The sequence below is a fragment of the Allobosea sp. 05T433 genome (assembly GCF_056396065.1).
Genome location: NZ_JBFTKS010000005.1, coordinates 112,941 through 168,336 on the forward strand (window position 1 = coordinate 112,941; position 55,396 = coordinate 168,336).

The 55,396-nt window shown below is 62.7% G+C and carries 57 protein-coding genes and 1 pseudogene (2 of these 58 only partly in view); 28 read left to right on the forward strand and 30 right to left on the reverse strand.

The genetic code is table 11. From position 1 onward, the window contains the following. The 3 genes from AC1DGP_RS08650 to AC1DGP_RS08660 all read left to right on the forward strand — a co-directional run. Positions 1–27, forward strand: partial view of a multidrug effflux MFS transporter gene (locus AC1DGP_RS08650; protein ID WP_476831999.1) — the final stretch only. Its footprint begins 1,164 nt before the window's first position; 27 of the gene's 1,191 nt are visible here — the last part of the coding sequence; the start codon falls outside the window, past its left edge; the stop codon is at positions 25–27. A 118-nt stretch (positions 28–145) separates the two neighbouring features. Then, positions 146–745, forward strand: coding sequence for a TRAP transporter small permease subunit (locus tag AC1DGP_RS08655; RefSeq protein ID WP_441506574.1), 600 nt, complete (start codon positions 146–148; stop codon positions 743–745). 104 nt (positions 746–849) lie between these two features. Further along, entirely contained in the window at positions 850–2,556 is a 1,707-nt protein-coding gene (locus AC1DGP_RS08660) for a TRAP transporter large permease (RefSeq protein ID WP_441506665.1), read from the forward strand. Between the two features lie 75 nt (positions 2,557–2,631). On the opposite strand, the gene AC1DGP_RS08665 is transcribed toward AC1DGP_RS08660, so the two are convergent. The 10 genes from AC1DGP_RS08665 to AC1DGP_RS08710 all read right to left on the reverse strand — a co-directional run bounded on the left by AC1DGP_RS08665 (position 2,632) and on the right by AC1DGP_RS08710 (position 12,346). Then, positions 2,632–3,012, reverse strand: a complete 381-nt coding sequence (locus AC1DGP_RS08665; RefSeq protein WP_441489206.1) for a porin family protein — start codon at positions 3,010–3,012, stop codon at positions 2,632–2,634. 192 nt (positions 3,013–3,204) lie between these two features. Next, a complete protein-coding gene (locus tag AC1DGP_RS08670) occupies positions 3,205–4,299 on the reverse strand; it encodes a TRAP transporter substrate-binding protein (protein WP_113514737.1) in 1,095 nt (364 codons plus the stop codon). A gap of 845 nt (positions 4,300–5,144) precedes the next feature. After that, on the reverse strand, positions 5,145–6,149 hold the full coding sequence (locus AC1DGP_RS08675) for an asparaginase (protein ID WP_476832000.1): 1,005 nt from the start codon (positions 6,147–6,149) through the stop codon (positions 5,145–5,147). 4 nt (positions 6,150–6,153) lie between these two features. Beyond that, entirely contained in the window at positions 6,154–6,978 is an 825-nt protein-coding gene (locus AC1DGP_RS08680) for a creatininase family protein (protein WP_476832001.1), read from the reverse strand. Continuing rightward, positions 6,975–7,778: an HpcH/HpaI aldolase family protein gene (locus AC1DGP_RS08685; RefSeq protein WP_476832002.1), complete on the reverse strand. Its 804-nt coding sequence runs from the start codon at positions 7,776–7,778 to the stop codon at positions 6,975–6,977. The genes AC1DGP_RS08680 and AC1DGP_RS08685 overlap by 4 nt, the downstream gene beginning before the upstream one ends. An 18-nt stretch (positions 7,779–7,796) precedes the next feature. Then, positions 7,797–8,894, reverse strand: coding sequence for an ABC transporter ATP-binding protein (locus AC1DGP_RS08690; protein WP_476832003.1), 1,098 nt, complete (start codon positions 8,892–8,894; stop codon positions 7,797–7,799). Further along, positions 8,891–9,970 carry an ABC transporter substrate-binding protein gene (locus AC1DGP_RS08695; RefSeq protein ID WP_476832004.1) on the reverse strand — a complete coding sequence of 360 codons (1,080 nt, stop codon included), beginning with the start codon at positions 9,968–9,970 and terminating at the stop codon, positions 8,891–8,893. The genes AC1DGP_RS08690 and AC1DGP_RS08695 overlap by 4 nt, the downstream gene beginning before the upstream one ends. A 29-nt stretch (positions 9,971–9,999) precedes the next feature. Beyond that, positions 10,000–10,815, reverse strand: coding sequence for an ABC transporter permease (locus AC1DGP_RS08700; protein ID WP_476832005.1), 816 nt, complete (start codon positions 10,813–10,815; stop codon positions 10,000–10,002). After that, complete coding sequence (locus tag AC1DGP_RS08705; RefSeq protein WP_476832006.1) at positions 10,802–11,695, reverse strand: ABC transporter permease; 894 nt, start codon at positions 11,693–11,695, stop codon at positions 10,802–10,804. The genes AC1DGP_RS08700 and AC1DGP_RS08705 overlap by 14 nt, the downstream gene beginning before the upstream one ends. Positions 11,696–11,716: 21 nt before the next feature. Next, positions 11,717–12,346 carry an RraA family protein gene (locus AC1DGP_RS08710; RefSeq protein WP_476832007.1) on the reverse strand — a complete coding sequence of 210 codons (630 nt, stop codon included), beginning with the start codon at positions 12,344–12,346 and terminating at the stop codon, positions 11,717–11,719. A gap of 110 nt (positions 12,347–12,456) precedes the next feature. Here AC1DGP_RS08710 and AC1DGP_RS08715 point away from each other — a divergent pair, with 110 nt between their 5' ends. Next, positions 12,457–13,353 carry a LysR family transcriptional regulator gene (locus tag AC1DGP_RS08715; protein ID WP_476832008.1) on the forward strand — a complete coding sequence of 299 codons (897 nt, stop codon included), beginning with the start codon at positions 12,457–12,459 and terminating at the stop codon, positions 13,351–13,353. 203 nt (positions 13,354–13,556) lie between these two features. Here AC1DGP_RS08715 and AC1DGP_RS08720 read toward each other — a convergent pair whose 3' ends face one another. Next, positions 13,557–14,636 carry an ABC transporter substrate-binding protein gene (locus AC1DGP_RS08720; protein ID WP_476832009.1) on the reverse strand — a complete coding sequence of 360 codons (1,080 nt, stop codon included), beginning with the start codon at positions 14,634–14,636 and terminating at the stop codon, positions 13,557–13,559. Between the two features lie 408 nt (positions 14,637–15,044). Here AC1DGP_RS08720 and AC1DGP_RS08725 point away from each other — a divergent pair. After that, a pseudogene (locus tag AC1DGP_RS08725) lies at positions 15,045–15,639 on the forward strand (tyrosine-type recombinase/integrase). A gap of 255 nt (positions 15,640–15,894) precedes the next feature. Here the strand turns inward: AC1DGP_RS08725 and AC1DGP_RS08730 are convergent. Beyond that, on the reverse strand, positions 15,895–16,191 hold the full coding sequence (locus AC1DGP_RS08730) for a hypothetical protein (RefSeq protein ID WP_441493340.1): 297 nt from the start codon (positions 16,189–16,191) through the stop codon (positions 15,895–15,897). Between the two features lie 239 nt (positions 16,192–16,430). Between AC1DGP_RS08730 and AC1DGP_RS08735 the strand changes: the two genes are divergently transcribed. The 8 genes from AC1DGP_RS08735 (at position 16,431) to AC1DGP_RS08770 (ending at position 23,773) form a co-directional block, all read left to right on the forward strand. Further along, the gene (locus AC1DGP_RS08735; protein ID WP_476832010.1) at positions 16,431–16,823 is read left to right on the forward strand and encodes a response regulator; all 393 of its coding nucleotides are present in this window, start codon (positions 16,431–16,433) and stop codon (positions 16,821–16,823) included. Between the two features lie 375 nt (positions 16,824–17,198). Continuing rightward, positions 17,199–18,848 (forward strand): DUF1254 domain-containing protein, encoded by a 1,650-nt coding sequence (locus AC1DGP_RS08740; RefSeq protein WP_476832011.1) that lies wholly within the window; start codon positions 17,199–17,201, stop codon positions 18,846–18,848. Between the two features lie 399 nt (positions 18,849–19,247). Next, positions 19,248–20,432, forward strand: coding sequence for a DUF1254 domain-containing protein (locus AC1DGP_RS08745; protein ID WP_476832012.1), 1,185 nt, complete (start codon positions 19,248–19,250; stop codon positions 20,430–20,432). A 155-nt stretch (positions 20,433–20,587) separates the two neighbouring features. Next, complete coding sequence (locus tag AC1DGP_RS08750) at positions 20,588–20,809, forward strand: hypothetical protein (protein ID WP_476826160.1); 222 nt, start codon at positions 20,588–20,590, stop codon at positions 20,807–20,809. Between the two features lie 237 nt (positions 20,810–21,046). Continuing rightward, positions 21,047–21,583 carry a LexA family protein gene (locus AC1DGP_RS08755; protein WP_476826980.1) on the forward strand — a complete coding sequence of 179 codons (537 nt, stop codon included), beginning with the start codon at positions 21,047–21,049 and terminating at the stop codon, positions 21,581–21,583. Beyond that, positions 21,580–22,860 carry a Y-family DNA polymerase gene (locus AC1DGP_RS08760; protein WP_476832013.1) on the forward strand — a complete coding sequence of 427 codons (1,281 nt, stop codon included), beginning with the start codon at positions 21,580–21,582 and terminating at the stop codon, positions 22,858–22,860. Before AC1DGP_RS08755 ends, AC1DGP_RS08760 begins: the two co-directional genes overlap by 4 nt. Continuing rightward, positions 22,860–23,153: a hypothetical protein gene (locus AC1DGP_RS08765; RefSeq protein WP_476832014.1), complete on the forward strand. Its 294-nt coding sequence runs from the start codon at positions 22,860–22,862 to the stop codon at positions 23,151–23,153. The genes AC1DGP_RS08760 and AC1DGP_RS08765 overlap by 1 nt, the downstream gene beginning before the upstream one ends. 371 nt (positions 23,154–23,524) lie before the next feature. Then, positions 23,525–23,773 (forward strand): hypothetical protein, encoded by a 249-nt coding sequence (locus AC1DGP_RS08770; protein ID WP_476825348.1) that lies wholly within the window; start codon positions 23,525–23,527, stop codon positions 23,771–23,773. 100 nt (positions 23,774–23,873) lie between these two features. Here AC1DGP_RS08770 and AC1DGP_RS08775 read toward each other — a convergent pair whose 3' ends face one another. From AC1DGP_RS08775 to AC1DGP_RS08790, 4 genes are read right to left on the reverse strand one after another with little or no spacing between them, the layout of a single operon-like run. Beyond that, entirely contained in the window at positions 23,874–24,467 is a 594-nt protein-coding gene (locus tag AC1DGP_RS08775; protein WP_476825349.1) for an AbrB/MazE/SpoVT family DNA-binding domain-containing protein, read from the reverse strand. Further along, entirely contained in the window at positions 24,464–25,270 is an 807-nt protein-coding gene (locus tag AC1DGP_RS08780) for a metallophosphoesterase (RefSeq protein ID WP_476832015.1), read from the reverse strand. The genes AC1DGP_RS08775 and AC1DGP_RS08780 overlap by 4 nt, the downstream gene beginning before the upstream one ends. Then, positions 25,255–25,902 carry an HAD family hydrolase gene (locus tag AC1DGP_RS08785; protein ID WP_476825351.1) on the reverse strand — a complete coding sequence of 216 codons (648 nt, stop codon included), beginning with the start codon at positions 25,900–25,902 and terminating at the stop codon, positions 25,255–25,257. The genes AC1DGP_RS08780 and AC1DGP_RS08785 overlap by 16 nt, the downstream gene beginning before the upstream one ends. A 9-nt stretch (positions 25,903–25,911) precedes the next feature. Continuing rightward, complete coding sequence (locus tag AC1DGP_RS08790; protein WP_476825352.1) at positions 25,912–26,376, reverse strand: hypothetical protein; 465 nt, start codon at positions 26,374–26,376, stop codon at positions 25,912–25,914. Positions 26,377–27,013: 637 nt separating this feature from the next. Between AC1DGP_RS08790 and AC1DGP_RS08795 the strand changes: the two genes are divergently transcribed. Next, complete coding sequence (locus AC1DGP_RS08795; protein ID WP_476832016.1) at positions 27,014–27,220, forward strand: helix-turn-helix domain-containing protein; 207 nt, start codon at positions 27,014–27,016, stop codon at positions 27,218–27,220. Between the two features lie 179 nt (positions 27,221–27,399). Here AC1DGP_RS08795 and gmtX read toward each other — a convergent pair whose 3' ends face one another. From gmtX to AC1DGP_RS08815, 4 genes are all read right to left on the reverse strand, one after another. Beyond that, positions 27,400–28,068: a gamma-mobile-trio protein GmtX gene (gmtX, locus tag AC1DGP_RS08800; protein WP_476832017.1), complete on the reverse strand. Its 669-nt coding sequence runs from the start codon at positions 28,066–28,068 to the stop codon at positions 27,400–27,402. Beyond that, positions 28,065–30,695, reverse strand: a complete 2,631-nt coding sequence (gene gmtZ / locus AC1DGP_RS08805; protein ID WP_476832018.1) for a gamma-mobile-trio integrase GmtZ — start codon at positions 30,693–30,695, stop codon at positions 28,065–28,067. The genes gmtX and gmtZ overlap by 4 nt, the downstream gene beginning before the upstream one ends. After that, a complete protein-coding gene (gmtY, locus tag AC1DGP_RS08810) occupies positions 30,692–32,107 on the reverse strand; it encodes a gamma-mobile-trio recombinase GmtY (RefSeq protein WP_476825354.1) in 1,416 nt (471 codons plus the stop codon). Before gmtY ends, gmtZ begins: the two co-directional genes overlap by 4 nt. A gap of 398 nt (positions 32,108–32,505) precedes the next feature. Further along, positions 32,506–33,591 (reverse strand): TRAP transporter substrate-binding protein, encoded by a 1,086-nt coding sequence (locus AC1DGP_RS08815; RefSeq protein WP_441489205.1) that lies wholly within the window; start codon positions 33,589–33,591, stop codon positions 32,506–32,508. A 326-nt stretch (positions 33,592–33,917) separates the two neighbouring features. On the opposite strand from AC1DGP_RS08815, the gene speB reads away from it, so the two are divergent. The 3 genes from speB (at position 33,918) to AC1DGP_RS08830 (ending at position 36,856) form a co-directional block, all read left to right on the forward strand. Further along, positions 33,918–34,970, forward strand: a complete 1,053-nt coding sequence (gene speB / locus AC1DGP_RS08820) for an agmatinase (protein WP_441489204.1) — start codon at positions 33,918–33,920, stop codon at positions 34,968–34,970. Further along, positions 34,967–35,452, forward strand: a complete 486-nt coding sequence (locus AC1DGP_RS08825; RefSeq protein ID WP_069877198.1) for an Lrp/AsnC family transcriptional regulator — start codon at positions 34,967–34,969, stop codon at positions 35,450–35,452. The genes speB and AC1DGP_RS08825 overlap by 4 nt, the downstream gene beginning before the upstream one ends. 159 nt (positions 35,453–35,611) lie before the next feature. After that, the gene (locus AC1DGP_RS08830; protein ID WP_441506666.1) at positions 35,612–36,856 is read left to right on the forward strand and encodes an MFS transporter; all 1,245 of its coding nucleotides are present in this window, start codon (positions 35,612–35,614) and stop codon (positions 36,854–36,856) included. Positions 36,857–36,887: 31 nt separating this feature from the next. Here AC1DGP_RS08830 and AC1DGP_RS08835 read toward each other — a convergent pair whose 3' ends face one another. Further along, positions 36,888–37,490: a TetR/AcrR family transcriptional regulator gene (locus tag AC1DGP_RS08835; RefSeq protein WP_441489203.1), complete on the reverse strand. Its 603-nt coding sequence runs from the start codon at positions 37,488–37,490 to the stop codon at positions 36,888–36,890. A gap of 101 nt (positions 37,491–37,591) precedes the next feature. Here AC1DGP_RS08835 and AC1DGP_RS08840 point away from each other — a divergent pair, with 101 nt between their 5' ends. From AC1DGP_RS08840 to AC1DGP_RS08865, 6 genes are all read left to right on the forward strand, one after another. Then, the gene (locus tag AC1DGP_RS08840; RefSeq protein ID WP_441489202.1) at positions 37,592–37,810 is read left to right on the forward strand and encodes a hypothetical protein; all 219 of its coding nucleotides are present in this window, start codon (positions 37,592–37,594) and stop codon (positions 37,808–37,810) included. 131 nt (positions 37,811–37,941) lie between these two features. Then, positions 37,942–39,162 (forward strand): ornithine--oxo-acid transaminase, encoded by a 1,221-nt coding sequence (gene rocD / locus AC1DGP_RS08845; RefSeq protein ID WP_441506575.1) that lies wholly within the window; start codon positions 37,942–37,944, stop codon positions 39,160–39,162. Between the two features lie 220 nt (positions 39,163–39,382). After that, on the forward strand, positions 39,383–40,159 hold the full coding sequence (locus AC1DGP_RS08850) for a transporter substrate-binding domain-containing protein (protein ID WP_441489200.1): 777 nt from the start codon (positions 39,383–39,385) through the stop codon (positions 40,157–40,159). Between the two features lie 80 nt (positions 40,160–40,239). Beyond that, positions 40,240–40,968, forward strand: coding sequence for an ABC transporter permease (locus tag AC1DGP_RS08855; RefSeq protein ID WP_069877202.1), 729 nt, complete (start codon positions 40,240–40,242; stop codon positions 40,966–40,968). Beyond that, positions 40,965–41,681 (forward strand): ABC transporter permease, encoded by a 717-nt coding sequence (locus AC1DGP_RS08860; RefSeq protein WP_441506576.1) that lies wholly within the window; start codon positions 40,965–40,967, stop codon positions 41,679–41,681. Before AC1DGP_RS08855 ends, AC1DGP_RS08860 begins: the two co-directional genes overlap by 4 nt. Before the next feature lie 125 nt (positions 41,682–41,806). After that, positions 41,807–42,673 carry an NAD(P)-dependent oxidoreductase gene (locus AC1DGP_RS08865; protein ID WP_476775659.1) on the forward strand — a complete coding sequence of 289 codons (867 nt, stop codon included), beginning with the start codon at positions 41,807–41,809 and terminating at the stop codon, positions 42,671–42,673. 16 nt (positions 42,674–42,689) lie between these two features. Here AC1DGP_RS08865 and AC1DGP_RS08870 read toward each other — a convergent pair whose 3' ends face one another. The 5 genes from AC1DGP_RS08870 to AC1DGP_RS08890 form a co-directional block, all read right to left on the reverse strand. Then, positions 42,690–43,331 (reverse strand): uracil-DNA glycosylase family protein, encoded by a 642-nt coding sequence (locus tag AC1DGP_RS08870; RefSeq protein WP_441506578.1) that lies wholly within the window; start codon positions 43,329–43,331, stop codon positions 42,690–42,692. After that, a complete protein-coding gene (locus AC1DGP_RS08875; RefSeq protein WP_441506579.1) occupies positions 43,328–43,798 on the reverse strand; it encodes a hypothetical protein in 471 nt (156 codons plus the stop codon). Before AC1DGP_RS08875 ends, AC1DGP_RS08870 begins: the two co-directional genes overlap by 4 nt. Then, a complete protein-coding gene (locus tag AC1DGP_RS08880) occupies positions 43,795–44,262 on the reverse strand; it encodes a hypothetical protein (RefSeq protein ID WP_441506580.1) in 468 nt (155 codons plus the stop codon). Before AC1DGP_RS08880 ends, AC1DGP_RS08875 begins: the two co-directional genes overlap by 4 nt. Next, positions 44,262–44,873 (reverse strand): glutathione S-transferase family protein, encoded by a 612-nt coding sequence (locus AC1DGP_RS08885; protein WP_441489195.1) that lies wholly within the window; start codon positions 44,871–44,873, stop codon positions 44,262–44,264. Before AC1DGP_RS08885 ends, AC1DGP_RS08880 begins: the two co-directional genes overlap by 1 nt. A gap of 199 nt (positions 44,874–45,072) precedes the next feature. Beyond that, positions 45,073–45,624 carry a thermonuclease family protein gene (locus AC1DGP_RS08890; protein ID WP_441489194.1) on the reverse strand — a complete coding sequence of 184 codons (552 nt, stop codon included), beginning with the start codon at positions 45,622–45,624 and terminating at the stop codon, positions 45,073–45,075. 85 nt (positions 45,625–45,709) lie between these two features. On the opposite strand from AC1DGP_RS08890, the gene AC1DGP_RS08895 reads away from it, so the two are divergent. Together AC1DGP_RS08895 and AC1DGP_RS08900 are read left to right on the forward strand one after the other, a co-directional pair. Next, positions 45,710–47,227, forward strand: coding sequence for a sensor histidine kinase (locus AC1DGP_RS08895; protein WP_441489193.1), 1,518 nt, complete (start codon positions 45,710–45,712; stop codon positions 47,225–47,227). A gap of 524 nt (positions 47,228–47,751) precedes the next feature. Beyond that, positions 47,752–49,080, forward strand: a complete 1,329-nt coding sequence (locus AC1DGP_RS08900; protein WP_441506581.1) for an MFS transporter — start codon at positions 47,752–47,754, stop codon at positions 49,078–49,080. 104 nt (positions 49,081–49,184) lie between these two features. On the opposite strand, the gene cobT is transcribed toward AC1DGP_RS08900, so the two are convergent. Beyond that, on the reverse strand, positions 49,185–50,204 hold the full coding sequence (cobT, locus tag AC1DGP_RS08905) for a nicotinate-nucleotide--dimethylbenzimidazole phosphoribosyltransferase (protein WP_441489191.1): 1,020 nt from the start codon (positions 50,202–50,204) through the stop codon (positions 49,185–49,187). Positions 50,205–50,315: 111 nt separating this feature from the next. On the opposite strand from cobT, the gene AC1DGP_RS08910 reads away from it, so the two are divergent. Together AC1DGP_RS08910 and AC1DGP_RS08915 are read left to right on the forward strand one after the other, a co-directional pair. Beyond that, positions 50,316–51,170 carry an adenosylcobinamide-GDP ribazoletransferase gene (locus AC1DGP_RS08910; protein WP_441506582.1) on the forward strand — a complete coding sequence of 285 codons (855 nt, stop codon included), beginning with the start codon at positions 50,316–50,318 and terminating at the stop codon, positions 51,168–51,170. Next, positions 51,167–51,361, forward strand: coding sequence for a DUF1289 domain-containing protein (locus AC1DGP_RS08915; RefSeq protein WP_441506583.1), 195 nt, complete (start codon positions 51,167–51,169; stop codon positions 51,359–51,361). Before AC1DGP_RS08910 ends, AC1DGP_RS08915 begins: the two co-directional genes overlap by 4 nt. A gap of 47 nt (positions 51,362–51,408) precedes the next feature. On the opposite strand, the gene AC1DGP_RS08920 is transcribed toward AC1DGP_RS08915, so the two are convergent. Together AC1DGP_RS08920 and AC1DGP_RS08925 are read right to left on the reverse strand one after the other, a co-directional pair. Next, positions 51,409–51,885: a GNAT family N-acetyltransferase gene (locus AC1DGP_RS08920; protein WP_441506584.1), complete on the reverse strand. Its 477-nt coding sequence runs from the start codon at positions 51,883–51,885 to the stop codon at positions 51,409–51,411. A gap of 36 nt (positions 51,886–51,921) precedes the next feature. Then, the gene (locus AC1DGP_RS08925; RefSeq protein ID WP_441489187.1) at positions 51,922–52,755 is read right to left on the reverse strand and encodes a sulfite exporter TauE/SafE family protein; all 834 of its coding nucleotides are present in this window, start codon (positions 52,753–52,755) and stop codon (positions 51,922–51,924) included. Positions 52,756–53,069: 314 nt separating this feature from the next. Between AC1DGP_RS08925 and AC1DGP_RS08930 the strand changes: the two genes are divergently transcribed. Then, positions 53,070–54,296, forward strand: coding sequence for an SMP-30/gluconolactonase/LRE family protein (locus AC1DGP_RS08930; protein WP_441506585.1), 1,227 nt, complete (start codon positions 53,070–53,072; stop codon positions 54,294–54,296). 140 nt (positions 54,297–54,436) lie between these two features. On the opposite strand, the gene AC1DGP_RS08935 is transcribed toward AC1DGP_RS08930, so the two are convergent. Next, positions 54,437–55,396, reverse strand: the 3' portion of a protein-coding gene (locus AC1DGP_RS08935) for an MFS transporter (protein ID WP_441506586.1). It continues 600 nt past the right edge of the window; only the last 960 of its 1,560 coding nucleotides appear in the window; the start codon falls outside the window, past its right edge; the stop codon is at positions 54,437–54,439.

Consider the following 55,396-nt stretch of genomic DNA (forward strand, 5'->3'; position numbering starts at 1 on the left):
TTCAGCGGCTTCCGGCGACACAGCTGATCCCCAGCCTGTCGCCCTGCGTAATCTTGTGCTGCCCCAGACCTTCGTATAACCAGCGCTTAACCAGCGCGACATGGCCCTCATGCGTCGCGTGCATTCATAATCTGGGAGAGCGGGTGTGCAGGGACTTCTCAAGGTCAGCCGCATCATCGACGCGATCAACAGTCAGATCGGCAAGAAAGTTGCCTGGCTGATCCTGCTGGCAGTCATCGTCGCAGCGGTGAATGCGATTATCCGCAAGATGTTCAACATGTCGTCGAATGCCTGGCTCGAGCTGCAATGGATGCTGTTCGGCGCCGTCTTCCTGATGTGCGCCTCCTGGACGCTGCAGGTGAAAGAGCATATCCGCATCGACATCCTGAACAGCCAGTTGCCGAAGCGCGTTCAGCAATGGATCGACCTTCTCGGTCATCTCCTGTTCCTGCTGCCGTTCTGCGCGCTGATGATCTACCATTCCTGGCCGTTCTTCTGGCGCTCCTACGCGGTCAATGAGCAGTCGCTCTCGGCCGGCGGCCTGCCCCAGTGGCCCGCCAAGGGGCTCCTGATCGTCGGCTTCTTCATGCTGTTCTGCCAGGGCATTTCGGAGGTCATCAAGCAGATCGCGATCATGCGCGGCCTCCTGGAGGACGAAGAGACGTTGCGTGGCCATGCGGCCGCTGCGGAAGCGGAAGCGCAACGCCTGCTGGATCAAGCCAAGGCCCAGGGCCTGGCTTCGTGAGCAACCCAGAAGAACTCCGGAAACCGCCGATGACCGCCTCCCGCTTCGCGCGCGCAGCCGGGCTTTTGCTCGCGCTCACCCTGACTGCCTTCTTCAGCCTGCATATGGGCGATGCCCATGCCGCGGGGATCGGGGATTTTCTGCGCGTCAACATGGCGCCGGTGATGTTCGCCGCCCTCGTGCTCTTCCTCCTGCTCGGCTACCCCGTCGCCTTCGCACTCGCCGCCAACGGTCTGCTCTTCGCGCTGATCGGCATCGACCTCGGCATGTTCCAGGAGAACTTCCTGCAGGCGCTGCCGGAACGCATCTACGGCACGATGAACAATGACGTGCTGCTCGCCATTCCCTTCTTCACCTTCATGGGATTGGTGCTCGAGCGCTCGGGCATGGCGGAAGACCTGCTCGACACCATCGGCCAGCTCTTCGGCCCGATCCGCGGCGGCCTCGCCTATGCCGTGATCTTCGTTGGCGCCCTGCTCGCCGCCACGACCGGTGTCGTTGCCGCCTCCGTCATCTCGATGGGCCTGATCTCGCTGCCGATCATGCTGCGCTACGGCTATGACCGCCGACTCGCCTCGGGTGTGATCGCAGCGTCCGGAACGCTGGCGCAGATCATCCCGCCTTCGCTGGTTCTGATCGTGCTTGCCGACCAGCTCGGCCGGTCCGTTGGCGACATGTATGAGGGCGCCTTCATCCCAGGCCTCGTCCTCGCCGGGCTCTACGCCGGTTACGTCTTCCTTGTCACCATCGTCTACCCGAAGCGCGCTCCCGGCCTGCCGCCAGAGGCACAGACCCTGCGCGACGCCGACGGCAAGACACGCCGGTTCTCGCTGCTGGTTGTCGCGATCATCTCCTTCTGCGTCGCCTACGCCTATATGAAGCTCTATACCAAGGTCGATGCCGGGGCCGATTTCGTCGTGCTGACGATGTCGATCATGGTTGGCGTCTCGCTGGTCATCGCGCTGATCAACAAGATGCTGGGGCTCAAGCTGCTGTCGCGCATGACCGAGCAGGTCATCTTCGTGATGGTGCCGCCGCTGGCGCTAATCTTCCTCGTGCTCGGGACGATCTTCATCGGCGTCGCGACACCGACCGAAGGCGGCGCGATGGGCGCGGCGGGTGCGATCCTGCTCGCCTTCAGCAAGCGCCGCCTCTCCTTCGAGCTGCTGAAGCAGGCGACGGAGTCGACGGCCAAGCTCTCGGCCTTCGTGCTCTTCATCCTGGTCGGCGCGCGCGTGTTCTCGCTGACGTTCTACGGCGTCAACGGCCATGTCTGGGTCGAGCATCTGCTGGTCGGGCTGCCCGGCGGCGCGACGGGCTTCCTGATCGTCGTCAACGTGATGGTCTTCCTGCTGGCCTTCTTCCTGGATTTCTTCGAGCTGGCCTTCATCGTGGTGCCGTTGCTCGGCCCCGCGGCCGAGAAGCTCGGCATCGACCTGATCTGGTTCGGCGTTATCCTGGGCGTGAACATGCAGACGAGCTTCATGCACCCGCCCTTTGGCTTCGCGCTGTTCTTCCTGCGTTCGGTCGCGCCCAAGCACCGCTACAAGGACAAGGTCACGGGCCTGCAGATGGAGCCCGTCACCACCGGCCAGATCTATTGGGGCGCCGTGCCCTTCGTGGTGATCCAGTGCATCATGGTGGCGCTCGTCATCATCTTCCCGAAGATGGTGATGCACTACAAGGCGTCGGCCATTCAGCTCGACCAGAAGTCGATCGACAAGCAGTTCGACTCGATCCAGATCCCGGGACTGGGCGGCAGCATGCCAGGTCTCGACCTCAACGCCCCGCCGACGCTCAACCTCAAATAGGCGCCGGTCAGCCGAAACAAAAAGGGCGGGGAGCGATCCCCGCCTTTTTTCATGTCCGTACGGCAGCGCTTGGGATCAGCGATAGAAGCTGTCGCCGAACAAGCCCCGGTCGGATTGAACCTTGCCGCGGACGATCGCGCGCACGGGCCCGAGGGTGGACTCGCCGCGTGCCTCGAGCTGGGCCGTGGCACCGACGGCAGAGCCATAGCGATTATCGGAGCGCTTGCCGAATTCGGCCCGAACCGAGCCGCCCGCGCGCACGCAGAAAGAGGAACCATCGACCCTGACATAGCCGGGGCCATATTCCGGGCAGGGACGCGTCGCCTTATCCAGCTTGGGTGCAGGCAGCTTGGCCGACGGGACGCCGCGGCCAGGGAGGGGCTCGCCGATCGACTGAGCCGCGGCGGGGACCGTTGCAGCGAACACGGCGAGCAGACCGACAATCAGACGCGGCATTCGCAAGACTTCCCGAACAAATGCGCAAGCGGCGCGCAAGGCGTGACCAGCCCTGAGTCTAGCCCGCAAGCGCGGCAAAGCAATGGCCGGCCGCCGCCCCATTGGCATGCCCGGCGGATGCGAAAAACCCCGGCCTCGCGGCCGGGGTCCGACAGGGATCGAGTTCGCCGGTTTCCCGGCGGGTCGCTCTCTTCAGAGCTGGTTGGCCGCGCGCGCGCGGATCAGAAAATTGTCGAAGCTGTATTCGGCGATCTGGAACCAGAGATATTCGTCGCCGCGGAAGGCCGACATCGCCTCATAGACCTTCTTGAAGTCGGGGTTCTTGGCTGAGGTCTCGGCATAGACCTCCTTGGATGCCTTGAGGCAGGCTTCCATGATCTCCTGCGAAAACGGTCGCAATTGTGCACCGGCGCCGACGAGACGCTTCAGGGCCGCGGGATTCCTGGCATCGTATTTGGCCTGCATGTCGACATTCGCCAGTGCCGCCGCCGTGGTCAGCACCGATTTGTAGACCTTCGGCAGCGATTCCCACTTCGCCTGGTTGATGAAGAAATGCAGCGCAGCGCCGCCTTCCCACCAGCCCGGATAGTAATAGAACGGCGCAACCTTGTTGAAGCCAAGCTTCTCGTCATCGGCCGGGCCGACCCATTCGGCCGCGTCGATCGTGCCCTTTTCCAGCGCCGGATAGATGTCGCCACCGGCGATCTGCTGCGGCACGACGCCAAGCTTGCTCATGACCTGTCCGGCGAAGCCGCCGATGCGCATCTTCACGCCCTGCATATCGGCGACGGTCTTGATCTCCTTGCGGAACCAGCCGCCCATCTGGCAGCCGGTATTGCCACCGGGAATCGCGTAGATGTTGTGCTTCTTGTAGAATTCGTTGAGCAATTCATTGCCGCCGCCATGGTAGAACCAGGCATTCTGCTGGCGCGCATTGAGGCCGAACGGCACCGCAGTGCCGAAGGCGAAGGTCGGATCCTTGCCGACATAGTAATAGGAAGCGGTGTGGCACATCTCGACAGTGCCATTGGTCACCGCATCGGCGGCCTGCAGGCCGGGAACGATTTCGCCGGCTGCGAAGACCTGGATCTGGAAATTCCCGTCGGTCGCTTCCGACACGGCCTTCGCGAGAATCTCGGAAGCGCCGTAGATCGTGTCGAGGGATTTCGGGAATGACGAGGTCACTCGCCATTTCAGCTCAGGCATAGGCTGGGCGATGGCCGGGCTGGCAATGGCGCCAGCGGCAGCCCCCGCCCCGGCAACCTTCAAGAAATGGCGACGCTTCATCTGGATTTTTCTCCCCTCAGAGACGTTCAGCGGCACCGGTTGATCCGGCTTTGCGCGCGCGCTCCAGAAAAGCAGGTCCTGTGATCCGCGCAAGTGGAAAGCATGCCCCCTATGCATTTTTTGCAGGATAGTACTTTCGTCGCAGGGGAAAGCGAGTTCCGTCAAACAAGACCGGCCCGCCTGCCCCGAAGGGAAGACCGATCTCGCGCGAACGACCAAAGAAAAAGCCCGGCTCACCGACTTATACCCTAAGCATGCATACTTCGTGCGCGTTTAGGTGATAGATCAATTTTACCAAAGGCTTGGGCGATATCCCCCTGCGATGCGAACATACATCGAAGTACATAGCTAAAAGGGAGGGCGTGGCGTAACCACGCCCTCCCTTTTTCACTCGTTATGCACTCTCGGAGAGGTCACCTAGAACGTTGGCACGCGTCGTGGGGGCTAGGTGCAGGAGAGGCCTTTGCCGACATCCGGGGAGCCCGCTTTCGGGTGGGCAGTTCGTAAACTGGCCAACGGGCGACATTGGCCCTTTGCCGACTCTCGTAGCGTCCGGTTTCGGGCAGTCTAACTGGCGTTGCAGCGGCAAAGGCGAGGCTGACGCATTCGAGTCCTCGCTGAGGTCGGCCTCCCGGCAAATCGACTGGGCAAACACCTAAATATGCCTTCGGTGGGACGTGATCCTAAGGAGTTTCTGAAAATCCGTTTATAGGACGCACGCCTCCCGAGTGATTCCAGTTCGATCCGACCGTGAAATCTAGAGGCATGCCACTCGCAGCCTGTGTGGGCGACGCCGGCGTGCCGTTTCAATCTTGCCTTGTTTGGATAGGCGATCCAGACTCCTGCTAGCCACGAAATGCCGTAAACAGGTCGCCGACCCGCTGTGCCGACGCGCCGTGCCTCATAGCCAGCGCTGTCAGAATCCGAGCTTTTCTCCCGTCGAGCCAGCCGCTGCCGACAAGGCCTTTTCCCAGCAGGTCCATCTCGCTGCCTGGAAAGCCGTAGGTGTTGCGCAGCACTTGTCCAGCCCCAGCGCGAGACGCCAAAATTACAGGCTTTTCGGTGGCGATGCTAGCGAGCACCGCGCCTGCATCGGGGCCGCAATGACCGCCTCCGAGTGCGTCGACGATAAGAGCATCGATGCCCGCTTCCGCCACGGCCTTTAGACTGCGGATATCGAAGTCGAGCGTCAGCGTCACAAGCGGAACATGGGCGGATCGCACCTCCGCAAGGCGCCCGATGCAGGGCCCCCGGGAAAGCCTCAGAGGAAGGATGACCATGCCTTCCGACAGCCATCCAATCTTGCCCGCGTTTGGCGAGACGAAAGCGGCCACGCTGGTCGTGTGCTGCTTGGCCACGAAACGCGCAGCGTGAAGCTCGTCATTGAAGACGACGAGGACGCCGAGATCGCGCGCGACGGGCGAGCGGGCAACCTGAACGGCAGCGAGCAGGTTGGCAGGCCCGTCCGCCCCAGGCAGCGAGGGATTGCGCATCGCTCCCGTGACCACCACGGGCTGAGGCAGGCTCAGGAGCAGATCGAGGGCAAAGGCGACCTCCTCGATCGTGTCGGTTCCCTGGGTGACGACGACACCTGCCGCCCCGCGCTCGCAGGCCTTTTCGATCTGACCGGCGAGGCTCTCGATATCGTCGAATGTCAGGTGGGCACCAGGCTTCTGCCTGAAGCTCACCGCATCGATGTCGAAGGCCGCCAAAGCGGGAACGGCCTTGACCAGATCGTTCGCATCGAGCCGCGGGACGGCTCCGCTATTGGCCCCCGGCACCATGGCGATGGTTCCGCCCAACGCGAAGATGGCAACCTTGCCGGCGAGATCCTGATCGGGCGAAGTCACGGGCCTATCCCGCCCGCGCCGATGGCCGCGCCGCCTGATCGGCAGCTGCCAGGATATCGGTGGTGCCGAACATCTCGACGAACTCCACGACATAGTCGCAAAGCTTGTCAAAAGCCTCCCGGCCGCGCTCGGCGCTGCTGTTGGTTACGTCGGCCCAGGCGCCGCTGGCGTTGACCTCCTTCGACAGGGGAAACAGCCCGACCTTGCTCGCCTTGAAGGCGAATTTCGACGATCCCAGCGGCTGCAGCCCGGYGACGCTGTTGAGCCCCGGCGGGAACCGCGCATCGAGCCTGATATCATCGCCCTGAAGATGAGCGATCAGGGACATGAGAGGCTCGCCGCCATGGCCCGTGGCCCATTTGCCGTCGCCCTTGAACGCTTCGCCGGCGACGTCGCGGGTGATTTCCAAGGGATCGAGCAGCGCCAGATCCGCCAGGGCCTCGCGCCGCATCTTGCGTCCGATGATTTCCAGCGGCTGGATGTTTTGCCGATGGCAATTGAACATGACGATCTTGGTGAAACCGTTTCTGGCCGCCTCGCGCACGATTGTCTCGACGAGCTGCGAGAATAGGGGTTCCGACAAGGTGAAGGTGCCGGGCAAGGAATCGTGCATTTCCGACAGCCCATAATGCAGGGTCGGCATAACGAGAGCGTTCGTGCGCGCCGCAACGGCGAGAGCGAGCTTTTCGGCAATGATGAAGTCGCATCCAAGCAGCTGATGCGGCCCGTTGCTTTCCACCGTGCCGATCGGCAGCAGCAGAAGGCTGCCGGACTGGGCCGCGCTCAGGGCTTCGATATTGGTGAGATGGGAGAGCGAGGTCTTTTTCACGCCGCCTTCTCCTGCTTTGCCGAGACCTTCTTGGCCAGCGCGGCCTGGGCCGCTAGGGCCGACATGATGATGCCGCTCGGCGTCGCGTTGAGCATCACGCCGCCGCCCTTCGCAAAGGACCTGTAGACCGCCTCGTCGGGCAGGTGGCCCTGGACGCTGTGGCCGGTGAATTTGCCGGCGGCCTTCGCCCGTGCGAAAATCGAGGCCTCGATCGCCTTCACTTCGCTCATCGGTGGCATGTCCATCGATTGGCGGAGGTCCTTGGCGCCGCAATCGACGAAGTCGAGCAGCGGTTCGGCCAGAATCGCATCGAGATTGTCGACGGCTTCGGCCTCTTCGACGATCACGCCGACCAGAAGCTGGGCGTTCACCTCTTTCATCCAGTTGTCTTCCTCGGTCTCAAAACCGAAGCGTCCGGAGCGGCCGAGCGCATAGACAGTCCTCGTCCCCTTGGGGTGATAATAGAGGGCGTCCGTCAGTTCGCGCACGTCGGCTGCCGTCTTGACCCGCGCGAGGTTGAAGCCTTGAGCGCCGGCCGACAGCATTGGATCGATCATATGCATCGAAGACCGGCCGATCCGCACGATCGGGGTCATGCCGCACAGCAGGGTCGTCCGGACCAGCTCGGCGGCCTCCCGCACCGTGAACGGCTCATGCTCGGCATCGACGACGACGTAGTCGCAACCGGCAATTCCAGCCATCTCGACGATCTCGGTCGAATGCAGCCGCATGACGGCACCAAAGCAGGTCGCGCCCTGCGCCAGCTTCTGTTTGAGCGAATTACTGAATGGGACGGGCATCGTCTTTCCTTTTCTCGTTTAATTTCTTGAAACCAGCCAGCCATCGGCTTTGGACCAGCAGGCGAACTTCGACTCGGATGGAGCGATGGCCGGGTCCGAGGCGGGCAGCATCGCTTCCAGCGACACACCCCCAAGATCGAGCGCGTACTCGGTCGAGGTCCCGAGAAAGACGCTGTCCTTGATCTGCACGCGGCAGCCGTTCTCGCCGGGTGCGACCGCGTCCCGTAGCCGAATCTGATTGGCACGAAGCGCCAGCAGCGCCCTGGCGCCGGCGGACGGCCGATAGTCGAGGGACTGGCCGGCGATGACGATCTCGCCAGTGGCCTCGACCCGGCAGCGATGTTCCGTCTCGCCGACCTCTTCGACGACGACCGGCAGCGCCGACGAACCGCCGATGAAATCCAGCGCGAAGCGGGAGGCCGGCTTCATGTAGATTCGCCGGGGGTCGCCCACATCCGCGAACACGCCCGTGGACATCACGGCGATCCGGTCCGACATGGCCAGAGCCTCTTCCTGATCATGCGTCACGAAGATCGTCGCGACGCCCATCAGGCGTTGAATCCGCCGCAGCTCCGTTTGCATCCGCACCCGAAGGTGACGATCGAGGGCCGCAAACGGTTCGTCGAGCAGCAACAGGGCGGGCTTGGGCGCCAGGGCCCGGGCCAGCGCGACACGCTGGCGCTGCCCCCCGCTGAGGGCGCCCGGAAGCCTGTCGCCGAAGCCCGACAACCCGACGAGCTCGATCATCTCGGCGACGCGTTGCGCGATCTCGCTGCTCGCCCTGCCGCGCATCTCGAGTCCGTAGCCGATGTTGCGCGACACGGTCATATGCGGAAAAAGCGCGTAATCCTGAAAGACGACGCCCATTTCGCGGCGATGCGGCGGCACGCCGTTGAGAGTCTTGCCGTTGACGACGATCTCGCCGCTCAGCGGGTTCTCAAGCCCTGCGATCAACCGCAGCGTGGTCGATTTCCCGCAGCCACTCGGGCCCAGCAGGGAGATGAACTCGCCGGGAGCGACGGAGAGGTCGATGCCATTGACCACCGGCGCGCCGCCATAGGAGGCGACGAGGTTCCGGAGTTCCAGAGCAGGGAGAGAGCTCTTCGGCGACGTCATCGCGCGACTTCGCTGTTGAAGAGCTTGGTCAGCTCGGCGATCTGCTTTTGCGGCAGTTCCGGCAGCAGAGCCAGTTTCTCGATCTGCTCCGGGGTGGGCACGATGCGCTTCATCGCTTCTGGAATATTGACGACGGCTTTCCGGTTGACCGGCGCCGAGCCGATCTCCGATGCCCAGAGCCCCTGGATCTCAGGCGACAGCATGATGTCGATATAGGCGTTGGCGATCTCCGGAACGGGAGAGCCCTTCACAGGAACCAGACAGTTCAGGCTGTAGAACGCACCTTGCGTCGGCACGATGCAGTCGAGCGGTGCGCCCCGGACGATCCAGTCCGTCATGAAGCGGGTCTTGTTGAAGCACACGCCGACATCGCCATTGGCTAGAAGCGGCATGACCTCCTGCGAACGGTTGTAGATCATCTTGATCTGGTCGCGGAACCGGCCGAGATAGCGCACGCCCGCTTCCAGATCGTTCATCGCCTCTGTGATGCTTTTGCCGGAACTGGCAGCCGATGCGGCGGCAAGAAACTCGAGGCCGATATTCGATCCGGCTGCCGGCACGGCCGTGGTTCTCACCTTGGCTGGATCGAAGATCTCGGTGTAACTCTTGGGAGGCGAAGTCCAGATCGCCGTGTTGTAAGTCAGCGTATCTGCGCTGAGAATAAAGCTGACGATATTGCCGTTCGCGGCGAAGGCCTTGGGAATGACATCCGCCAGATTGGGAATGTTGGCGACGGTTGCAGGCTCAGCAAGGCCCTCGTCCAGAGCCTGAATCGCGAAGCTCAAATCCAGTGTCGCAGCCAGGATCGTCGGTCGGTTGCGCTGCACGCGCATGGTGGACAAGACTTGCGATGATGAAGCCTGCTGGGTCTTCAACTCGACCTTGAACCTGTCCCGCAGGATCGGAGCGACCTTGGTGAGGACGAGTTTTTCGATCGAGGCGTCAGGCAAAGTCACCAGTACCTGCGACACCTTCTGGGCGAACGCCCGGCTGCCGAGGAACGGCATGGCCAAACCGCCCGCTCCTGCCTTCAGAATGGTTCGGCGCGATGGCGTCACCTTTGTCGCGATGGTCATTTCAGTTCCCCTTTTTTTTATGGAAATCGTCACTTGCCGGTGCTGACCAGATACTTGCCGAACAGGGCGACCAACACGGCGGAGAAGAAGATCAAGGCGGACGAGACGGCCATCAGCACTGGGCTGAGTGCCTGTTCCGCCTGGTTGTAGAGAACCACCGGCAGGGGCGGTGTCAGCGGGTCCTGCAGGAACGCGGAGACGTTGTAGTTGTCGAAAGAAATCAGGAAGGCGAACAGCGCGGCTGAAAGGACGCTCGGCATCGCAATCGGGGCCAGGATCGTGCGAAAGGCCTGCCACGGATTGGCGCCCAGGGTACGGCTGGCCGCCCAGAGGTTCCTGTCGAAGGTCTCCAAAGCAGGCAGGATGCTGCGCAGCGCATAGGGGAAGCTGATCACGAGATGGCCGATCACCAGGCCAGTGAAGTAGTCCGCCGTCCAAAAGGCGCTGAAGAAGAGCATCAGCGCCAGGCCGACCACGATCGAGGGCAGCACGAGTGGCAGCATCAGGAAGCTGGTGATGAGCGCGCGGCCGGGAATGATGCGCAGCGTCAATCCGATCGCGCTCAGCAGGGCCAGCGCCACCGAGATCGCCGTGACGATGAGCGCCAGCTTCAGACTGTAGACCAGCGAATCCACCAGCCCCGGAACTTCGCCGAACGCGGTGTACCAGTGAAAGGTGAAGCCCTGGGGCGGAAAGCGTGCATAGGCCGTCTCCCCGAAAGACGAGACGATCACGGCCAGCATGGGCAGCACCAGGACCACGGCGCCGAACAGCGTAGCGGCGTAGCGCAGCAGGTCGCTGCCAGAGGCCCCGGCCAGGGGGCGTTTGCGGCTATCTTGGCGCATAGAACCCTGCCTTCCTGTCGAGCCACGCCTGGTAGGCGGCCATGGTGACGATCACGATCACGAGCAGAACCACGGCGATCACCGAACCCGTGATCCAGTTGGCGAGATTGAACATCTGCTGCCCGAGTAGGGTCGTGAGCATCAGATAGCCCTGCCCACCGAGCAGGCCCGGCGTGACGAAGGCCGTCATGTTCAACGTAAAAGCGACGATCGAGCCTGCGGCGATCGCAGGGATCAGCAAGGGCAAGGTGATCGTGCGGTTGATGCTGAATTTGGTTGCGCCCAGGGTCGACGCGGCGTCGAGCAACCGTCCATCGAGGCGCGCTATTCCCGCCGCCAGCGGCAAGATCACGAAGGGCAGCACGAAGTAGATATTGCCGATGATGAGCGCCGCCGGCCCATACAGGAACTGGACGGGCTGGGACACCATGCCCAGGGCGATCAGAAGATTGTTGAGCGGGCCCTCCCGGCCCAGAACCATGATGACGCCATAGGCTCGCACCACCCCGCTGGTCGTCATGGGCAGCAGGGCCAACGAGACCAGAACGCGCCGCATTACCGGCCCGCTCTTCGCAAGGGTGATTGCATAGGGATAGGCGATCACCAGCGCGATGAGCGCGCTCACGAGCGAGATCCAGAGCGACCGCCAGATCACCCGCAGCGATGTCGGATCGGCAAAGAACTCGAAATAGTGCCGCAGCGTGAAACCGGCCCCGTCCAGCACGCTCGGATCCGCCGACGAAACGCTCAGCCTAAGGACCTGAAGCAAAGGCAGGATGTAGGTGACGAGCAACAGCAGGATGGCCGGAAGAACCAGAGCGGCCGAGCCCGACAGGAAGGTTTTCGTTCCTCGCGAGGATGTCTTAAGCGTCGAGGCCATGATCCAGCGCTCCTCCGAGCTCTATCGTTCGCCGTGGAGTTCGATCAGTTCAGCGAGCCATCGCCTGTCGAAACGGCCTTCGGCGATGTCCTCCAGCAATTGCCGTTCCTTGGCGAGCTGCTGAGTGGACTGCTTGAGCACATGCTCCGCCTCGTCCGGACGGATCGCGACCACACCGTCGACGTCCGCGACGATGATGTCACCCTGCTGCACCGCCATTCCGCCGACCGAGATCGGCTGCCGCACGGTGCCGGGCCCGTTCTTGTGCGGGCCGCGGTTCGAGGTCGACCGGGCAAAACAAGGGAACTCAGCCTCGACGAACGCGGCCGCATCGCGAACGGCGCCGTCGATGACGAAACCGGCAATACCCTTGCTCTGGGCATAGCGCATCATGATCTCGCCCATGAGGGCGCCGGTTTCGAGCCCTCCTCCGTCCACGACGATGATGTCGCCCGGCTTGGCCAGATCGAGCGAAAGATGGACGAAGAGGTTGTCGCCGGGACGGGTCTGCACGGTGAAGGCCCGGCCGACGACCGGCTTGGAACCATGCAGCGGCCTAAGGCCGACCGCCCCTCGCAACCTGTCGAGGTTGTCGCTGATCACGGTCGTGGACAGGCCGGAAAAATCGCGGATCAAAGCATCTGAGCTCACGTCGTGCTCCTGGCTGGCTGTTGACAGTCATCCTGAGCCCGCTCACAAACATAAGAAAGCGAAATAATTAGCAGTATCGATGTCGTATTTTTCCAATATTGGAGGAGCCCGTGATTACCTTCAAACAGGTCGAGGCGTTTCACAGCGTCGTTCGCTTGGGCGGGATCGTGAAGGCGGCCGAACGGCTCCACACGACCGAGTCGACCGTCTCCAAGCGCCTTCAGGAGTTCGAAGCCGCGCTGGGCATGCGTGTGTTCGAGCGCGACGGACGCTCGCTCGTTGCCAGCGCCGAGGGGCGACAGATCCTGCTTTTGTGTGAGAAGCTGCTGGATACGCGAGCCGACATCTTCCGGCTGACCAAGCCGACCCATAAACACGGCAACGTGCTGCGTCTCGGCATCACCGAGCTGGTCGCCTCGCTTTATCTGAAGCAGCTGATGGAGGCGATCGGTGCAGCTTTTCCAGGCCTGCAGATCGACCCCACAGTCGATTGGAACGACATTCTGGTGCAGGGATTGCGCGACCAGATGCTCGATCTCATCATTTGCCCGTCATTGCCGATGCGCGCGGGCGAGTTCAACTGCACGATCCTGACCGAGAGCCGCCCGACTTGGATTTGCAGTCCGGGGCTGCTGCCGAGGGGAAAGGTCGATTCACTGGCCGAGCTTGCCGAACTGCCGCTGCTGCTCCAGCCGAACATGTCCCTGTTCCATGAGGCGATCATCAGCTTCTTTCACCAACACGGGCTCTATCCCTCCCGCATCCTGACCGCGTCCAATCTCTCCGTGCTCCGCGAATTCGCCATCGTCGGCCTGGGTGCGGCGGCATTGCCTCCAGCCTACTGCCGGGCCCAGCTGGCGGCCGGCGAACTGCAGATCATCGAGACGAAGTTCAAGCCTCCAACGCTGCAATATGCCGTCTTCTGCAACAGGACCGTCACCGACCCGACCATCATCAAGGCGACCGACATCGTCGCCAGCATCATCGGCGAAGGCGCTTTCCAGTAACCGAAGGCATGTCGAGCGTCTTCGGCCGCGTCCGGATGCCGTCAGGGACCATGGGGCTCGTCATTCCGGCTGGAGCGCAGCGGAACGCCCGAATCCATCGTAGGGCCTGCGCTCTACGATGGATTCCGGAGCTGCGCGGCTTCGCCGCTTGTCCGGAATGACGATAAACCCAGCGGAACGGCCCATCAGGTTCCTAACAGTCTCTAGCGAGCGATCTTCGCATTGAACATCTTGGCCACCGAAGCGACCCTTTCGGGCGTCAGGTCCGGCAGCAGGGAGAGACCGTCGATCTGCGCCGGCGTGGGCACGACGTTCTTCAAGGCATCGGGAATTTTGCTCTCGGCCTTCAGATTGACCGGTGCCGAGCCGATCTTCGAAGCCAGCCGGCTTTGAATCGCCGGCGAGAGCATGACGTCGATGAAGGCCATGCCCATGTCCAGGCTGGGGCTGCCTTTGACCGGCAACAGGCAGTTGAGGCTGTAGAAGGCTCCTTCTTGGGGAACGGTGCAGTCGACGGGGGCCTTTCGCTCTATCCAGTCCGCCAGGAACCGCGTTTTCGTGAAACATGAGGACATGTCGCCATTCGCGAGCAGCGGCATCATCTCCTGCGTGCGCGCGTAAATCATCCCGAACTTGTCGCGGTACCGCGCGAGATAGTCGATGCCGGCCTCGGGCTCCAGCGCCGCCTCGCCGAGCGGCTTGCCCGTCGCCATCGATGAGAGGATCGCCAGAAACTCGAAACCGATCCCGCCGCTCGGCGAGGGGATCGCGGCTTTCGACATCGGGCCATCCTGGAAAACCTCCCGATAGCTTTTCGGCGCCCCCTGCCAGGCATTCGTGTTGTAGCAAAGCGTGTCGACGCTCAGGATAAAGCTTACAATGCTGTCGTCGGCGACCTTCGCCTTGCCCGTCACGTCGGCGAGATGAGGGACCCGTCCCACCGACACCGGCTCGACCAGATCTTCCTGAAGCGCCTGGATGGCATAGCTCTGGTCCAATGTCGTGGCGATCAGCGTTGGGGCGCGCCGTTGCGCCCGCAGCGTCGACAAGGCCCCCGAGGAGGCGGCCGTCCGGGTTCGGATCGTCGCGCCATATCGGCTCTTCATGATGGGAGCGACGTCATCGATGACGAATTTTTCCAGCGCGGCGTCGGGAACCGAGACCAGAAAGATCGCGTCCTGGGCGACAGCGCGTCGCGACAGGAATGGAAGCGTCAGCAATGCAGCTCCGGATGTCTTCAGCAGCCCCCGTCGGGTCGGCTCACGCGCTTCCTTGCCAAACATGCCATTCCCTTGAGTTTCAGGTTCTCGGACGAGGCATCTTGCGCGGGTGGAAGGGCGATTTTAAGCGAAATAAAAGACTTTGAAACTGTCGATATTTTCCGGTCGGAGACTAGGTACCAATTCGGTCGACCGTGGCCATATTCACGCGCCAGGCGCCGCTGTTCTTGAGTGGCGGTAGAATTCCGGATTGGGTGCCGGCTGAATGCAAGCTTAAAAACGAAACTCTAGGCCTGTGGCCAAAGGCGGAGCGGTCAATGTGCTGGAATGTCCGGTATCGGGCAGGGCGCCAAATTTCTGCATTTGGCGCAAGCTGCGCTCCTCCCCGCGGTTTTCACCACGAGGCGTGAGAGACCCGTCCGCATTTGATAGAATTTTCCAGGATGCGGCATCCCAAGAAGGGGATCTGCCATGGATATCCAGGCGCAGAACCAACTGCCTCGTAATGCGTGGAACCTCAGGCGCATCATCGGACCGAAGCCGCCTCTGAAGCCAAAGCACATCTGGGCGTTGCGAACCCGGCTTCAGCATGAGGGGCGAACCCGCGATCTCGCCATGTTCAATCTTGCGATCGACAGCAAGCTGCGCGGGTGCGATCTCGTTCGCCTTCGTGTCGGCGATGTCGTCCTCGGAGGCACCGTTCGCCTCCGAACCGCGATCGTTCAGCAGAAGACGGGGCGGCCGGTACCATTCGAACTGACGGACTCAGCCCGCGAAGCACTTACTGCCTGGCTTAGAAAGCGAGGTTCTCGTGAAGACGACTGGCTTTTTCCTAGCCGTAGCCGGCACGGCGATCACATTACAACGCGCCAGTACGGCCGCGGATCCAGCGCTCTACGGGACGCACAGTCTCCGGCGAACGAAGGTTGCGCTGATCTATAAGCGCACGGGCAATTTGCGCGCCTGCCAGCTTCTTCTAGGTCACACGAAACTGGAAAGCACCGTGCGCTACCTCGGTATCGAGGTTGACGACGCGCTTCTCCTTTCGGAGCAAACGGACCTATGAGCTTTGGCACGGCGGGCTCCCGCCGTGCCAGTTCCGCCCTTCGGTCAACGGCAAACTTGGGTGGGAAGCGGAAGTTGGCCGCGCGCCTGTCTCACGTCTCTTCCGCAACAACTTCCGACATTGAGGGGTTGCCCAGGAACGGACAGCCTTGGGGCGGTCTCGGTAGCTCCTTAGGGGACCTTCGACGATGCATGTAATTTGGGCCCGATGGCCAGACAGCCGCGGCGATCTCTAGATTGTTGGCGCTGAGCTAGTTCAACAATCGTGTTCTCCGATTTTCGTCCAGGCGGTCGCCATGGCCTCCGCGTCCAATTCCAATGAGGTTGCCAGCTCGTGGTATTCCGCAATCCGTTCAGAGCGTGTGGGCGCGTCCGAACTGCGCCAGAATTCAAGCCCATTGCATGTCAATTCGTACGCCTCGCAGATATCGAGAAACGCCGGATCGCGGCTCTGATCAAAGGCGACACGCCAATGAGGCAAGCGCAGCATCAAACGTGCACGACCGCGCCTCTGGGTCAGCGTCATGGCCAAGGCCTCAACCAGCTTGGACATCGCTCTCAAGGAATATAGGGAAGTCAATTCCTGCTGGACAATGCTGCCACTAACGCGCTGTTCCCACTATTGTCCCTAAGGTCCGCGCGCGGGATGCGGTGTGAGGCCGAGATGGGTGGGGTAGGAAGCTGCGCTCGTCTCGACTATCGTTCACATACGATCCAACAGTTCGGTAGACAATAAGCAAGAACTGCGTCAGCCTCCGCTCCATGGGGCAAGGTCTATCCTGGATCGCTATCGTGGACGACGAGCCGTCCGTGTTGAAATCCCTGAGCCGGACATTGAGAGTTCACGCTTACGAGACGAAAATATTCAAATCAGCTTACGATTTTCTCGCGGCTTTTTCCGACGGGACACCCGCCTGCCTCATCCTCGACGTAATGATGCCGGGCATGACCGGCCCTGAGCTTCACCATCGCTTGATCGAGGCCAACATCCATATCCCGACGATCGTCATTACCGCGCACGATGGGGATCAGGAGTGGGCTCACCATTCGGATATTATCGCCATTCTCTCGAAACCTCTGCAGAATTCGGCTCTATTCGACGCGATAACCATTGCCCTCCGACCAGACAGGAACGCCACGAACACTTGGAAGCCCCCGCTAGGTTATCAGCGCGGCGTTCGGTGAATCTGGAATAGGCTAATTTCGGGTCTTCCCACGCCCCACCGGTCAACGTTCAACTTGGGTGGAAGCAGAAGTCTAGGAGGCTGACGTCATGTCCGCGTTTCTCCCCTCGGTGGCCATTCGGAAGGTCCGGTTTCAGGCGGGCGGACGTCGCGCTCTACCGATAGACTTCCTTGCAGGCCTCACTTAAGGTTTTCCTTGCAAGCCTCTGGCTATGATGACCCACATAGAGCAGCAAACTGCTGCGAATATTGATAATTTTACTTTGATCCACATCCGCCGTCGGTCGCCACTGGCCCCAGGGACAGTTTCGCCGCCCCCAGCCGGTAGGTAACGTCCAACGCAAGTCCCCGTCTGACATATCCATGGAGGAGCCTGATGATGCGGATCGGCATTGTTGCAGCAGCCGCGATATGCGCCACGTTTGTGTTCCCCCACCTGCCGGCAGCCCAGACGGCGCCCCCGACGCCTCCGACGATCAGCACCCCGGACAAGGTCGATTCGAGCATCGGCCCGTTGCAATACAAGGACGGTGCGCCGAGCAAGGAGACGGTGGCCAAGGCTTACGATTTTCTCGACCTGATGCATGGGGTCGAGGCGTTCGTGAACGCCTACCAGGGTGCGTCGGTGTCGGCCATTTTCAAGGGCATGGCGGATGCAGGTATCCCGAACAACACCGCCCTGATCTTCTCGGAACTGATGGACGCCAAGTCCCTGTTCCTGACCGCCAATGCGGACACGATCTATTTCTGGGTCAATCTGGACGCGACAAAGGGGCCGATCGTCGTCGAGACTCCGCCATTTTCGCTCGGGGTGGTCGACGACATGTGGTTCCAGTGGGTGACCGACTTCGGTCTGCCGGGGCCCGACCGCGGCGAGGGAGGCAAATACCTGTTCGTGCCGCCCGACTACAAGGGCGAGCTTCCGGCGGGGGGTTACTATGTCCAGAAGATGCGCACGACCCGCGCGACCTTGCTCGGCCGGTCCTTCCTCGAAAAAGACGACCCGAAGCCGGTCGTCGCGCTGATCAAGAAGACGCTCAAGGTCTATCCCTACCTTCCCGGAGGTTTCGGCACGAGCATCGGCTCGGCACTGGAAGGCAACGCGACGTTGGCCCGCACGCCGGACCACAAGCTCGATTGGGAGTTTCTTCGCCCGAAGGAGCCGGTGGCGTTCACCGAAGGCAGCGGCAAGGTGATGAACACGGTGCCGCCGAGCGATTTCAGCTATTTCGAGATGCTCAACGATCTGGTGCAAAAGGAGCCGGCAGGCGCGCTCGACCCGGAGATCATGGGATCGCTCGCCGCCATCGGAATCGTGAAGGGCAAAGCCTTCAATCCTGACGCACGGATGAAGAAAATCCTGATCGATGCGGCCGCGATCGGCAATGCCGCGGCCCGCACCCTGAACTTCAAATGGCGTCCATCCGACGGCGGCTATTACTATCCCGACTCGACCTGGTTCAACCCGCTCTTCCTCGGCGGCTACAATATGGAGACGCCGCCGCCTGAGGTCAGCGCGACCGGCGTCATCACCCCGAACCCGCCGACAGGGGCGCGCACGCTCAACGTGCGGACGGCGATGTTCTTTGGCTACACGTTCATCACCCCCGCAATGATCATGCGGCTGACGGATATTGGCTCGCAGTATTTGATCCAGACCGTCGATCCCGCGGGCGAGTTTTTCGACGGCAGCAAGACCTACAAGGTCACGCTCCCGAACGACATTCCGGCCGGGAAGTTCTGGTCCTTCACCGTCTACGACAATCAGACGCGGTCGATGCTCGACACGCCGCAGCGCTACCCGCGCGCCGGCAGCCAGAGCTACCCGACACCAGCCGCCGCAACCAATTCCGATGGTTCGACCACCGTCTATTTCGGCCCGAGCAAGCCATCTGGCATTGGTGACGGCAACTGGGTCCAAACCGACCCGAGAAAGGGCTGGTTCACGATCCTGCGCCTCTACAGCCCGCTCGAACCGTTCTTCACCAAAGCCTGGCGCCCAAGCGAGATCGAACTGGTGAGGTGAGCGCTGCATCGGTTTTCCGATCAGTCTCGCACGCTCACTGAGGCCCCGTTCGCCCCACGACCAAAATGTTCCAGGAGCCGACTGATGCCACGGATTGGACTTCTTGCAGCAACTGCGGTCTGCACCGCGCTGGTGCTCCCCTCAATAGCCGGCGCCCAAACAGCCGCGCCTGCAACCGGAGCACTCCAGGTACCTATCCCACGGACCGCGGCTGAGGTTCCCGGCCCCGTCCCCGGCAACACGATGACGGATGCCTATGTCCAGCTTGTTGGACGCATGGCCTACATGTGGGGCTATCCGATGGTGAACGCGCACAACCGCCGTGCTGCCTTTGCCCATGCGCCTGAGCCGGGCCTCCTGGGCGGCGTCGTGCCGGTGGCCCCGGTCGGATTCAACCAGATGCTGACCAGCTATGTCAGTCCCGATCAGACCTTCATCGTCTGTCCCAACCAGGATGTCGCCTACGGGGCAGGCTTCACCGCGCTCGAAAAGGAACCAACCGTCATTCAGGTTCCGGATTTCGGGGAGCGCTTCTACGTCTATGCGATGTATGACCAGCGCACCGACGAAATCGGCCGGGTCGGAAAACAGTATGGGACCGTGCCCGGCTTCTACATGATCGTCGGGCCGAGCTGGAGGGGGGAGTATCCCAAGGGCATCACTGGTGTGATCCGTTCATCCACGGATCTCGTCTTTATCGTCCCGCGGGTCTTCAAGGATAACACTCCCGAAGATTCCGCGGCCGTGCAGCCGATCATCGATCAGATCGTGATGTATCCGCTCAGCCAGTACACCGGCACAGTGAAGACGAAGGATTACAGCAAGTCGCCGCATTTCCCTGTGCCCCCCGCCCCAGCCAATGCGCCAAAGGGCGAGAGCAAGTGGGTGAACCCGGAAACTTATTATGACGAGTTGCGGATGGTCATGTGGGAGGTGCCGCCGCTGCCCGGCGAGGAGGCGCTCTATCGCTGGATCGCGTCCGTCTGGGACGCCGCGGATCGCAATCCGAGAACCAAGAAGACCCTGATCGACTCGTTCGCCGCCGCTGAGAAGGAACTCGTCGAGCCGTTCTTCCAGTTCCAATACAATGGCCGGGCGATGGGCAATGGCTGGACCGTGCCGGCGAATGCCGCCGAATGGGGCACCGATTATTTGAACCGGACCGCCATCAGCAAATCGAGCATGTACCAGAATACCTCCGCGGAAACGCAGTACAATCTGCGCGAGTTCGACAGCGAGGGGAAAGCGCTCGATGGAAAGAACCAGTACACCGTGACCTTCGCAAAGGGGCAGGTCCCGCCGGTGAAGGGCTTCTGGTCGTTGACCCTCTACAACGAAGAAAAGTTCTTCCACCCCAATACGCTCAACCGCTTTTCGCTCGGCACTAAGAACAAGACGTTGAAATACGCCGCGGACGGCTCGTTGACCCTGTACCTCGGCGCAAATTCTCCGGGCGCGGACAATGAAGCCAACTGGATACCGGCACCTGCCGAACATTTCTCGCTGATCCTGCGGCTCTATTGGCCCGAAGCGTCCGTCTTGAGCGGCGCGTGGCAGCCGCCCGAGGTCAGGAAGGTAAACTGACCCGTTCGGCACCAGTTGCAGAGCACGGGGAAGTCGAGAAAACCCACAGCGTTGCTTTCGGCTCTGGTAAGGGCCGGAAGCAGACGCGCTAACCCGAGTATTCATTGCCCGCACTCAAGCGGGCGAGCACCAGACCTCAATCAAGGAAGGACGTCATGAAGACCTACGTCTTAACCGGCATCGCCCTATCGCTCGGATTGATCCTGTCGGGTTGTCAAAGTTCGCAATCACGGGCCCAGCAGCTCGCCGCGATCTGCGCCGATCCCAATAACCGGGCGCCCAAGTCCGGCTACTGGCGGGAATGCCAGACGCTGTATCCTTCAAGCACTCAGCAGTTGCAGAAGGATTATCTACTCGGTGCCGCTGCCGGAGACTGAAACAGCGGACATTGCAAGAGTCTGGAATGGCTCCAGCTCCAGACGGGATAGCGGGACAAGTTCAATGTCTGAGTTGGGTGGAAAGCCGAAGTTCGCGAGTTCCGCCGCTTAGGACCGGATGCCGCCAACTTCGGGCATTAGAGCCCGCGCTTCAAATGGCCCGGAGAAGTTAGAATCGACCCAAGCAAAAAAGCCTTCCGCTGGAGGAGGGCATGTGCACATCCCGGATGCCGAAGAATGCTCGGCGCCCGTTCAGAGCGTGCCTCATCAGACCCGAGACGCATTGCCCACATTGACTCGGACCGCGCTTCTGATGTTCTTGTTATGTTCCGTCAACCAGAGCGCATCTCGATGCACATGTCCTCCGTCGTCCTCGGACCGCCTGTCTTTCTCCCGGTCTATCTGAAGGCCGTACGCGCGGGCTTTCCTTCGCCGGCCGACGACTATCTCGATACACCGATCGATCTGTCGCGGGCGCTGATCAAGAACGCCCCCGCGACCTACATTATGACCGTCGCGGGCGACAGCGCGATCGATGTCGGGATCTTCGACGGCAGCCTGATCACGGTCGACCGCAGCCTCGTCCCGCGTGACGGCGACGCCGTCGTGGTGGATGTCAACGGCGAGCGCAGCGTCAAGATTTTCAGGATCGCCGGGGGGCGCTCAAGTCTCGCGTTCGGCAACCGGCGCTATCCCGACTACGACCCGGGTCCAGACGCCGAGATCGACATTTTCGGCGTGGTCACCAACGCGGTGCGGCGCTTCCGGCGATGACGCGGTCGTTCGCCCTGATCGACGGCAACAGCTTCTACTGCTCCTGCGAGCGCGTATTCGATCCGAAGCTTCGACGCCGGCCGGTGATCGTGCTGTCGAACAACGACGGCTGCGCGGTCGCCAGGACGGCTGAGGCAAAGGCGCTCGGGATCAAGATGGGCGCGCCGATGTTCCAGATCCGCGACCTGTGCAGGCGCGAGGGCGTCGTCGTCTTCTCGTCGAATTATTCCCTTTACGGCGACATGAGCCGCCGGATGAACACCGTCTATGAGCGGTTCGCCCCCGATATCGAGATCTACTCGATCGACGAGAGCTTCCTCGACCTGACCCCGGTTGCACTGGAGCACCGCGAGGAGTTGGGCCGCGATCTGAGGTCCACGGTTTCAAAATGGACCGGTATCCCGACTTGCGTCGGCATCGGCCCCACGAAGACACTGGCAAAGCTCGCGAACAAGATCGCGAAGTCCACATCTCAGCTCGGCGGCATCTGCGACCTGACGAGCGAGGCGGTCCGCCGGGAGTGGCTGCCGCTGATGCCGCTAGAGGACGTCTGGGGCATTGGCCGTGCCAGCCAGGCCAAGCTGACCGCCTTCGGCTGCAAGACGGCCGCCGATGTCGCTGCTCTCGATCCCAAGCTCGCTCGCCAGACGCTCACCGTCGTCGGCGAGCGAATCATCCAGGAGCTGCGCGGCCAGCCCTGCATCAACCTCGATACAGTCGCCCCCACTCGAAAGGGTTGTGCCGTCACGAGGTCATTCTCCGGCCGGGTCGAAAGCCTCGAGGTGATGGAGGAGGCCATCGCTACCCATGCTACCCGTCTTGGCGAGAAGCTCCGCCATCATGAGCTGGCGACGGATCACGTTACGGTCTTTTTCCACACCTCTCCATTCGACAACGGCCCTGCCCGTTCAGTCTCGACAACGGTCGACTTCCCCGAGGCGAGCAACGACACCCTCGTCCTGGTCCGTGCAGCCAAGTGGGGAGCGCGACGGATCTGGAAGCCGGGTTACCGCTACGCCAAGGCCGGCTTGATGACGGTCGACCTGGTGGCGCCGGAGATGTCCCAGCGAGCCCTGATCGGCGCCCTCGATCGCGAAAAGAGCGGCCGGCTGATGGAGGCCTTGGACGCGTGCAACAAGATGTACGGTCGTGGCGTTGTTTTTCCTGCAGCCGCTGGCATCGGTCGGCAGCAGAAGGCGTGGGTCACGAAATTCGAGATGCGTTCGCCGCGTTACACGACGCGGCTCGACGAGGTTCCGGTTGTAGGGAGAGCGTGATGCCAGGCTTCAGACATCAGGTCGAAATGAAACTGGATGCCGCCGCTGCGCCGGAACGCCTGCGCAGGATCGAGAGCTGGTGTGGAGACTGGCAAATCGGCTTTCGCGTTCTCGACCGCTTTCCCGGTTCGGAGACGATCCGCATCGCATTCGAGGACCGAGGCCTGGCGCGTGCGTTCATCGGCCATTTCGGCGGAGTGCTCGTCGACGAGAATGAACTCGAAAGCGCCATAGCCGACGACTTCACAGCCGAGGACGCTTACGATCGCCTCGCCCGCGAGTATCCGGATTGAGCGACCGGCGCGATCATCCGACAACAGCGGACAGCAGGTATTTCATGGTCGCCGGCAGGTTGTGGCGGTCAACAAATCCGACCCTTTCGGCTGCGCGCCGTCATGAGCTTGTCGCCGATCTCATGGATGCTCGTCGCGCGGTGAAGGACGCCAAACGTAGAAATGGCGAATTCCATGTCGCCCGCGCCGCCGTCGAAGCAGCCAAGGTTGCGCTTGGTGAGCGGGGCCCTGTCTGGTGGGACGACGGCGCTCCGGACTTCAATCGGCACTTGGCCAAGAACACGCCTTACGCAGCCTGGGCTTCGCGATTGAACAAGTCCGCTAGGGAGGACTAAACTATGCGACTTCGTCCTGAGCGGCGGGAGGGCAGCATGCAGAAATTCGGCATCGCTGTGACCAACATTGTCGGCACCGCGGGGTCATTCGCGATCGACCTTCCACTCGAACCGTTCACGCTTAACGAGCGCCTGTTCGACATCGGGATATGGCTGAGTGACCACGAGATTTCGCATCAAGCTCGCATAATGATGCAGCCCGAGCACCAACGCATTCGCGTGAGTTTTCCCGACGCCAAAGACGCCATGGCCTTCAGCAAGCACTTTGGCACGCGCTTGAACTAGGCTCTTGCCGAGCGAGAGAAATCCCGGACATCAATCCGCGGCTGTAAAGCTGTACCGGTAGGGTCGTGCAGAGATCGAGTGGATCCCTCAGGAAGGCCGGTTACTGTTCAGGATCAGGATCTTGTGCCTGGGCATGAACCCGAGCGATTTCGATCGCACGCTCTCCGACGATCTTTGCCTCGACTTCGTCGCCTTCCCTAAGCGACAGCGCCTCAACAATAGCTTTCGGAAGCGAGATGAGCAGGCCATCCTCAGATGCAGCGACCCGCGCATTTACTGCAATGGGTGTGCCCGGCTCGGTCAGACGCGCTAATGCGAAGCGCCGCACCGCCTCCGTGAACTCACGATATTCGGCCTCTTTGAAGATCTGAACGCAACGGCTCTCGACGAAGCATGCGAAGAACGTCCGTCGAATGGCCTCAGTCGTCCAAAACTCAATATGCCCATCGAACGCAACCTCCTCGCCCTTGCTCGCTTGATCGGCCTCATCACGGACATCTCTCTCTGTGAAACTCTCTTCCTGTCCGTGGTCGATGGGCGAGGACCATGGATCGCGAACCAGCCGTCCATCCGCCGTGATCGTGTAGCGCTCCCCGAAGACCGCAACGAACGCTCGCGTGTGAAACACCGTGTCAGGCCCCAGATCGGAGGCATGCATCGGCATCTCGCACCGAATTTCGTCGTAGCCGCTCATTTCAGTGCTCCATCGACCTTAATGACACAGCGCGGATCGAAGCCTCTGTTCTCGCGATCCCGATGGAGGTTTGGATAACCGGCCTGATTTGCAAATATGCGCGTTTTGCCAACACGGTAATCATGCGATCCGTGATCATGGCCGTGGATCCAAAGCTCAGGCTGATAGTGTTCAATCAGCGCGCTGAGGTCCGAAACGAATGCCGGCGAAAGGGAGCTTCCCTGGTGCCTCGGCTGGACCGATTGCGGGTGTGGCGCATGATGCGTCACCACGACGGTCGGCCCATCATGCCGCGTTGCTAGTTCGCTGCGAATGAAGGCGAGGTCGAGCCGGTGCTCGGCTGCCGCATGCCAAGGCATGAATCGGCTGTAGTGGCCGCTGTCCTCGCGGTATCGGATGAGGCGGTGGTCATTCAGTTCTTGGCCGGCCATGATCATCGAGGGCTTTGGGGTCCCAAGCAGTCGATAGTCGGTCCAAAGCGTGCAACCGATAAAGCGGACGCGATCGATTATGACAGTGCGTCGGTGCAGAAAATCGATACCGGCGTTTTCGGCTGGCGCAACCGCCTTAGCCAAGTTGCTCTTAATCTCGCTATTGTAAAATTCGTGGTTGCCAGCGACGTAGACGATTGGGCGGCCTCTGAGCGGTCCTTCCTCCCGTTGGCGCACCATCCAGTTGATTGCGTCAACGATGGGCTCGTGGATGTCACCTGCAAACACAGCGACGTCGAACTCCGGCATGGACGTCGGAAATTCGAAGGGGCCGAATTCCAGATGAAGGTCCGAGATCACGAGCAGACGCATTCGCAAACCCGCTCGAGTAGCTGATGAATCTCAGGCGGCTGCACTTCCTCAGCGGATATCCGGGGCTCTTCACGTCCGTTCACAGCGGCTTCGAACGCGTCGATTGTGATGGCGTGCATGCCGACGGACTTCGGCCCCAGGATATCTGCCTCTGGGGTGTCACCGATGAACAAGATCTGCTCGGCACGAAGGCCGAATTCCTCGCAAACGCAACGAAAGATTTCTGGCTGTGGCTTGATGAAGCCGACCTCAAACGAAAGGACGAGCGCGTCAGGAATGCCTGGGAGGATAGCTAGCAGCGGCTCTGCATAAGGCTGGGCCAGATTCGAGCAGACTCCGATGCGCAAGTCCGCCCGTCGGAGCGCTGCCCAAAACACCGCCATTCCGGGGCGCAGCTGGATAGAAGCACGCTCGGCATCAAGATCGAGTTCCAGTTCCCGCAAACGCGCCTCGCCGATCACTATGGCGAGTTCTTTGGCAACCTCTCGAAGGCTCAAGGGGCGGGTCAGAACGTCGACCGCACGGTGATCCGTTCCCTTTTCGTTCATCAGCTTTCGGAATGGACGGCGCTTATCGACGATTTCTACAAGCGTCCCGAACGCATCGAAACAGATTGCCCGGATTTCCGACATCAGGACCCGTCACTCCCACTTCAAGTTATCGTCGGTGTAGGGAGTGAAATCGCGATCGACGTCATTTGGACCGGGGCCGCCCTGAGTGAGGCCCATGAGATACCGACGAACGTTCATGATGTCCTCGACGCTACCCTCCTTCATGAGGCTCAAGGGCGTCTGGCCTTGATACGGTTGTCCCGTGATTGGACCACGGAGCCAGAGTGGTTCGTCCTCGGAGGTGTAAAGATATCCTGCAGCCTCGGCCGCTCCGACGACGGCAGTAATGCGTTCCCCTGTATCGCTGCTCATGACCAACGCCTCATTGGTCTGATTGATCGCGATCCAGCGTCTCAACTGCTCAACGGAACCGCACCGGAGAATGCGAACCTGATCATCCTCCAACAGTCGCCAACGATCGGCCACCCGCAAAAAATCTCCAAGGCTCGGGCGGCGTATGCGTCGCCACTCCTCAAGGCTGCGTGGCGCGCGCATGATCAACATTCCCCTCTGTTGGCGGACCACCAGTTGACACCCCGGGTCATCGGTCGCCTCCGCGAGATCTCGCGAAGGCTGTCAAGCGAGTGCTGTAAGTCCGCCGCGGCCGCCGATTGGGGATCATACTGTCAAGGTCGACGCAATTTTCAGACTGAAGAACGCGTTCCTCGAGCTTGACGATCTGCTGGCGAAGCGCAGCGATCTGCCAGTTTTCAACGGCGGATAACGTTGTCGCGTTCTGCTGGGAATAGCGAAGCCAGTCGCCCCCAATCCAATGGAATAAGAAAGCTTGGATCGAAGGCTTGCACGCCACAACCGTCCTCGTCGCGGTCCTATTGGTACGTGAATTGCCGCGGATGACCTCTGGCCTTAATCCGTGGAGGTCGCACCAGCGCTGAAAGCCATGCAGCCAGCGTTCGCGATCAGGGCGGGTCCCTGTCGCGCTAACAAGCAGTTCAAAACTAGCTACTCCAGGATCCATTCGGTCGATTGAGAATTCGAATTCCAAACCTGCAAATCCCATGAGCTTCTGTCGTTGATCGTCCACTGCAGCCGCCACCGAGAAGTTACCGGAAAGGTGATTTAGATACTATAATACCTAGCAACGCAAAACGCCCTCGGCTTCGGTCAGGGCATGGACGTGCGTCAGATACTGGGAAAAAACGTGCGCGTGCTCCGCACGACGGCGAAGCTTTCGCAAGAGGAGTTAGCTGTCCGTATGGGGGTGGAGCAAACTTACGTGAGTGGGATTGAGCGCGGAATGCGAAATCCCACCATAACCACTCTCAGCCGCGCGGCGATGGCGCTGAATGCGAAAGTGGCGGATCTCCTCAAGGAGTAATTGCCGCCCTCAAAAAATAGCCCTAGCAGCCAATTCGCGCCCTTTGAGCACTGGCTTGCGCGTGTGGCAGACTCTCCCCAAAGAACGCGACGCTCCCCCTAGCAGCTGAATTCGCAAGACGGTGCGTGCCTAACGATGCCCCTGCCTGCAACTAGCCTGTTGGCTCCGACGGCAGGAAGTCATTTGATTTCCCCCAACAGCTTGCGGATGGCCGTAGCATAGCCGGGATCAAAGATCGTCCGCCCCTTCTCGTTGATGATTTCCCCCAGATCGATTTCTTGCCAACCCCGGCTTTCCAAGAAGTCGCGGGAGGTGGACCTTCGCAGCGCGAGTCTTTCTGATTCCGTCAACTGGGCTCCAGCTGGCTGAAGCATCAAGGGGTCTGCCCTGGGAGTGGAGACGACGTTTCCGCCCAATGGACGGCGGTCCACGATCAAGTGGGTGTTGGCCTTCAATGTGTTGAGCTGCGCCTTGAGCTTGTCCCGCTCGACGATGATCGCTTGCATCAGAGACCGGATAGCCGGATCCTGAATCCGCATTAAGTAGTCATTACTAGCAAGCACCTTGGCCTGCTTCGGCACGGGCGGACCGACATAAGCTTGCCATGCATCGATGAGGGCCCTGTAGTCGGTAGATTGCGCATTGTACAGGGCCCGGCCCTTCAGGATTCCATCCGCTTCACAGTGCTTACCGATCGCTGCGATCGAGAAATCCCGCGAGCCGACTTGGTGCTGTCGGCGGCAGATTTCATTTATGGCGGTCAAATTGCGCAGCCGTTGCGAGCGACCGCCTTTTGCCAGCAGCGAATCCAACACCTCATCGGGATGGATCGAGGTTTGCGGGATCATCGGCCAATTCCGACCAAAGTGATACCCGCACCTGGAGCTGAAGAGAGGCCCGTCCCAGTCGGCAGCAATCCAGTGAGGTCAACCCCCAAATATTGGCTGAGGCGCTCTCCAGCGTCCATGATCTCGATCACACGGCGCTCCCCGAGGGCAGGGTTTCCGGGGTCCATTTGTTTGGCAAGTCGGCGCATAAAGGCGTTGCCCGCGCGCAACTGTTCCTCCTCCGAGAGCTGCATGAAAATGGGCGGAAGCTCGTCACGGTAGAGAGCAGCATCAAGGAGTTGGCCGCGTCGGATAACAGCCTTGCCGGGTTCCAAGTCAGGATAAATCTCGGCATCTTGGCACACCAGCGACAGCTGTAGGAGTTCCGACTCAGTTTCCTCAAAGACGATTTGCACTTCAAGTGCTGTCCCCGCTGCCACCAGGGTAGTTCCATTGCCCATCGGCTTATCGAGAGCGGCCTTGCAGCGCTCGATAAGCCGCCAGCAAGCGACTAAGTCTTCGGCCAAATCGCTGAAGCGCTTCATGGCGGTTTCCCAAATACGCTCGGCTTGGCGCACAGCACCTTGCTCGGCGAAGGGACGACCCTCAGCTTCTACCGCGGCCTTCTCGCGCTTGAGTTTCTGCAATTTGGTTTCATGTGAAAGGCAAGCATTGCGTGCCTCGTCGAAGTGAAACGCGAGGTTATTGAAATGAGCAGCCAGGGCCGGCAGATGATGCGGCTCGGTGACAAACCAGCGACAGCGAACGCAGTTGCGGCTTCCGCCCGGCACAGGGCCGTGCCTAGGGTTCAGGCCACCGTTGCCGGCCATCATTTCCCCGCCATTGAAACAGCCGCCAATGGCGCGATTTCCCTCTAATTCGCTGGTATTTCCACCGACGAGGCAAAGACCGTGGTGCATGGCCATCCAACCCGCAGGATTACGGTTTGCCGGATGTTCCGGGACAACCGCTGCAAGGCTCGATGAGCTGTTGCAAATTGCCTCCTGGAGCATCGTTTCATACTCAGTATCGAGCAGGAAGTTATGGATGCTCGCGTCTTTGCGTGCTTCAAGCCGCTCCGCCGCCCCGGCCAAGGCATCGCGGATATAAGTCGCTCCCACTTTGGTGTAATAGAGAGTCATAAGGAGCCTGCTGTGCCCAACGAGCTTCTGTAAAACAGGGAACGGGACCTGGCCTTCAAGCGCCAGCGCCGTCACCAGCGAAACGCGTAGACTGTGCAGAGGGTAGTAAGTGGTCTTGCCGAGATTGTTCTTTTCGGCCGGTGGCACGAGCCGAATGGGCGATCCACTGGAATGAGTTTCGCCCCGAGCAGCAAAGCGGCTCTCCAGTGCCTTCAGCAGTTCGAACCAGGGTCCAGAGAGGGTGCCTTCGCCAACGGGCAGGTGATGTTCGCCCGAGGATCCTTCGGCTAAACGAAACAGGAAGCAGGTATCAGGATACCCCGCTAGTTGTATCGCGCTCTTAGCTGTTATGTGACGCCCGTCTAAATCCGTCCAGGACGTACGATGGGGGATTGGATTGTACTTGCTCTGCCAGTTGCGCAGCTTCTCGAGCCAATAAAAGACATCGAGATGCACCGGACCGCCTTCGATCCAAGGTAGGACGTAGCCCTTCTCAGCACCCGAGCGGTTGATGTCGGCGGTCTTGTTTGTGTTAATGTATAGTACCGTTGAGACTTCATCACCGTCACTGATTGGCCGGCTGCGGCGAAAGACGCCCTGTTGCAGAGGCTGGCGCTCGCTCCCGTGCATGAGATGCTGAGTATGCGGATGAGTGTTGAGCTGCCAGCCACCAGATTGCCCCTTGTCTGTTGAATCATAGCGCCAAGTGTCAGCCTCACCCGAATCCAGCATTCGTACCTGATAGGTGCGGAGTGGCAGGAGGAGTTTGACGAGCAGGCAAACCCAGCGCACCGGGCTCCACATTTCCAGCACATCCCCATCGCGGTGATTGGGCCGCGGTCGAACGCGCCAGACACAATCTGGGTCATTTCGATCGATTCGGTCGGCGGTGATCTCGAACCAGTCTGGAGCTGTTCGCCCGCGAGTTCCGATTTCCGCACCAAGAGACGTCTGCGCCCATGTCCAATTCCGAAAGTGAGGCCCCTCGGCGAGCATCTGCCGCAGTTCGTCGATGTAACCGTAGGGCAGCGGAGAAAATACACTTTCATCGCGCCGCGGAAAGCGATCTCTAGAGCGTCGAGGGACGGGGTTGTGAAAAATAGGCAAAATACACGGCTGCCCGAAATCATCAATCTCGCTGTATTCGCGGAGTAGAACAAAATTCAAGAAATCGCTGATATGATTATTATACATAATTCCATGCCTCGAATCCGGGCAAGATGTCGCGAAGAAATCAGGTAACCGCTCGCTTCTCGCAAATAATACGCTGGGATCGGTCGGTAGATTTTGACCAATTAGGTACATTTTAAAGAAGCTGACCAGAGCTTGGAGGCGGTTCTCAAGTCCTCGAGACTCGCCTTTGAGCCAGTCAACGGCAAAGGAGCGCCAAACACTCAGATGGGGATACTCGCGCCCTACCCAGTCCAGCTCCAGATCACTGCTCCGCTTTTTACCTATTTTCTTATGACTAAAGGTAAGCGACTTTATTGGGCGGCTCTGGATCATGCCTTCACTTCGTCCTTCCTCCGAACGCTCTGGCCCCCGTTCAACAGCAGTGGCGAGGCTGACGAGCTTGTCGTTGCACTCAAGCGCTGGGCTGCGGCTAATAGTTCAGTCCGCAACTCTCGCGTGGTGGGCTGGGTGTAGATTTCCTGACTCTCGAGTGAGGCGTGGTGCATGAAACGACGGATAAGTGCCTTTTCGAGTCCGGCCTTGCGCAGGCGCTGCCCGTACGCATGCCGGTGCCCATGCGGCGTGGTGCCGAGCCACTTGCTGACCCGTAACCCGATGCGCTCGCAAGCTGCGGCATGAGCTTTGTTATATTGGCTCAGGCAATACATCCCTCCGAGCGGTGCGCGTCGCAGGTTAACGAAGGCGAAAGGATGGGGCCGGTCGAGGCACGCAACGGCCTCAAGATACTTGTACCACCACTGTAGGAAGAGTTCGCCGTATTCGGGCAGGAACCAGTAGGCCTGCTTATAGTATGGACCGTCGTGTATGCCCCCTTTCCAACCCGCAGCCCGACTGTCGAGAAATTGCGTCCGCGGCACGAGGCCGAACTTTTCACGCAGATATGCGGCGCGGTTGCCCTCGCGCGGCCTACCAAGTTCATCGCACCAGTCGGCTGGCGCCATGCCTTCGAAGGGATGATGGATCAACACCATCGCTTGGCTGGTATTGGCGGGATCGGGAAAGACATCTCCCACGTAGAGATGGAAGGGCTCAGACTCCCGAAAGCCGGCTCCATGCAACAGCAGGGTAATCAAAATGTTGCGATAATCCGGCCGTGAGCCTGCCCTAAAGCCCCTCGTGAGCAAATCCATGAAGTACTCTTCGGGGAAGGCTGGTGGTTCTCCTTGGGCGACTTTAGGGACCCGTGCAGCGCGAACCCGGCGCCCTGCCTTCTTTGGTGTAGAGTTCGCAGGCCAAATGTGGCCCAGGAAAGCACGGTCGCGGCGAAACTGATAGGCAGCTTCGTCGCAGAGGCGATCATAGAGCCCACCCGAATAGCGAGGATTGACGGTCGCCACGCCGGGTCGCATCTCACTGAGCCAATCAAAGAAGTCCGTGAGATGGGTAATTATATGGCTAGCATCCACTGCCGACCGCGCGCGCCAGGCTAGCCCACTAGGATCCAAGCCGGTTTGGCGATCGAAGGTGCCTGTGTATAGGCGCTGCGCGAAGTTCTGGAACAAATGATAGCTGTCCCGCTGAAGCGGGTTGATCTGAATGTACTCAAGAAACATGCGCATCGAGCGCGCGACCTTAGCCATCCAGGCAAGACTGCGGTCGTGGCTGCGAGCCAGAAAATAGTCCAGCAACGGCTCGAGCACTCCAGCAGGCGTCATGAGGCCCGGAATCTCGGTGTAGGCACCGGACTCGTCGGTGAAGACGCGCGCCTTCACGGTCACAAACATTGGAGCGTCCTTTCTAGCAAGTCGGCGAAGCGACCCGCCGCAGCGACAGCCATCACGATGGTGGGTCTTTCAAGCATCACACTTCAACCTGCCACGATCCAATTCCCATCTGAAGGCGCAGCCGCCCCGGCCGAGCAACCCTGACCAGCTCAGCCGGGGCAACTGCTCGCGTCAGCCAAACACAACTCGTGCTCCTCCTACTTTTCCTCGAATCATAGTATGCACATTTATGATTAAGCTTCTCGCCAAGCTCTGCAAGAAAAAGCCCCTCTGAGAGGGGCTTTGTTAGATTTTTGGCCCTGAGCCCACCAACTATGTATCAAAGGTTGGGTGGAATAACTTGCGCCGGGCTTTCGCGTTGATCTCGACCGAGAAGATCTCAGTCGATGTTGCCGATCTCAGCGCGCGCGCGAACGCACCTGGAAGACGTCGAAGGTCAGTTCCGCGACCTGCCACCAGAGATACTGGTCCGAGCGGAAAGCGGTCATCGTATCGATGGCCTTCTTGAAGTCCGGGTTCTTGGCCGAGATCTCGGCGTAGAGTTCGTTCGTGGCCTTGAGGCTGGCTTCGAGGATCTCCTGCGAGAACGGGCGCAGCTGTGTGCCGGCACCGACCAGGCGCTTCAGCGCCGGCGGGTTCACGACATCATAACGCGCGCCCATCTGCGTGTTGGCATAGGTGCAGGCGGCGGTCAGGGCTGCCTGGTAGGCCTTGGGAAGGGCGTTCCACTTCTCCAGGTTGACGAAGGCATGGACCGTCGGCCCGCCTTCCCAGAAGCCCGGATAGTAGTAGTACGGCGCGACCTTGGAGAAGCCGAGCTTCTCGTCGTCATAGGGGCCGACCCACTCGGCGCCGTCGATCGTGCCCTTTTCCAGCGCCGGATAGATGTCGCCACCGGCGAGCTGCTGCGGCACGACGCCGAGCTTGGCCAGAACCTGGCCGGCGATACCGCCGATGCGCATCTTCAGGCCCTGAAGATCGGCAACGGTCTTGAATTCCTTGCGGAACCAGCCGCCCATCTGCGCGCCGGTATTGCCGCAGGGCAGGCCGTAGATGTTGAACTTCTTGAAGAACTCGTTGAACAGCTCATTGCCGCCGTTCTGATAGAGCCAGGCATTCTGCATGCGGGCGTTGAGACCAAACGGCACCGATGCGGGAATCGCGAAGGTCGGATCCTTGCCGACATAGTAATAAGAGACGGTGTGCGCCATCTCGATCGTGCCGTTGGTGACGGCATCCGCCGCCTGCAGGCCGGGAACGATTTCGCCCGCCGCGAAGACCTGGATCTGGAAATTGCCGTCGGTCAGTTCGGAGACCATCTTGGCCATGATCTCGGCGCCGGCATAGATCGTGTCGAGAGACTTCGGGAAGCTCGACGCCAGGCGCCATTTCACTTCCGGTTTCGACTGCGCAACGGCCGGCATGGCGACAGCGGAGGCCGCAGCGCCAGCAGTGGCGGCCTGAATAAATTGACGACGCTTCATTATGGACATCTCCTCGGATTTCGACTTTGCGATGCGCAGGCGGGTTCGGTCCCGTTACGGCGAAGTTTCAAGGATCATTCTGGCTAGGAATGCAGTCGATCTTGCGGGCATGTTTGGTTGATCCAAACTTTCATTCCTGCCGCCGATCCGCGCCTGCACAAGATTTGCGCAGCTCTCCCCAAACATCGCATCACCGTCAACCAACCCAGACGCCTCGACAATTGCGCTCAAGGCATGGCACGGCTGCACACGAAGCGCATGGTACTTTCGCGGGGCCCGGTCAACCTCCGATCGCGCAATGCAGACAAATTGATGAGAGACGCGACATGGATCAGGACAAACTCGCCAGGCTGAGAGCCCGCTATGCCGGCGCGAGCGGGGGCGACATCCACGACCCGCGCTTCGCCAAGGTCGCTGCCGACCAGTTCAAGGGCGACCGTCGGAAATGGCCCTTCTCCGACGTTGCGACCTTCATCAGCGCGCCCTACCAGCCCGATGCACTGAGCAAGCCCGATCTCGGCGGGCTCGACGTCGCGATCATTGGCCTGCCGATGGATCTCGGCGTCACGAACCGTGCCGGCACGCGGCTGGGGCCGCGCGCGGTCCGGGCCGTCGAGCGCATGGGGCCGATGGATCACGTCACCGGCATGGCGCCCTTCGGCCAGCTCAAGGTTGCCGATATCGGCGACGTGCCCTTCCGCTCGCGCTATTCGCTCGAGAGTTGCCACGAGGATATCGAAGCGACTTTCAAGACGATCGTGAAGGCCGGCGTCTCGACGCTTGCGGTCGGTGGCGACCATTCGATCACCTATCCGATCCTCAAGGCCGTCGGCGAGAAGCGCCCGGTCGGCATGGTTCATATCGACGCGCATTGCGACACGTCCGGGCCCTATGAAGGCTCGAAATTCCATCATGGCGGGCCATTCCGGCAGGCCGTACTCGATGGTGTGCTCGATCCCGAGCGCGTCATCCAGATCGGCATCCGCGGCGGCGCCGAGTATCTCTGGGAGTTCTCCTACGAGTCCGGCATGACCGTGATCCATGCCGATGAGGTCGACCGCATGGGGCTCGATGCGGTGATCGCAAAGGCGCTTGCCGTGATCGGCGACGGGCCGACCTATGTCTCCTTCGATGTCGATTCGCTCGACCCGGCCTTCGCGCCCGGCACCGGCACGCCCGAGGTCGGCGGCCTGACGCCGCGCGAGGCCCTTGCGATCCTGCGCGGCCTCAAGGGCCGCGATATCGTCGCGGCTGACGTGGTTGAAGTCGCGCCGCAATATGACGCGACCTCGAATACGGCCCAATGCGCGGCGCAGGTCCTGTTCGCCGAACTCTGCCTGATCGCCGAGGCGCGCGCTGCCGGCAAGGGCAGGCCGTGAAACGCAAGGCCGTCCAGCTCGACGCGATCGACCGCAGGATCGTCACGATCCTGCGCGCGGAGGGCCGCATCACCAATCAGGCGCTCTCGGAGCGGGTCGGCTTGTCCGCCCGCCCCTGCCTCGAGCGCGTGCGCAAGCTCGAAGCCTCGGGGCTGATCCTCGGCTATGGCGCGAGGCTGTCGCCGGAGATCGCGGGCCACGCCATCGTCGCCTTCGCGCAGATCTCGCTGCGCGACCACTCGGTCGGGCGGCGCGAACGGGTCGAGAAGGTCTTGAGGGCCTGTCCGGACGTGGTCGAGGTGCAGGTGGTCAGCGGCGAGGCGGATTATCTTGCCCGCATCGTCGCGGATTCACTGGCGGAGTATGAGGAACTGACGGGGACCTGGCTGGCCGATGCGCAGCTCGGCGTGGCCAAGATTGCCACCACCTTCGCACTGAAGGCGCTGAAGGACTTCGACGGATACCCCCTGGCGGAGCAGTAAGCAGCGCAGCGGGCGCCATGCCCTGAATTCATGGCGCCCTGCCCTACGCGCGATTGAGCCCTTGGGCTCTTGCGTCGAACGCATGTCGGAGACAATATATTGCAGCGCAGCGTGAACATCGCGCCGCAGCATCGCGCCTTCATCACCCGGACGAATTCCATGACCTCCTCCAGCACGGGAGCGGCTGTCGCGCGCCCAGCAGGATCGCTTGCCGCGCCGGCTCAACGCACCAGCCTCGTTCTGTTCGCATTGGCGATGGGTGGCTTCGCCATCGGGACGGCCGAATTCGCGGTCATGAGCCTGCTGCCCTATTTCTCAGTCGGCCTCGGCGTCGACGGGCCGACCGCCGGGCACGTGATCAGCGCCTATGCGCTCGGCGTCGTTGCCGGCGCCCCCGTCATCGCAGTGCTCGCGGCAAAACTCTCGCGGCGGACGCTGCTGATCGGGCTGATGGCGGCCTTCGCCATCACCAACGGCTTGAGCGCGCTTGCTCCCACCTATGGCTGGATGCTCGTCTTCCGCTTTCTCAGCGGCCTGCCGCACGGCGCCTATTTCGGCGTCGCAGCCCTGGTCGCCGCCTCGCTGGTGCCGAAGAACCGGCGTTCGCAGGCGGTCGCCCGCGTCATGCTGGGGCTGACGATCTCCACCATTCTCGGCGTGCCCCTCGCCAACTGGCTGGGCCTCGCGCTCGGCTGGCGCTGGGGCTTTGGCGTCGTTGCGGCCCTGGCCCTCCTCACCGTCATTCTGGTCGCGGCGTTCGCACCGAAGGACAGGCCGCAGCCCGGGGCGAGCCCGCTGCGCGAACTCGGCGCGCTTCGGCACAGGCAAGTCTGGCTGACGCTGGCGATCGGCGCGATCGGCTTCGGCGGCATGTTCGCGGTCTACACCTATGTCGCCTCGACACTGATGGAGGTCACGCATGTCGCGCCGGGCATGGTGCCGGTCGTGCTCGCCATCTTCGGGCTCGGCATGACCGTTGGCACGATCGTCAGTGCCTGGGCGGCGGACCGGGCCCTGATGCCGTCGGTCGGTGGCATCCTGCTCTGGAGCGCGGCCTCGCTCGCCCTGTTTCCGCTCGCCGCCGGCAATATCTGGACCGTCTCGATCGTGGTCTTCATGATCGGCTGTGGCGGCGGCCTTGGCACGCCTCTGCAAACCCGGTTGATGGATGTCGCGGAGGACGCGCAAACCCTCGCTGCCGCGTTGAACCACAGCGCCTTCAACCTCGCCAATGCGCTCGGCCCCCTGCTCGCCGGCATGGCGATTGCCTCCGGCTATGGCTGGACCTCGACGGGCTGGGTCGGCAGCGCGCTCGCGCTCGGTGGCTTCGCGATCTGGCTGCTGACGCTGTGGGACATGCAGGCCAGCGAGGCAGGCAGGGCAGCGCTCGCCCCGGGCGAATAGCGTCTCCAATAAGCCCCTGCCAAGCGTCCCGTCAGCGGGACGCTGGCGCTGCGATCAGACTCATGGCCGCAGGAATGGCCGCCCGCCCCTCGTCGAGGCGGTCGGTCAGGACATAGTACCAGTTGAAGCCGATATAGAGCGCGAGCCGCGTCTCGATCTCGCTTTCGGCAATCTCGCCTCGCCCGGCCGCAGCGGTGAAGAGCTTGCTCAGGTGGAGTGTCCGCTTCGGCAGGAATTTCAGGCGCAGGGCGTCGAGAGCGGCGCTGTTCGATTGGGCTTCGGCGATGAGGGCGCGAAAGGTCCGGCCTGATGGCGTTGCCGACCAGAAGTCCCAGAGCCCCTCGGTATAGGCGACCAGGTCCCCCGTCAGGTCCCCCGTCATCGGCTGCGTCAGCATAGACGCCTTCTCGGCGTCATAGACGTCCATGAGCAGATCGGCGCGCGTCTTCCACCACCGATAGATCGTCGGCTTGCCGGCACCCGCGCGCCGGGAGACGGCGTCGATCGAGAAACCCGCATAGCCCCCTTCAGCCAGCACGGCGCGGGCCGCGGCGAGAATCGCAGCCTCAGAGGCCGGACTGCGCTTGGCCCCAATCGAGGCGCGCCGTGGCGTGGGCTGATCGATCCCGCTCATGAGTGACGACGCGACTCCTTTATGTCATCCGCCTCTTGCATAACGAAACGGGCTGTGCATATCAATATATCGAAACGGTACGTTTCGTTTTGGAGAAGAGCATGTCTCAATCGTCATCACTCCCCGGCATCCTCGCCAGGCTTCGCTTCCTGGGCACGCTCATGGTCGGCGCCTATCTTCTCATCAACGCCCTGCTGAGCCTGCTTGCTCCCCTGACGGCCGGCTGGTCGACCTGGTCGGTCACCGCGCTGGCCGTGCCGCCCATGGTGCTCGGCATGGTCTATCTCGTCATACCGATCGCGCGTCGCGGCACGGCCTAGCCACGTCCATGCGGCGCTGGCGTGTCCGATTCTGTCGCTCACTCGACAGAATCGGCCGCCGATGGAGCTGATTCCAACACGAACCGGTCGTCTCGGCAGATTTACCCTCGCTGGAACGAGGGAGAACGACCATGGATGCAATCGCGCTCGAGCAGCAGGTCTGTGCCGCCAACTACGCGCCACTGCCGATCATGCTCTCACATGGCGAGGGTGTCTGGCTGACCGATACCTCCGGGGTGAAACGGCTCGACATGATGAGCGGCTATTCGGCCGTCAGCCTGGGCCACGGTCACCCGCGTATTCTCAAGGTCCTGAGCGAACAGGCGCGCAAGCTCGCGGTGACGAGCCGGGCCTTCCACTGCGAACCTCTCGGCCCCTTCCTCGAGAAGCTCTGCGCCGTATCGGGCCAGGACATGGCGCTGCCGATGAACACCGGCGCCGAGGCGGTCGAAACCGCCATCAAGGCGGCACGGCGCTGGGGCTACCGGGTCAAGGATATCGCCAGGGATCAGGCCGAGATCATCGTCGCCGCGGGTAATTTCCACGGGCGTACCACGACGATCGTCGGCTTCTCCTCCGAGAACAGCTATCGCGACGGTTTCGGCCCCTTCGCACCGGGCTTCGTGACGGTGCCCTTCGGTGATTCAGCGGCCGTCGAGGCGGCGATCACCCCCCGCACCGCCGCCATCATGATCGAGCCGATCCAGGGAGAGGCGGGCATCGTCATGCCGCCTGCGGGCTATCTCAAGCGGTTGCGCGAACTCTGCGACCGCCACAACGTCCTGCTGATCCTCGACGAGATCCAGTCCGGGCTCGGACGCACCGGGCGCTGGTTCGCGCATCAGCATGAGGGCATCCGAGCGGACGGCCTGATCGTCGGCAAGGCGCTTGGCGGCGGTGTCTATCCCGTCTCGGCCTTCCTTGCCTCTCGGGATGTCATGCGCCTGTTCGAGCCCGGCTCGCATGGCTCGACCTTCGGCGGCAACGCGCTCGCCGCCGCGATCGGGCTGGAGTCGCTCAAGATCATCGAGGAAGAGCGGCTGGTGCAGCGCTCCGCCGAACAGGGCGCTCACATGAAGCAGCGCCTTGCCGCGATGACCCGCGGTATCGCGCGGGACGTCCGGGGAGCCGGTCTGTGGATCGGCGTCGATATCGATCCGGCAGTGGGTTCCGCCAAGGCGCTCGTCAAGGCACTGGCCAGCGCCGGCGTGCTGACCAAGGAAACGCACGAGACGGTCATCCGATTCGCCCCGCCGCTGACGATCAGCCGGGCGGAACTGGACTGGGGACTCGACCGCTGCGAGGCAGTCTTTGCCGCGTTTGGCGGACAGCGCAGGGCCAGCGCAGCCTGAGCACGGTGTCGAAGCGCGCAGGCACAATCCGCGCGGAATCAGACAGGGGCATAAACAATCAATAAAATCAATGATTTGCGCTGCCTCCCCTTTAAGCGGCTTCGCTCAGAAAAGCTGCATGCCCCCACTTGCGGGCAGGGCACAGGATCGCACAATCTGTAAGCACAAGCCGGACACGGGAACTCGAAACGCCCGGCCGGTCAAACCTGTGGGAGGTACCATGAAAGGTTTCGTTCGTTTGATCGCCGCCGCTGTGCTGACGGCTGCCGGCGCCACTGGCGTCCTGGCCCAGGCAAAGGAGTGGAAGGAGATCCGGATCGGCACCGAAGGCGCCTATCCCCCCTTCAACAATCTCAACGCCAAGAAGGAACTCGAAGGCTTCGAGATCGACTACGCGAACATGCTTTGCGAGAAGATGAAGGTGAAATGCACCTGGGTGGTCCAGGACTGGGACGGCATCATCCCGGCGCTGCTCGCCAATAAATACGACATCATCATCGCCGGCATGAACGCCACCGATGAGCGCAAGAAGCAGGTCGACTTCACCGCGGTCTACACCAAGACCCCSATCTGGGCGATMAGCGCCAAGTCGGCTGGAACCGACATCTCGCCGGCAGCCCTGAAGGGCAAGGCCATCGGCACGCAGGGCTCGACCATCCACGCCAACTTCCTCGAGAAGTTCTACAAGGATTCGACCATCCGCCTGTACCCGACCCAGGAAGAGGCGAATCTCGACCTGGCGAATGGGCGGCTCGACTACATCATCGCCGACTCGCTCTCGCTCGAGGACTTCCTCAATGGCAAGGGCAAGGATTGCTGCAAGAAGGCGGCCGACGTTCCGCGTGACGCCACCATCCACGGCCCCGGCACGGCCGGCGCGGTGCGCAAGGCCGATGTTGAACTGAAGGCGATGTGGGACAAGGCGATCGCCGAATCGATCGCCGACGGCTCGCACAAGAAGATCCAGGACAAGTGGTTCAAGTTCCCTATCCTGTGACAATAGCCGGCTGACCGAACCCCGTCGGCGTGCCTCGCGCGCCGGCGGTGGTCCATTTCCCTCCCCTCGCCGGCTTATCCATGTTCGACAAACTCGCACTGCTCGGTTTCGGCGACGGCGGCTGGGGCCTCGCCCTGCTCCAGGGCGCCGGGATCACCATCGCAATCGCGCTGGCAACCCTGCCTTTCGGCCTGCTGCTGGGCCTGATCGTCGCGCTCGGCAAGCGCTCCGAGAACATTGTTCTGCGCTGGCTGGCCACGGTCTACACGACCGTTTTCCGCGGGGTGCCGGAGCTTCTGACGCTCTACATCATCTATTTCGGCATCCAGATCGTGCTGCAGAAGGCCTGGGTCTCGCTCGGCCTGCCCGGCAATTTCAGCATGCCACCCTTCGTCGCCGGCATGGTGGCGCTCGGCGTGGTGCTCTCCGCCTTCTCCAGCGAGGTCTGGGTCGGCGCCCTCAACTCGATCCAGAAGGGCCAGCGCGAGGCCGCCGCCGCGCTCGGCCTGAGCAAAGGGCAGGCCTTCCGCCTCGTGGTCTTCCCCCAGCTCATCCGGGTGGCGCTGCCCGGCTTGGGCAATAACTGGATGGTGCTGCTGAAGGAGACCTCGCTGGTCTCGGTCATCACCCTGCCCGACATCATGTTCATCACCACCCGCGCCAATGTCGCGACCAAGGAACCGTTCCTGTTCTTCGGTGCGGCGATGCTGATCTACCTGTTCTTCTCGCTGATCTCGGCCTGGGGCGTCGGGCGTCTCGAGATCCGCGCCAATCGCGGCTTTGCTGCCTTTGGTGGAGCGACGCGATGAGCTGGTGCGAATATCCGGGCTATCTCTTCGGCAGCGAGGTTTTCCAGAACTACGGCTGCCGGATGGCGAGCGGCCTGTGGGTGACCTTCGAGCTGGTCATAATCTCGGTCGCGATCGGCTTTGTGCTGGCACTCGGGCTCGCCATCGCACGGCTTTACGGGCCGCGCTGGGCCAAGGCCGCGATCAACGGCTACACCACCTTCTTCCGCGGCACGCCGCTGCTGTGCCAGCTCTTCCTGGTCTATTACGGGCTCGGCCAATTCCGGCTGTTCTGGCAGGATGTCGGGCTGTGGTGGTTCTTCCGGGAGCCGTTCTACTGCGCGCTGCTGACCTTCACCGTGAACACGGCCGCCTATCAGGCCGAAATCCTGCGCGGCGCCATCCAGTCGATCCCGCGCGGCCAGTTCGAAGGCGCCATGGCGCTCGGGCTGCATCGCTGGTCGACCTTGCGCCTTGTGATCATGCCCCAGGCGATGATCCTGGCGCTCAGGCCACTCGGCAACGAGCTGATCGTGATGATCAAGGCCAGCGCAATCGCCTCGCTCGTCACGCTGTTCGACCTCATGGGCGCGACAAGGCTCGCCTTCGCCCGGTCCTTCGATCTCACGATCTATCTCTACGCCGCGCTGATCTATCTTCTTCTGGTCGAGGTGATCCGGCGGGTCTGGGACCGGCTGGAACTCAGGCTGACGCGGCATATGGCGCTACGCTGAGCGGGGCGCGCCGCGCGCCCCCTCTCCATTCCTGACAAAGTGCCTTGGCGTCCGCGCGACTTCCCCCTACGGGTCGCGCGCGCTACAGGCCGAAGCGAAACCAGAACCTATCAGCGGAGCGGAACATGGCTAAGGTTGCCTTCCTCGGTCTCGGCGTCATGGGCTACCCCATGGCCGGCCATCTCAAGGCCAAGGGCCACGACGTCACCGTCTATAACCGCAACGCGGCCAAGGCCCAGGCCTGGGTGGCGCAGCATGGCGGCAGATCCGCCCCGACACCGGCCGAGGCGGCCAGGGGCCAGGAGATCGTCTTCGCCTGCGTCGGCAATGACGACGATCTGCGCTCCGTGACCACCGGCGAAGCCGGAGCCTTTGCGGGCATGGCGATGGGCGCTGTCTTCGTCGACCACACCACGGCCTCGGCTGGCGTCGCCCGCGAACTCGACGCGGCCGCGAAGGCCGGCGGCTTCGGCTTCATCGATGCACCGGTCTCCGGTGGCCAGGCCGGCGCCGAGAACGGCGTGCTGACCGTGATGTGCGGCGGCGCCCCGGAAACCTATGCCCGGGTCGAGCCGGTGATCGGTGCCTTCGCGCGGATGTGTAAGCTGATGGGCCCGGCCGGCTCTGGCCAGCTCACCAAGATGGTCAACCAGATCTGCATCGCCGGACTGGTGCAGGGGCTGTCCGAGGGCATTCATTTCGCCAAGCGCGCCGGCCTCGATGTCGAGTCCATGCTGGAGGTGATTTCCAAGGGTGCCGCCGGCTCGTGGCAGATGGAGAACCGCGGCAAGACCATGAATGCCGGGAAATTCGACTTCGGCTTCGCCGTCGACTGGATGCGCAAGGACCTCGACATCGTGCTCGAGGAGGCGCGTCGCAACGGCGCCCAGCTCCCGGTCACCGCGCTGGTCGACCAGTTCTATGCCGAAGTCCAGAAGATGGGCGGCAGGCGCTGGGATACGTCCAGCCTGATTGCGCGCCTCGAGGATTGAGCGGGGCTCTCCGCGTTCACAGGACCAGCCGCGCCACCTCCTCGCGCAACACCGGCAGAAGCTCCGCCTCGAACCAGGGATTGCGCTTCAGCCAGGCGTTGTTGCGCCAGGAGGGATGCGGCAGCGGCAGCACGCGGGGGCGGCGCGGCTCCGCCAGGATCGCGCGCCAGCCCGCGACCGTGGCGGAGAGATTGGCGCCCGCCTTCGCGCCGAGATGCCAGGCCTGCGCATAGCGGCCGATGGCGAGCACGAGCTCGACCTGCGGCATCGCCGCAAGCACGCGTGAGCGCCAGATCGGTGCGCATTCGCGGCGCGGCGGCAGATCCCCGCCCTGCGCGTCGAGCCCCGGGAAGCAATGGCCCATCGGCACGACCGCGACCCTGGCTGCGTCGTAGAACGCCGCTTCGTCGAGCCCGAGCCATTGCCGCAGCCGGACACCGGACGGATCGGTGAACGGCTTGCCGCTGGCATGGACGCGGGTGCCCGGCGCCTGGCCGGCAATGCAGAGCCTGGCCGTCGGCGAGGCCTGGATCACCGGGCGCGGCTCATGCGGAAGCGGCGGCTGGAAGCGCGGCTCGTCGCGACAGATGCGGCAGGCAGCCAGTTCCTGCAGCACCGCGGCGAGCGTTTCCGATGGGCGCTCCCGATCCGACTTCATCGCGCCGCCAGACGGGACGGCTCCCCGCGCCGCTGCGAGATCAGGCCGTCGCAGGTCCAGATCTTGGCGCTGGTCGCATAGCCATGCGGGTCACCCGCTTCGATGGTGGCGATGCCGTTGATGCGGCCGCTCGGCCGGTTGCGCAGGACATAGAGGCCTCCGCTGCGCTCGACCGTGAAGCAATAGGTGCGACGCTGCTCGGGCGGTCCGTAGTAATAGCAGACCGCGTCCGGTGTGGTCGTCCAGCAGGCGTCGCGGTTCGGCACGTGCCGGTTATGTCCGCTCGCCCGGCCGTCGGCGTGATGGTACTCGCTGAACGGCATGCCGTTATTGTAGCGGCCGCTGACGGTATTGCCTTCGAAGACACGGCGGATGTCCTCGCCGCTCAGGCGCTCCGCGGCCGTCACCGGAGAGTTGGCGGCGGCCTGAAGCATGAGCGCGGCCGCAAGGAGCAGCAGACGCATCATCGCGAGGCAAGCCTGCGCCGTGACATCGGGACCTCAGGTGCCCGCGAGATCAGGCCGTCGCAATACCAGGGCTCCCCCTTGTCGGAATGCCCGCGCGGATTGCCGGGCTCGATCGTGGCAAGAGCATTGATCTGCCCGTTCGAGACATTGCGCAGGACATAGAGCCGATCCGTCAGCTCGACCGTGAAGCAATGCACCGTGCGGTCGCTGGGAGGGCCATAGTAGTAGCAGACCTGATCCTCCTTCGTGATCCAGCAGGCATCCTTGTTCGGCTGCCAGCCATTATGGCCGAGTGCGCGGCCATCCGGCTCATGATACTCGGTGAAGAACCCGCCATTGGTGTAGCGGCCGCTCACCGTGTTGCCCTCGAAGGCTCGCTTGATCGCCTCGCCGTTCAGCCGTTCGGCCGCGACGGAGGGCTGGACCAGCACCAGCAGCGCCAGAATGGCGAAGACCGGTCGCATCAGGCCTTCCAGCTTGGCCGCGCAGACACTTCGTCATGCCACCGGCGGATGTTGACGCATTCCTCAGGCAACCGAACCCGGGACGGCTTCATGAAGTCGACGGCGATGCCTCCAGTGATATCGGCCACCGTGAACCGATCCCCGGACAGGAAGCGGCTACCCGCGAGCTGGAGCTCCATGATCAGGAGGTGGTCATCGATCTGCTCGCGGCTGGCCTCGGCCCATTCCGGCACCTGATGCTCGAGCTCCGCCATCGACGGGTGGCTGTGCCGGAAGACAGACATGACACTGCTGAACAGGCCCAGCTCGACGCGCCGGTTCCACATCTCGATCTGCGCCTGTTCCTTGGCATCCCCACCGAAGAGCACGGGTTGGGGATGCAGGCTTTCGAGATAGCGGCAGATCGCAATCGTCTCGGCAAGCGCCGTTCCATCGTCGAGCATGAGCACCGGCAGGCGCTTCAGCGGGTTGATGCGGGCGAATTCGGGCGTGAGGTGTTCCTTCCGGGTGATATCGACCGGCACGAGCTCCGGCAGGGGAACGCCCTTCTCTGCGAAGAAGATGCGGACCCGCCGCGGATTGGGCGCGCGCCCGCCATCATAGAGCTTCATCGTCAACCTCATCGGAAACCGCGTGCGAACCCGACCATGGCGGAGGTCCGGCGGTCAACCATTTCAAACCCATTCGTGATGGCGCAGCCATGCGCGCTAGAGTCGCCCTGCGTCCGTTCGGACGCAGGATCGGCGATCCAGCTCCTTGCTTAAGCATCGGATTTTCCGAAAGCCGGATTCCACTTTTCGGTCCAATGCTCTACCGCGGATGAGCCTTGCGCCACGCCTCCGGCCGCTCGAACTGCAGCGCCCAGATGCCGCGCCCGGCGGCTCGCGCCTCGTCTTCCTCGCTGCGATAATCACCATAGGCGACGGCATGGCCCTGCCGCACCATCGCGGCGTTGATATCGGTCTCGCCCTGCCTGCAGCGTGCGAGGCCGCGGCCGTAGCGATCGACCCGGCCGATGTCGCAGGTGACGAGACCGCGCCCGATCAGCGCCAGCAGGGCACGGCGGGCGGCACGGCCGCAATCCACATCCCTGCCCGCGCTGTCGCGACAGCTCTGGCGGAATTCCGGGGCATCGATGCCTTCGAGCCTGAGCTCTTCGCCATTCAGCCGCAGCGAATCGCCATCGATCGCCTGGGCGGCTCCGGCAAGCATGCGGGCGGGGCCAAGCTTGTATTGCAGGACAGCGCCGGCAATCGCCAGCAGGCCGAGCAGCCCGAGTGCGACGACCAGATCGACCGGGCGGCTGACGCGGCGCCAGCCGAAAGGTCCATACCGAGATCGTCCGAATCCGAAGCGCGCCATCAGTAAGAGCTTAACGATTTCGAGACCATAATGGCGAGCCGGGCGTGCAGGGTCTGCCGCCGGAAGAGGTACATGCGTTCCGATTATGGCGGAAGTGACGGCCGAACAGATCCAGCGAGGGCGCGGTCCCGACCCTACGGCGTTGGCGCGGCGCAAGCTCGTCACGCGCGAGGTCAAGTCCGTGCGCGAGCGGCTGACCTCGACGACCGGCCTCGAACGCGCCTTCGACTACGAATTGCTGCGGGTCTTCGCCCAGTATCGGATGCACGGCTCGGTCGGCGCGCTGGTCCTGGCGTTGTGCATCGCGACCGCCGCTTGCCTCTGGGTCCCGGCTTACCAGGTCACCACCTGGCTCGGCATCGTCATCCTGGCCTCGGCGGTCATGGTCCTGCTTTGCCGCCGCTTCCTGGCGCAGCCGGCCGGCGAGGTGAATATTCGGCGCTGGCGCCGCCTGCTGCCGGCGGCGGAAGCCTTTCACGGCCTGTCCTGGACGCTGATCCTCGTCCTGTTCGCGCAGGTCGACGGACCGGGCGCCAAGGTCTTCGTGATGACGACGCTGCTCGTCGTCAGCGCGCTGACCGTGATGCTGGCGGCGACGATCCCGCTTGCGGTGTATTCCGGGCTGGGGCCGGTCACCATCGGCATCACGCTGTTCTTCTGGGGCCGCTCCGACATCGACAGCGTCACCATGGCGCTGATGGCGGCATCGGCCCAGCTCTTCTTCATCTTCCTCGCCCACCGGCTCTATTCGAGTTCGGTCGCAACCATCGAGTTCCGCGCCGAGAAGGACGCGCTGATCGCCGAGCTCGAGACTGCGACCGCGAATTCCGACGAGGCGCGCCGCAAGGCCGAAGAGGCCAACCTCGCCAAATCCCGCTTCCTCGCCACGATGAGCCATGAGCTGCGGACGCCGCTCAATGCCATTCTCGGCTTCTCCGAGGTGATGAAGAACGAGATCTTCGGCGTTCACGCCAACCCGGCCTACAAGGAATATTCGGGCGACATCCACGGCTCGGGCCAGCATCTGCTCAACCTGATCAACGAGATTCTCGATCTCTCGCGGATCGAGGCCGGCAAATACGCGCTGAACGAGGAGGCCCTCAGCCTGGCAGGCGTGGTCGACGAATGCCGGCACATGCTGAAGCTGCGCGCCAAGGCCAAGGGGCAAACGATCCGCGAGGCGGCCGAGCCCGATCTGCCGAAGGTCTGGGCGGACGAGCGCGCGATCCGGCAGGCGGTGCTCAACATCCTGTCCAACGCGATCAAATTCACGCCGCAGGGCGGCGACATCACCATCAAGGTCGGCTGGACGGCGAATGGCGGACAATATGTCTCGGTCACGGACACCGGGCCGGGCATTCCCGAGGATGAAATCCCGATCGTGCTGCAGACCTTCGGGCGCGGTTCGCTCGCCATCAAGACCGCCGAACAGGGCTCCGGCCTGGGGCTACCGATCGTGAAGGGGCTGCTCGATCTCCATAATGGCGGCTTCCATCTGAAATCCAGGCCGCGCGCCGGCACGGAAGTGACGATCACCCTGCCGCCCGAGCGCGTGATGGACACGCTGGCGGCGCTGCCCGAGCCGGCACGATCGGCGGCTTAGGCGCGCGCACGGGATGCGCTCGCCAGAGCGGAGTTCCGATCGGATGGAACGAGGCCGCCGAGACTGCCCGGTTCCATCACGCAGATCGCCGGAACGGCCTCCCCGCTCGCGAAGGGAGAGAGAATGAGCGCTGCCATGGCGCGCGATCCGCCACGCTGCCGGGGCAGGTGGTGGGGCATATCTGAGGGGCTGCCGCGCCAACCGTGACAGCATCCGAAGCGATCACTTTGACGCTCCCGGCAAGTCCAGCAGTCACCGCTCGCCCAGCTGGCTTCAAGTAGAAAATCGATACCGCAACCGCCCATTAAGGATTAAAATGGCGGCTACGCCCTTGTTTCACGGCGGGTAGGAGGGAATGACGGCTCGCGGCGCCCATGGCCGTTGGAGCTCCCCTCGAGCGATACAGAGCTTCATACGGCAAGCGCAGCGGACGGCACCCCACAGCTGTCACGCGTGGATTTCGCGGTGCGAGCCATCAAGCGTGAAACACCGGAGAAAGTGCCTTGAAGTAAAGGGAGGGCGCCATGCCCATCCAGATCCCGAGTGATTTCCGCCGCGTGATCGTCGCTGCATCGGTGGGGAATGTCATCGAATGGTATGACTTCTACATATTCGGCAGCCTGGCCGCCATTCTGTCGGTCAAGTTCTTCGAGCAGAGTCATCCGGTCGCGGCATTACTGAGCACGATCGCGCTGTTTACCGCCGGTTTCCTGATCCGTCCGCTGGGAGCATTCCTCTTCGGATGGATGGGCGATCGGGTCGGCCGCAAATACACCTTCCTCGTTACGCTCAGCGGAATGGGGCTGGGCACCGGGGCGATCGGGTTGATCCCGACCTACGACTCCATCGGTCTGACTGCCGCATTCATTCTCTTCGGTTTGCGGATCATCCAGGGCCTGTGCCTGGGTGGCGAATATGGCGGCGCCATCACCTATGTCGCCGAGCATGTTCCGGACGAGCGCCGCGGCTACTACACGGGCTGGCTGCAAACCTCCCCGACGCTCGGGATCGTGGTGTCGCTCATCGTGATCATCGCGACCCGCACCTATTTCGGCGAGGCGACGTTCAAAGCATGGGCTTGGCGCGTTCCATTCTTGATATCCTTCCTTCTGGTCGCCGTCGCAATCTACATCCGGCTCCAGCTCCAGGAGACGCCGATCTTCGAGGCGATCAAGGCCAGGGGACAGATGACCAGGAACCCCTGGAAGGAAGCCTTTCTCAGCTCCAACATCAAATATGTCGGGATCGCCACCCTCGTGCTGATCGGACAGGGAGTGGTCTGGTACAGCGGCCAGTTCTGGGCGTTGTATTTCCTGCAGCAGGTTTCAAAGCTGGACCCGCTGACCTCGTCCTACATCGTGGGAGCAGCGCTGCTCCTCGCAACCCCGAGCTTGATCTTCTTCGGCTGGCTATCCGACATCATCGGCCGCAAGCCAGTGATCCTGGGCGGCATGCTGCTCGCCGCGATCACGTACTATCCGCTGTACCTGTGGCTGGGAACGGTCACGCGACCCGGCAATGTCCACTTTCCGACCGCGATCTTCATCATCTTCATCCTCGTTTGCTATGTCGGGATGGTGTACGGGCCGGTCGGGGCCTTCCTCGCCGAATACTTCCCCGCCAGGATCCGGTACACGTCGGTATCGGTTCCCTATCACATCGGAAATGGCTGGGGTGGTGGATTGGTGCCATTCATCACGTCGGCGGCCTTCGCGGCGACCGGGAGCGTCGGCTACGCGTTGATCTACCCGATCGCCGTCCCGGCCGTGTGCTTCGTGCTCTGCCTCTTCCTGATGCCGGAAACGCGCCAGATCAGTATCTGGGAACCCTTCGAGACGAAGGCCGCAACCTGACGAGGTCGCGCATTTGCGGGGCTGCCCGGGCCCCGCACGGCGCGCTCAGGGCCTGAGTTCGAGACGAGCCTTGGGAGCAACGCTGCCGTCAGGCTCCCGCAGTTTCAGTCCTTCTTCGAGACCTGCGCCTGATCGAAGGTCGCCATGCCGGAATGGATGGCGGCGGCGGCCTTGACGAGGCTTGCCGCAAGCGCCGCCCCCGTGCCCTCGCCGAGCCGCATCTCGAGCGCCAGCAGCGGCTGCTTGCCGAGCCGGAGCAGCGCTTCGCGATGGGCGCCCTCGGCAGAGAGATGGCCGGCAAGGCAATGGTCGATCGAGGACGGTTCGATGGCATGCAGGACGGCAGCGGCGGCAGTGACGACATAGCCGTCGAGGATCACCGGGATGCGCTGCAGCCGGGCGGCGATGATCGCGCCGCAAATGGCTGCGATCTCGCGACCGCCGAGGCGGCGCAGCACTTCCAGCGGGTCGCCCAGATGCGCGGCGTGGAAAGCGAGGCCCGCTTCGACAGCGGCAATCTTGCGATTCAGACCGTCATCGTCGACGCCGGTGCCGCGCCCGCACCACATCGCAGCGCCGCCGCCATAGAGCGCCGCGTAGATCGCAGCCGCTGACGTGGTGTTGCCGATGCCCATCTCGCCGAGGCAGAGCAGATCGGCCCCGCCGGCAAGCGCCTCCATGCCGAAGGCCATGGTCGCGACGCAGGCCTTCTCGTCGAGCGCATCACCTTGCGTGAAATCGCCGGTCGGCAGGTCGAGGGCCAGGTCAAAGACCTTGAAGCCGAGATCGAAGGCCGCGCAGATCTGGTTGATCGCAGCGCCGCCGGCGGCAAAATTCTCCAGCATCTGGCGCGTTACCGCCTGCGGATAGGCCGAGACGCCCTGCGCCACGACACCGTGATTCCCGGCGAAGACGCAAACCAGCGGCCGGTCGACGCGCGGGGGCGCCTTGCCTTGCCAGGCTGCAAGCCATTCGGCGATCTCCTCCATGCGGCCGAGGCTGCCGGCGGGCTTGGTAAGATCCTTGTCTCGGGCCCGCACAGCATTGGCGGCACCCATATCGGGGCCGGGCATGTTGGCGATGAGATTGCGGATGTCGTCGAAGGGAAGGCCGGAAGCGGGCATCGCTGGATGTCTCGCGAAAGATGGAATCGGGCGGGATGCGGCGTGGCCGCCGGGTTGCCGCTGCTGCTATAGGCTTGGACGGCGGAAGACAATCGAGGATACCGAGACCGCATGGCCGACGCCCCTCTCGACATCTCGGAGTTGCCGGCCGGCCGGCCGCATTGGCCGGGCTGGCTGATCGCGACTGCGATCTGCATCCGTTTCTATTCGCGTCTTCCGGTGCCGCGCCTGCCCGGCGAGGATTCAGCGCATGGCCTGCCGGATTTCAGGCTGGTGCCGCGCGCCGTACCGCTGGCTGCGCTCGTCATCGCTTTGCCCGCAACGCTTGTCCTCCTAGCTGCTGGCGCGGCCGGCATCAGCCCGCCGCTGGCAGCAGCGCTTGCCGTCACGGTCGCGGCACTGACGACGGGTGCTTTCCACGAGGACGGCCTTGCCGACACCGCCGACGGGCTGTTCGGAGGGCATACGCCGGAACGGCGGCTGGAGATCATGAAGGACAGCCGCGTCGGCACCTTCGGGGCGATGGCGCTGGGGCTCTCCCTGCTGCTGCGGGTGACGGCACTTGCGGCCATTCTCCAGGCGCTCGGATCTCTGGCTGCAGCCGCCGCGCTGCTGATCGCGGCGCCATGGTCGCGCGCCACTGCGCTCTATCTGCTCGCCACCGAGCCCCCTGCCCGGAGCTCCGGCGCCTCGGCTGCGGTTGGCCAGCCCACCGCCGCAACGGCCTGGACAGCGCTGGCGCTTTCGGTCGCGTTCGCCGTCGCAGGGACACTGGCCACCGGGCTGCCGGGTACGGGCCTTGCGCTTGGCCTGGCGCTATCCGTGCTCGTCCTGGCGGGGCTCGCCCGGCTCGGCCGCCGCCTGATCGGCGGCCAGACCGGCGATATTCTGGGTGCAGCACAGCAACTCGCCGAGATCGCGCTCACCTGCGGCTTCGCCTTCGCGCTGGGCTCTGCCTGGCAATGAGCGGCGCCTCCAGCCCCTGCGTGCAGATCTGTGTGATCGACCCCGTATCGCGGCTCTGTGAAGGCTGCCTGCGAACGCTTCAGGAGATCGCCGACTGGTCGCGGCTGAGCGAGCCCGAGCGGCTGGCCATCATGGCCGAATTGTCTCGCCGCAAGATTCCGTCGGACCGGTCGAGCCAGCCGACAGGCTAGACCATCGGCTTTCCCGAGAACCGCAATCCACTTTTCGGGCCGGTGCTTTAAGCCTCGGCTTCGCGCCCCAGCCGCTGCAAGGCATCGCCGGTCAGCCGATAGAAGATCTTGTCGGGATGCGGCGCAGCCCCGAGCGCCTCGTAGAAGCCCCTCAGGCCAAGATCATCGCGCGCCGCCGTCCAGTCGATGCGCTGGAAGCCGCGTTCGAGCGCCAGCCGCGCCAGCCCCCGCATCAGCGCCTTCCCCGAACCGCTGCCGCGCGCGGACGCCGCGACATAGAGCTCCTTGAGGAAGAAGCCAGGCTGGAGGCCTGGCCCGGGATAGATCGCAGCGACGGCGGCAAAGCCGGTGATCGTGGCGTGCTCCACCGCCAGCAGGATCTCGGTGCCGGCGGGTCGATCGCGAAGCCCTGCCAGAATGGCCTCGGGCGCAGGGCACGGCACCGCGTAGTGGCCCTGCATCTCCACGAGCACGGCCATCAGCCCGGGATGGTCAGCCGGTGTCGCCAGTCGGGTCGTGACCATGCGCGCCCTCGCCCCGCATGCAGCTCGCCGGATCGATCAGAACAGCAGCGACCAGATGAAGCGGCTCGCGACGAAGAGCAGGAAGATGCCGAAGACGACCTCCAGCTTGCGCTTGGAGAGCCGATGCGCCAGCCGCGCTCCGATCGGGGCCGTCCAGATGCTGGTCGGGATGAAGAGCAGGAAGCCGATGAAGGAGACGTAGCCGAGCGAGAGCGGCGGCAAAACGTCCATCTTCGGCCAGCCGGCATAGATATAGCCCAACGCGCCCGGGATCGAGATCAGCACGCCGAGGCCCGAGGAGGTCGCCACGGCCTGATGGATCGGTCGGCCATAAAACGTCATGAACAGGCTGGAGAGCTGACCGCCGCCAATGCCCATCAGCGCAGAGAGCACGCCGATGATGCCACCATAGACCGTCATCAGCCCCTTGCCCGGCATGTCATCGCCGAGCTTCCAGCGGTCCGAGGCGAAGAGCAGGCGGATCGCGCTCACCACGGCGACCGCGACGAAGATGATCTTGAACAGGTCGGGCGGCGCATAGCGCGCGATATAGCTGCCGCCCATGACGCCGAGCACGACCGGGACCGCCCAGACCTTGAGAATGTCGAGATCGACGAGCCCCTTGGCCCGGTGGGCGTTGAAGGAGCGGATCGAGGTCGGGATGATGATCGCGAGCGAGGTGCCGACGCAAAGCGGCATGCGCACCTCCTCCGGCACGCCGATGACGCGGAAGACCTCGTAGAGGATCGGCACGATGACCGCGCCGCCGCCGACGCCGAAGAGCCCGGCGAGAACACCGGTGACCGCACCGGCCAGAACCAGCGACACGGCAAGAAAGGCGAGATCGCCCAAGGGGATTCCAGCAATCATAGAAACAATCCGTTGGCGGCGGGCGGCCACCTCTGGGCGATTTTGCGCGCCGGGGCAAGGCTTGCGCGGCAAGGCCGCTATGTCTGCGGCAGTTTCGGTGATTGTATGGCCCTGGGGCGCACAGGGGACTGCCTGTCCATGCCGCTGCTGCAATCCCGCTCGCAAGCGGCAGAGGCTCGACCGGTTGCTGCAGTGTTGGCAGTGCTGAGTGCGGCCTTAAGTCTAGCCTGACAGGAAAGGACAATATTCGCACGGAGACGAAGGCCACAGGGTCGGGGGGATATCTCATCAAAAGCCACTCAGGGAGGTTAAAGATGACAGATCAACTGACTGACACGCAGCAACGCCCGGAGCTCTCACGGAGACATCTCATCGCTGCGATGGGAACCGGCGCGCTCGCCATGGCGACGAACCCAGCCCTCGCCCAGGCCCCGTCCGGCCCGGTCGGACCGCCCAGCACGATTACCAGCCCGCCCCGGGATTTCAGCCGCAACGGCGCCCCGACAACCTATTTCACCGATCCCGACGTCCTCGCGGTCGACCCGGTGTTCAACAATTATGCCCAGCCCAACAGCGCGATCCAGCGGCTCTGGACCGGCGCGCTCTGGGCCGAAGGACCGGCCTGGAACGCGCAGGGTCGCTATCTGGTCTGGAGCGACATCCCCAACAATCGGCAATTGCGCTGGCTGGAAGATGACGGACGGGTCAGCATCTTCCGCACACCGTCAGGCAACAGCAATGGCAACAGCTTCGACTTCCAGGGCCGCCAGCTCTCCTGCGAGCACCTGAACCGCCGCGTCGTGCGCTATGAGCTCGACGGGTCGGCGACCGTGCTCGCCGACAGTTTCGAGGGCAAGAAACTGAACTCGCCCAATGATATCGTTGCCCATCCCGACGGCAGCTACTGGTTCACCGATCCGCCCTATGGCGGCCAACTCTACGAGGGCGCGCCGGACGCCGCCGGAGGTCCGAGCAACCCGAGTGGGCGGCTCAATCCGCGGCTCGGCCAGCTCGCCGGCATCGGCATGGCCAAACGCGAACTGCCGACGAACTGTTATCGCATCGACCCGTCCGGCCGCATCGACCGCGTCGTCACCGAGGAACAGGTGCCGGACCCGAACGGGCTCTGCTTCTCGCCTGATTTCAAGAAGCTCTACGTTGTCTCGACCGGAAAGGGGCCGGGCGATACCGGCCCCGGCGGCAAGGGCGACATTCATGTCTTCGATGTCGGTGCCGACAACAAGCTTGGCAATCAGAAGCTCTTCTCCGATTGCATGCTCGACGGCGTGAAATGCGGGCCCGACGGGATACGCAGCGATGTCGACGGCAATCTCTGGGTCTCGAGCAATGCCGGCCGCGCCGTCGGCTATAATGGCGTGCAGGTGTTCAACCCGGCGGGCAAGCTGATCGGGCGCATCCGCCTGCCGGAGGTCTGCGGCAATATCTGTTTCGGCGGACCGAAGCGAAACCGCCTGTTCATGGCAGCGAGCCAGTCGATCTACGCGGTCTATGTCAATACGCAGGGCGCCGGGCCGGGCTGACCTCTTACCGTCTCGCGCTATTGCATCGGCCCGAAAAGTGGATTGCGGTTTTCGGAAAAGCCGATGCAAACACAAAGGGTTAGATCATCGGACCGGATACGATTTCCGGTCCGATGATCTAGCCGTCGCAGCTGCGGCAGCTAGCGCGCAACCGGAGCCGGCGCGCCGGCCTCGTGGTGCTGGTCCGGGCCGCCACCAACGCCACGCAGCATCACGACCGCAAAGAGGCCGGCAAGGACCGCAATCGCCGAACAGAGCCCCGCCGTGATGGCGAAGGAGCGTGTGAAGGCCGCACGCGCCGTCGCAAGCAGGTCTGCCCCGGCTGTCCCCGCGACCTCCTTTGCAATGGTCAATGCGCCACCGAGCGTATCACGCGCAGCAGCGGCCGCCTCCGGCGACACGCCCGACGGCACGGCCAGGCCCATCTGATAGCGATACAGCGCAGTCAGGACGCTTCCGAGGATGGCGATGCCGAGAGCGCCGCCGAACTCGGCGCTCGTTTCGGACAGGCCCGACGCCGTGCCGGCGCGCTCGGGCGGAACGCTGCCGACCACGAGATCGGTCGTCAGCGTGACGATCGGCGCGAGCCCCAGCGAGAGCAGAACCGTCCCGGCGACGATGATCATGGGGCCTTCGACATGGCTGATCCCGGCCAGCGTCGCAAAGCCCAACGCGGTCAACGTGAAGCCGCCCGCCATGACATGCGCAGGGCTCGCGCTGCCGACGATACGGGGCGCGAACATCGATCCCAGGATGAAACCAAGCGCAGAGGGCAGGGACCAGAGCCCGGCCTCCAGCGGCTTCATTCCCAGCACGAGCTGCAGATACTGACCGGTGAAGAGGAAGCTGCTGAAGGCGATGAAGAAGCCGAGGATGTTGACCGTCAGTGAAGCGCTGAAGGCCCTGGAGCGAAACAACGCCAGATCGACCAACGGTTCGGCCAGGCGCACCTGGCGGCGCAGGAAGAGGCCGGCAAGCGCCATCCCAGCCAGGATCGCCATGATGGGCAGCCAGCCCAGGCCATCCTCGGCAATCCGCTTCAACCCGTAGATCACGGCCAGCACGGAAACGAGCGACATGGCGGCGCTTGCAAGATCGAG

Bases quoted from the DNA above. Each gene is read 5' to 3' on its own strand.
- AC1DGP_RS08660 (WP_441506665.1), top strand. From the start codon at position 850: ATGGGCGATGCCCATGCCGCGGGGATCGGGGATTTTCTGCGCGTCAAC.
- AC1DGP_RS08665 (WP_441489206.1), bottom strand. From the start codon at position 3,012: ATGCCGCGTCTGATTGTCGGTCTGCTCGCCGTGTTCGCTGCAACGGTC.
- AC1DGP_RS08670 (WP_113514737.1), bottom strand. From the start codon at position 4,299: ATGAAGCGTCGCCATTTCTTGAAGGTTGCCGGGGCGGGGGCTGCCGCT.
- AC1DGP_RS08685 (WP_476832002.1), bottom strand. From the start codon at position 7,778: ATGCCCGTCCCATTCAGTAATTCGCTCAAACAGAAGCTGGCGCAGGGC.
- AC1DGP_RS08690 (WP_476832003.1), bottom strand. From the start codon at position 8,894: ATGACGTCGCCGAAGAGCTCTCTCCCTGCTCTGGAACTCCGGAACCTC.
- AC1DGP_RS08695 (WP_476832004.1), bottom strand. From the start codon at position 9,970: ATGACCATCGCGACAAAGGTGACGCCATCGCGCCGAACCATTCTGAAG.
- AC1DGP_RS08700 (WP_476832005.1), bottom strand. From the start codon at position 10,815: ATGCGCCAAGATAGCCGCAAACGCCCCCTGGCCGGGGCCTCTGGCAGC.
- AC1DGP_RS08705 (WP_476832006.1), bottom strand. From the start codon at position 11,695: ATGGCCTCGACGCTTAAGACATCCTCGCGAGGAACGAAAACCTTCCTG.
- AC1DGP_RS08720 (WP_476832009.1), bottom strand. From the start codon at position 14,636: ATGTTTGGCAAGGAAGCGCGTGAGCCGACCCGACGGGGGCTGCTGAAG.
- AC1DGP_RS08730 (WP_441493340.1), bottom strand. From the start codon at position 16,191: ATGTCCAAGCTGGTTGAGGCCTTGGCCATGACGCTGACCCAGAGGCGC.
- AC1DGP_RS08740 (WP_476832011.1), top strand. From the start codon at position 17,199: ATGATGCGGATCGGCATTGTTGCAGCAGCCGCGATATGCGCCACGTTT.
- AC1DGP_RS08745 (WP_476832012.1), top strand. From the start codon at position 19,248: ATGCTGACCAGCTATGTCAGTCCCGATCAGACCTTCATCGTCTGTCCC.
- AC1DGP_RS08750 (WP_476826160.1), top strand. From the start codon at position 20,588: ATGAAGACCTACGTCTTAACCGGCATCGCCCTATCGCTCGGATTGATC.
- AC1DGP_RS08755 (WP_476826980.1), top strand. From the start codon at position 21,047: ATGCTCGGCGCCCGTTCAGAGCGTGCCTCATCAGACCCGAGACGCATT.
- AC1DGP_RS08760 (WP_476832013.1), top strand. From the start codon at position 21,580: ATGACGCGGTCGTTCGCCCTGATCGACGGCAACAGCTTCTACTGCTCC.
- AC1DGP_RS08765 (WP_476832014.1), top strand. From the start codon at position 22,860: ATGCCAGGCTTCAGACATCAGGTCGAAATGAAACTGGATGCCGCCGCT.
- AC1DGP_RS08770 (WP_476825348.1), top strand. From the start codon at position 23,525: ATGCAGAAATTCGGCATCGCTGTGACCAACATTGTCGGCACCGCGGGG.
- AC1DGP_RS08775 (WP_476825349.1), bottom strand. From the start codon at position 24,467: ATGAGCGGCTACGACGAAATTCGGTGCGAGATGCCGATGCATGCCTCC.
- AC1DGP_RS08780 (WP_476832015.1), bottom strand. From the start codon at position 25,270: ATGCGTCTGCTCGTGATCTCGGACCTTCATCTGGAATTCGGCCCCTTC.
- AC1DGP_RS08785 (WP_476825351.1), bottom strand. From the start codon at position 25,902: ATGTCGGAAATCCGGGCAATCTGTTTCGATGCGTTCGGGACGCTTGTA.
- AC1DGP_RS08790 (WP_476825352.1), bottom strand. From the start codon at position 26,376: ATGCGCGCGCCACGCAGCCTTGAGGAGTGGCGACGCATACGCCGCCCG.
- AC1DGP_RS08795 (WP_476832016.1), top strand. From the start codon at position 27,014: ATGGACGTGCGTCAGATACTGGGAAAAAACGTGCGCGTGCTCCGCACG.
- gmtX (WP_476832017.1), bottom strand. From the start codon at position 28,068: ATGATCCCGCAAACCTCGATCCATCCCGATGAGGTGTTGGATTCGCTG.
- gmtZ (WP_476832018.1), bottom strand. From the start codon at position 30,695: ATGATCCAGAGCCGCCCAATAAAGTCGCTTACCTTTAGTCATAAGAAA.
- gmtY (WP_476825354.1), bottom strand. From the start codon at position 32,107: ATGTTTGTGACCGTGAAGGCGCGCGTCTTCACCGACGAGTCCGGTGCC.
- AC1DGP_RS08815 (WP_441489205.1), bottom strand. From the start codon at position 33,591: ATGAAGCGTCGTCAATTTATTCAGGCCGCCACTGCTGGCGCTGCGGCC.
- speB (WP_441489204.1), top strand. From the start codon at position 33,918: ATGGATCAGGACAAACTCGCCAGGCTGAGAGCCCGCTATGCCGGCGCG.
- AC1DGP_RS08830 (WP_441506666.1), top strand. From the start codon at position 35,612: ATGACCTCCTCCAGCACGGGAGCGGCTGTCGCGCGCCCAGCAGGATCG.
- AC1DGP_RS08835 (WP_441489203.1), bottom strand. From the start codon at position 37,490: ATGAGCGGGATCGATCAGCCCACGCCACGGCGCGCCTCGATTGGGGCC.
- AC1DGP_RS08840 (WP_441489202.1), top strand. From the start codon at position 37,592: ATGTCTCAATCGTCATCACTCCCCGGCATCCTCGCCAGGCTTCGCTTC.
- rocD (WP_441506575.1), top strand. From the start codon at position 37,942: ATGGATGCAATCGCGCTCGAGCAGCAGGTCTGTGCCGCCAACTACGCG.
- AC1DGP_RS08855 (WP_069877202.1), top strand. From the start codon at position 40,240: ATGTTCGACAAACTCGCACTGCTCGGTTTCGGCGACGGCGGCTGGGGC.
- AC1DGP_RS08860 (WP_441506576.1), top strand. From the start codon at position 40,965: ATGAGCTGGTGCGAATATCCGGGCTATCTCTTCGGCAGCGAGGTTTTC.
- AC1DGP_RS08865 (WP_476775659.1), top strand. From the start codon at position 41,807: ATGGCTAAGGTTGCCTTCCTCGGTCTCGGCGTCATGGGCTACCCCATG.
- AC1DGP_RS08870 (WP_441506578.1), bottom strand. From the start codon at position 43,331: ATGAAGTCGGATCGGGAGCGCCCATCGGAAACGCTCGCCGCGGTGCTG.
- AC1DGP_RS08875 (WP_441506579.1), bottom strand. From the start codon at position 43,798: ATGATGCGTCTGCTGCTCCTTGCGGCCGCGCTCATGCTTCAGGCCGCC.
- AC1DGP_RS08880 (WP_441506580.1), bottom strand. From the start codon at position 44,262: ATGCGACCGGTCTTCGCCATTCTGGCGCTGCTGGTGCTGGTCCAGCCC.
- AC1DGP_RS08885 (WP_441489195.1), bottom strand. From the start codon at position 44,873: ATGAAGCTCTATGATGGCGGGCGCGCGCCCAATCCGCGGCGGGTCCGC.
- AC1DGP_RS08890 (WP_441489194.1), bottom strand. From the start codon at position 45,624: ATGGCGCGCTTCGGATTCGGACGATCTCGGTATGGACCTTTCGGCTGG.
- AC1DGP_RS08895 (WP_441489193.1), top strand. From the start codon at position 45,710: ATGGCGGAAGTGACGGCCGAACAGATCCAGCGAGGGCGCGGTCCCGAC.
- AC1DGP_RS08900 (WP_441506581.1), top strand. From the start codon at position 47,752: ATGCCCATCCAGATCCCGAGTGATTTCCGCCGCGTGATCGTCGCTGCA.
- cobT (WP_441489191.1), bottom strand. From the start codon at position 50,204: ATGCCCGCTTCCGGCCTTCCCTTCGACGACATCCGCAATCTCATCGCC.
- AC1DGP_RS08910 (WP_441506582.1), top strand. From the start codon at position 50,316: ATGGCCGACGCCCCTCTCGACATCTCGGAGTTGCCGGCCGGCCGGCCG.
- AC1DGP_RS08915 (WP_441506583.1), top strand. From the start codon at position 51,167: ATGAGCGGCGCCTCCAGCCCCTGCGTGCAGATCTGTGTGATCGACCCC.
- AC1DGP_RS08920 (WP_441506584.1), bottom strand. From the start codon at position 51,885: ATGGTCACGACCCGACTGGCGACACCGGCTGACCATCCCGGGCTGATG.
- AC1DGP_RS08925 (WP_441489187.1), bottom strand. From the start codon at position 52,755: ATGATTGCTGGAATCCCCTTGGGCGATCTCGCCTTTCTTGCCGTGTCG.
- AC1DGP_RS08930 (WP_441506585.1), top strand. From the start codon at position 53,070: ATGACAGATCAACTGACTGACACGCAGCAACGCCCGGAGCTCTCACGG.